This is a genomic window from Arenibacter nanhaiticus (assembly GCF_900141935.1).
Taxonomy (GTDB): domain Bacteria; phylum Bacteroidota; class Bacteroidia; order Flavobacteriales; family Flavobacteriaceae; genus Arenibacter; species Arenibacter nanhaiticus.
In genome coordinates, this window is the sequence record NZ_FQYX01000022.1 from 1 (window position 1) to 57,671 (window position 57,671).

Below are 57,671 nucleotides of genomic sequence, written 5' to 3' on the forward strand. Positions count from 1 at the left end.
CAGCTGGCCCCTTACTCCAAATGCTGCTGTGCGGTCCTCTATTTTCTTTTCTCTTTGAACTTCCCTATCATATGACTAAAAATGTATTTGTTCAATATTAACCAAAAGTCATATTGACCGGTAGTCCCGCAACATGCGGGGGAGGTACTGATTACTGTTCACCGTTCACCGATTATTTTTTCCACATTGTTTATTGCTAATTGTTAACTGAAATCCTCGCGTTAGGGATCGCAGCGGCATCCCCGCAGCAAAGCAAGGGATACAGCGGAGCGCCCGACCGACGCAGGAGGGAACGCCCAAACACTAGGCCCAATTCTAGGCATCCGAAATAAAAAAGTGCTCCATAAAAGCCTAAGACCTTATGGAGCACTTTTTTAATACATTTCGTTGTTACTATTCTGTCTTCAACCAGGCTTTTCTAGCTTTTAATACTTTCCTAGATGGTTTGTCACCCTCTTTTTCCATCAGGTGGATGCTGTAGGCAGGGTTGGCTCCTAAAACAACTTTGGTGGTCTTGGGAACGCCATAGCGGGTGTAGGCAACCGTAAGGGTATCGCCTACCTTAAATTGCTCGATGAATTCATTAAAACTTTGCCCTTGGGTCAATGGCATATTATTAATGCTGGTAATGACATCGCCACTAGACAAGGCTGCAGCATAGGCAGGACCGCCAATACTGGGGTTGCGTTGAATGATACCGCTGCCAAATTGGTTGACGGATACACTGGCCCCAAAATAAGGTTTGTCTAAGTGCTGTTTTAAAACCACGCCTACCGAAGCAAACAGGTTTTCATAATCGGGCATACCGCTTTCGTAGATATAATTATTAAAAAACTGGTCACTAAAATCCTTTCCGGCGTATTGGGCTAGGGTGGTATGTAGGTCGGCTACGGTATAGGGAATTTCATCTTTGCCATAGTTTTGCCATACCAATTTCATATAGTCGTCTAAATTTAATTTCTCTTGTCTTAGGGATAAGTCCAGGGCAAGTCCCAATACGCTACCGTAAGAGTAGTAAGAGATAAACGTATTTTCCCTGTTCACAGGATCTACGGAGGTGGCGGCATCTACAAAAGGAGCCTGATAGCTCATTTCAATTGGATTAAAGAACTGTCTGGCAGGAGAAGTCCACACATAATTAAATGTGCCCGTAATACCTTCTACATATTGCGCTGGGGTAATGATACCCGCCCTACAGAGGATAAAGTTGGTGTAGTAGCTAGTAAAGCCTTCTGCAAACCACAGTTCCCCGCTCATATTGGCTTGAGCATAATTAAAAGGCTCTAAGGATTGTGGTCGTATGCGCTCTACGTTCCAACCGTGGAAAAATTCATGGGAAACGGTGCCAATATTATTTTTCATTCCCCCTTCTTCCAGTCCTTCGGTATCGGTAAGAATGGTAGAATTTCGGTGTTCCATTCCATCCCCGGAAGCATTCGGGATATAACAGGCTAAAAAGGTATACTTGTTAAAATCGTATTGTGGCAATTCGCCAAAAACGTCTCTTTGGGCCAGGACAATCTTTTTTACCTGCTCAAAATAGGTGTCCAAGGCGGCTTCGGTGCCATTGTGGTGAAGGACAAATTCTATGGTTTGGGTGGTACCATTGTCCTCTACCTCAAATTGGCGAATGGCATGGTTGCTAATTTCAACCGGGCTATCCATAAAGTACTGAAAGTTTGGTGCCGCAAAGCTTGTTGCTGACAACTGCTGCATTTGTGTCGCTACTTTCCAGTTTAGGTCTTCTCGTACCTTAAAATCTACCTTTATGTCGCGGGCTGTTAGTGCGGGGGCATACATAAAGGTGGCCGGAATATTTAAATGGGCATGGGTTTCATCGATCTGGGCATAGGTACCATCACCGCGATTGGCAAAAAGGGTGTAACTAATAGTCACTTCTCCGTTATGCTCCAGAATATCCCATTGGTAAGGATTAGGGCGTTGTATTTTTAAAAGCTTCCCGTTGCTATCGGTAGCCTTAAAATTGTAAACGTTTTTTGCAAATTCGTGTATGGCATAGCGCCCTGGGGAAGAACGTCCCATACGTACCGACAAAGTGCCGGGAGCCAAATCGGGAAAAGTAGCCTTTATTTCGGCCTCATGGTGAACGGCATTTTCAAAAGAGATGCTGTATTGGTTGGTTTGTGCCTTTACATTTGCGGTAAGGACAAGGAATAAAATGCTTAAAAAAATATTTTTCATAAGAGAAATACGTTGTTACAGATTTTTTTTGCTAGGCGTTATTTTTAATAACAGTGTGAGGCGAATATACTATTTAAAAAGAGGAAATGCTACATTTGTACAATGGTGGAGCTTCCAAAACGGTTACAGATAAAATTATCGGAAAGGGCGACTAACAATGCGTTGCGCCAACTTCCTATTGCCAATCATTTAATAGATTTCTCGTCCAATGATTATTTAGGTTTTGCCAGGGACGAGGCTGTTTTCAAGATGGCTTCCGAAATACTGCGCAACGAAGGCATCCGTACCAATGGAGCCACGGGCTCTAGACTTTTAACAGGCAACTCCGAGCTCTATGGGCAGCTAGAAGCCCTATTGGCCAAATTTTACGATACCGAGGCTGCTTTGGTCTTTAACTCGGGTTACGATGCCAATATCGGATTTTTTTCTTCTGTGCCCCAACGGGGCGATGTAGTGTTGTACGATGAGTTATGCCATGCGAGTATCCGCGATGGGATTGGGATGAGTAATGCCCAACATTATAAATTTAAACATAACGATGTAGAGGATCTGTACCGGAGTATAGAACGGGTTAAAAGCAAGAATACAGATAGTATCATATATGTAGTCACCGAATCGGTATTTTCCATGGATGGCGATGCCCCGGATTTGGAAGCTTTAGCGATTTTATGTAAGGCTAATGGCTGTTATTTGGTGGTTGATGAAGCCCATGCCGTTGGAGTATATGGTGAGAAGGGCGAAGGTTTGCTGCATCAGTTGGTGCAACAAGATAAGGTATTTGCCAGAATTATAACTTTCGGAAAGGCTATGGGCTGCCATGGCGCCGCCATCTTGGGCAGTGAGGCTTTAAAAAGTTATTTGGTGAATTTTGCCCGAAGTTTTATCTATACAACTGGTTTGCCACCACATTCCTTGGCTACTATCTTAGCAGTTCATCAACGTTTGGAGAACAACGGACAAGTAGGAACCCCTTTTGGAGGGATACAAACCCTTAAAAATAATATTCAATTTTTTAACGCTCGGCTAATCGCCTTGGGCTTGGAACAATATTTTATACCTAGTAACTCGGCTATCCACTGTTGTTTGGTACCCGGAAACAAGCAGGTGAAGTATTGGTCTGGCCAATTACGAGAGAAAGGCTTTGATGTAAAGCCTATTATGTCTCCTACCGTACCCAAAGGCCAGGAACGATTGCGGTTTTGTATTCATAGTTATAATTCCGAAAATCAAATTAATAGCCTGTTGTTACATTTAGAGATGTTGGTTCACTTGTCTGAAAAATAGGTCAAAAGTCAAGTTTTATATACAAATTGACATATTTATTAATATCTTAAGCTTGTAAAAGTAACTAGGCAATACATCATATGGAGTATCAATTTTATACCCTTGCCGCCTTTGAATATTTTGCCGATGTGCAGGCAGTTAAAGGGCGATTGGAATCTGAAGGAATTCCGGTTTTCCTAAGGGACGGGAACATCCTAAATTCAGATCCAATGATCAGCCATGCCATTGGCGGGGTCAAATTACAAGTGTATTCCAGCGATCGTGAGCGGGCCCAGGAAATTTATGATGAAATAAGGGCTTATGCCATGGACGACCACGGTAATTTACGAACATGCCCCAATTGCAAAGCCCAAAAAATGGAAATCTATTACAGAAGGAACAATGTGTTCTACAAACTGTTTCCTTTTTTTGAAAAGAAAAAGTACAAATGCCTTAAGTGCGAATTTATAACTAAACCCCAGTAGTATGAAGCAGTTTTTTGTAACCGGAATATCGACCGATGTAGGGAAGACCCTCGTAGCGGCCATATTGACGGAAGCCTTGGAAGCAGATTATTGGAAGCCAGTACAAACCGGAGCCCTGGAAGACTCCGACAGTGCCACCATAACCCGCTTAATATCGAACGATAAAACGGTTATACACCCCAATAGCTATTCTTTTAAAGCTCCTATAAGTCCGCACGAGGCAGCAGCCTTGGAAGGGGCGCATATAGACCCGAATAAAATACATGAGCCCGAGACCGATAACGATTTGGTCATCGAAGGTGCCGGTGGGCTGTTGGTGCCTTTAAACGATAGCGATACCATCTTAGACCTTATCATGCCGGCTTATAAAGTGATCGTGGTTTGTAACCATTATCTAGGAAGTATCAATCACTCCCTTTTGACCATAAATTGGTTGTTGGGGAAAGGGTATGATGTTTCCATAGTGTTTAATGGAGAACCCAATAAGGCTTCAGAAGAAATTATTCTTAAAAAAACCGGAGTCTTGGTATTGGGAAGGATAAAAAAAGAGCCTATTATAAATAAGGACATCGTTAAGGCTTACGCCAAAGAATTTAGAAAGGCCTTAGTTGTGGCATAAAAATCAGTCGCACTTGACAATTTTAATAACACCCTCCCTTTTTTAGCAAAAAAAGGGAGGGTGTTTTGGTATTGGCAGTTTTATCGGGGGTTCTATATTGGGTATTTTTTAAAAATGGGCTCTTTAAATAGAGGGATGTTGGGTTTGAGGGACCACTTATTAGCATATGGTAGCTATTAGAGTCAAAAAAATCGTTACCTATAAAAAGTCGAAAGGTGGTTTTGTTTTTATCATTATTCCTCATCTTTGCAGGGATATTTTAAAACTGTACACCAATTGAAAAGTCTTTCAGAAAGAGATCAAAAGCATCTTTGGCATCCGTTGACCCAACATAAATTACATTCTAAAATGCTAGGGATTGTAAAGGCAAAGGGAGCGGTATTATACGATGAGGACGGAAAAGAATATGTAGATGGAATTTCATCATGGTATACTTGTATGTATGGTCATTGCAACGATTTTATTATCGAAAGGGTATATGCCCAAATGCAAAAACTAGATCAGGTGGTCTTCAGTGGATTTACCCATGAACCGGCGGTAGCCCTTTCGGAAGCCTTGATGCAAGTTTTGCCAGCGAATCAGGAAAGACTATTTTTTTCCGACAATGGTTCCACGGCTACCGAGATCGGTATAAAGATGGCCTTACAGTACCACCATAACCGAGGAAAAAAGCGCTCTGTATTATTGGCTTTTGAGGACGGTTTCCACGGAGATACCTTTGGGGCAATGTCGGTTTCGGGATTATCGGTCTATAATGGCCCTTTTGAAGACTATTTTATAGATGTAAAACGCATTCCGGTACCCACAAATGAGAATATCGATAGTATAATCGATCAGTTAATTAACGACATCGATCTGGATACTATTGCCGGATTTATCTACGAACCCTTAATTCAGGGGGCAGCTGCGATGAAGATGCACGACGCAGTCGGATTGGAGAAAATATTGGCATTGGTAAAATCTAAAGGGGTATTGGCCATCGCCGATGAAGTAATGACTGGCTTTGGAAAAACCGGAAAGCATTTTGCCTCTGATTATTTAGAAGTAAAACCCGATATTATCTGTATGTCCAAGGCGCTAACGGCCGGTTTGGTCCCTATGGCCATTACCAGTTGTACCCAAGAAGTGTACGACGCCTTTTATAGCGACGAGATTGCCAAAGGGCTTTTTCACGGGCATACCTATACGGCAAATCCATTGGCTTGTACTGCGGCTTTGGCCGGATTGGAGCTACTTGTCTCTGATGAAATCCAAGAAAATATAACGCGTATTATACAATGGCACCAAGACTTTGATGCCGAGATAAAAGACCATCCAAAAGTATCGGCTACTAGGCAAACAGGGATTATTTATGCCTTGGATCTAAACGTACAAATGGAGCGATACGGTAATTTAAGGGACCGCTTGTTTCAACATTTTATGGATAGCGGGGTGTTTTTGCGCCCATTGGGGAATACCATTTATATTTCGGCACCTTATGTGACCACCAAGGCACAGATGGATAAAATTTATACGAGTATTAAAGCTGTATTAGAATTTTTGTAACATGACAAACGACCCTATTTCCATTACCGCCATTGCCTCTGTTTCGGCTATAGGCCTAACATTACAAGAGGCTTGGGACAATTACAAAAAACAGCGGCATTTTTTACAGGAAAAACAAATAGGGGACACCCTTGCTTGGGTGGCCAGTTTGCCCGAACATGCAAAAGCAGCCATTGAAAAATTGGCGGCCTCCGATTCTAAATACAGTAATCTTGATGGTACCGTTTTATTTGCGCTTTTGGTTTCTCGCATGGCTATTGACCAAGCAGGCTGGACAGGGCAGGATACTTTTGGGATCAATATAGGCTCGTCTCGTGGTGCCACCGCCTTGTTTGAAAAATATCACCGCGAATTCTTAGAAGAAAACCAATCTTCTACCTATGCCTCACCCACGACTACCTTAGGGAATATCTCCTCTTGGGTAGCCCACGACTTACAAACCCAGGGTCCGGAAATCTCCCATTCCATCACCTGTTCTACCGGGCTACATTCGGTTTTGAACGGTATTGCTTGGATAAAGGGAGGTATGGCCAATAAATTTTTAGTGGGCGGAAGTGAGGCGCCATTGACTCCGTTTACCATTGCCCAAATGCGGGCCTTAAAGATATATTCCAAAATGGACCCCAACGAGTCCCAAGGGTTCCCTTGTAGGGCCTTGGACCCGCACAAAAAACAAAATACGATGGTGCTGGGCGAAGGGGCATCGGTAGCCTGTTTGGAAAAGGGAATAACGGACAATGCTTTGGCTGTTATAGCGGGCATTGGCTATGCCACCGAACCTTTAGAACACAATATATCGATCTCTACGGATGCCATTTGTTTTCAACGCTCCATGAAAATGGCCTTGGGAGATTTGGCTGCAGAAGAGGTAGATGTGGTCGTCATGCATGCCCCGGGTACTATTAAAGGCGATAGGGCCGAGGTACTTGCTATCGAGAAAATATTCGGAGATCGCCTTCCGGCACTGACCACCAATAAATGGAAGCTAGGACACACCTTTGGTACTTCCGGTATGCTTAGTGTAGAAATGGCCGTTTTAATGCTGCAACATCAAGAATTTATAGGAGTCCCTTTTGTCTCTCATGAGAGGGCTCCAAAAAAGATCCGCAAAGTAATGGTGAATGCCGTAGGTTTTGGCGGCAATGCCGTGAGCATTCTTCTTAGTAAGGACTAAGGCCACAATTTCTGTCAACGGTTAGGAGAGTGCCCAGCTTTAATTTGGGCACTCATTAAAGCATAGCTTATTTTACTTACAAAATAAGCTCGACTTTCTGTATGAAATACTGTTTTTTGTTTATCTTACCTACACCTAACCAACACACTACAGAATTATGGCACAATGGTTCGAGGCGTTCTCGCTATTCGAAAAAATTTATTGGGCAATCGCCGGGATCTCATCGGTTATATTGTTCATTCTGCTAATACTTACCTTAATTGGCGGTGAAACCGACGGTTTAGAGGGCGATGTAGATGTAGAAATAGAAGGAGATACCGGCATTGAATTCCAATTTTTATCCCTTAAAAACCTAATGGGTTTTTTCACCATTTTTGGTTGGAGCGGCATTGCGTGTTTGGAAGGAGGTCTTTCTATGGGGCTCACGCTACTAATATCGCTCCTCTGCGGTTTGCTAATGATGTTCGCCATGGCTTCGCTGTTCTATTATTTAGGAAAACTTCAAAGTAGCGGTACCTTAAAAATAAAAAATGCCTTGCACCAAACAGGGGAGGTATATATCACCATTGGCGCCAACCGCTCAGAAATAGGAAAAGTCAGTATCAAGGTACAAGGTACCCTTCGCGAAATGGAAGCGATAACCGATGAGGAGAAAGACTTGGTCATGGGAAACGTGGTACGGGTAAAGGATATTACAGATAACGGACTATTGATTGTTGAATTACTAAATAAATAACCCTATGCTTTTATTTCCTTTGCAGTTAGGCGGTTCCGCCGCTTTACTAGGTATTGGCCTTGCCATTCTATTCTTTTTTATTATTGTAATTTCTTTTATACGACGGTATAAAAGGTGTCCTTCAGACCGCGTTCTAGTGGTCTATGGAAAGGTCGGTACCGGCAATTCTGCCCGCTGTATTCATGGCGGGGCTGCTTTTATCTGGCCGGTAATTCAGGACTACGAGTTTTTAGATCTTACCCCTATTTCCATAGAGGTAAATTTGGTCAATGCACTGAGCAAGCAAAATATACGTGTAAATGTGCCTTCTAGATTTACCATCGGGATTTCTACCGAGCCGGGGATTATGCAAAATGCCGCGGAACGTCTTTTAGGGCAGGGCATGCAGCAGGTACAGGATTTGGCCAAGGAAATTATTTTTGGACAGCTGCGTTTGGTAGTGGCTTCTATGGATATAGAGGAGATAAACTCGGACCGGGACAAGTTTCTAACGAATATTTCCAAGAGTGTAGAGTCGGAACTGAAGAAGGTAGGTTTAAAGCTGATCAACGTTAATATTACCGATATCGTAGATGAGTCCGGCTATATAGAGGCCTTGGGGAAAGAAGCGGCGGCCCATGCCATTAATGCGGCCCGTAAATCGGTAGCCGAAAAGAACCGAGACGGATCTATTGGGGAGGCCAATGCGCTACAGGACGAACGTACCCAAGTAGCGGCGGCCAATGCCCAGGCCGTAGAGGGCGAGAATACGGCAAAAATTGCAGTCGCTAATTCCGATTCCCTACGCCGCCAAAGGGAAGCAGAAGCGGAGCGCACGGCGATTGCGGCCGAAAAGGTGCAGACCGCCAAGGCCTTGGAAGAATCCTATGCCGCAGAGAAAGATGCCGAATTGGCCAGGGCCGATAGGGAGCGCAGTTCACAGATGGCCGATATTATAGTACCGGCAGAAATAGACAAGAAAAAAGTAGAAATCGATGCCGAAGCCGAGGCCGAAAGAATCCGTAGACGTGCCAAAGGAGAGGCCGATGCCATTCTTTTTAAGGCACAAGCAGAAGCCCAAGGGTTGTTGGAGGTATTGACAAAACAAGCCCAAGGACTTGACGAAATTGTAAAGGCCGCAGGCAATAATCCCAAGGACGCCGTGCTATTATTGATCGCCGATAAATTGCCGGAACTGGTGAAAACCCAGGCCGAAGCCATTAAAAATATTAAGATAGACAAGGTAACCGTTTGGGATACGGGCGCCAATGGTGCCCAAGGGAAGAATTCTACCGCCAATTTTATATCGGGGATGTACAAATCCGTACCGCCATTGCAGGAAATGTTCAATATGGCGGGCATGCAATTGCCAGAATATCTTAAAGGTAAGGGTGTGGATGCCACGGAAGATTCACAAGAACCAGCACCAAAAACGACCGAACCCAAGGAATAGTCGAATAGCCCTTTAGGGATTGATAATTTTTTAGAAGATAGGTTTTGGGCGTTTCCCTAACGGGCCGCGCCCTTGGCTATATCCCTTGCGCTGCTGCGGGGATGCCGCCGCGGTCCCTAACGCAGCATTCCATTAACAATTTCCAATTAGCATAAATCAATTTTGGGAAATGAAATGAGCAAGACCGAAAACTGGTCGCAAAGGCGAATGACGATATACGAAGTACATAGGACCCTTAAAAAACAATAAATGGCTAGCTATGAAAATGAGGTGATTTGACAAGCAAGCAATTGGGCCCTAATAGCCTATGTTTTTGCGTTAATTCTATGTTTTTATATACCGGGCGCCCTTGAATTTAGAAATAGAGAATCGATTTTTATTATATCTGTAGATTATAGGTTATTTTTGAACCTTAAAACGAAGACGGCTTAGGGATTGCAGCGATATCCTTTTCTTTTTTTCTTTGGTGCCTTGTACTGATATTGGGGGAAAAGAAAAGATAAAGCGTAAAGCCCGACCCCGTTTTTCATTGACCATCTTGGAAAAGAAGGCCTTTTTAGGGTTGTTTTTCCGAAACAAGGGGAGAATGAAAAACGGGGGAAGCCCCAAGAAATAACTATTTATGAGCAAAGTAAGACATAACTGGACGAAACAGGAAATCTTAGATATTTATAATAAGCCGTTTATGGAGTTGCTGTACGAGGCGGCGACCGTGCACAGGGAAAATCACGACCCTAATACAGTACAGGTATCTACTTTATTATCCATAAAAACGGGTGGTTGTCCAGAAGATTGTGGGTATTGTCCGCAAGCGGCACGGTACCATACCGATGTGGAGGGCAATGATCTAATGTCTGTTTCCCAGGTCAAAGCACAGGCTTTACGAGCAAAAGCTACAGGTAGCTCTAGGGTGTGTATGGGGGCAGCATGGAGAAACGTTAAGGACGGTCCTGAGTTTGAAGAGGTCTTGGAAATGGTACGTACCATTAACAAACTAGACATGGAAGTGTGCTGTACCTTGGGGATGTTGACCGAAAATCAGGCCCACCGATTGGCCGAAGCCGGTTTATACGCTTATAACCACAACCTGGATACTTCCGAGGACTACTATAAAGATGTAATTTCTACCCGTGCTTTTAAAGACCGTTTAGATACCATTGACAACGTTCGTAAGAGTAATGTTACCGTTTGTAGCGGTGGTATTATTGGAATGGGCGAGGCTTTGGAAGACCGTGCCGGAATGTTGGTGGCCTTGTCTACTTTGGATCCTCAGCCGGAATCTGTGCCTATTAACGCCTTGGTAGCCGTAGAAGGAACGCCAATGGCCGATTTGCCTCCGATCTCTATTTGGGATATGGTTAGAATGGTCGCTACGACCCGTATTATTATGCCAGAGACCCAGGTGCGTTTATCTGCCGGACGTACGCAAATGAGCAGGGAAGGACAGGCAATGTGTTTCTTTGCAGGTGCCAACTCTATCTTTGCCGGCGATAAATTGCTGACCACTCCAAACCCGGATGTTAACGAGGATATGGAGATGTTTAAATTATTAGGACTAAACCCGCAAAAACCGTTTACCAAGGTATCGCAGCCTAAAACGGTAGAAGCTGCGGATTCTGAATATGCTCCTTTGGGCGAGAAGCCAAAATGGACCCGACCAGGGCATACCATAGACCGTAACGAGGCTGCCAAACAAAAGGCCAAAACAGCGGAATAATATAAGAGCCTGTAAGGAAGTTTAAAAATTTCCCTACAGGCTTTACTTTTCTATAGCGTTATAGCTGCTTTTAACTTTTGGTTTTTTTACTTTAGGGAAAATTTAACCACATTACTTTGAATTTAGAGGATATTCCAAGAGTAGCAACCCTAACTAGGGAGGATTTTCTCAATAACTATTTCAAGCCACAGAAACCTGTGGTCATCGAAAAGTGTATTGGAGAATGGCCTGCCTATTCTAAATGGAACTTTGAGTATATACGTCAGATGGCCGGCGATAAAATGGTGCCGCTGTATGACGATAGGCCCGTACACCATAAGGACGGATTTAATGAGCCCCATGCTCGGATGAAGATGTCCGATTACTTGGACCTGCTACAGCGCGAACCGACAAAATACCGAATTTTTCTTTGGAACATCCTTAAAGAGGTGCCAGAGCTACAGCAAGACTACCGCTATCCCGATTTTGGGTTGCGGCTGATGAAAACCTTGCCCATGCTATTCTTTGGCGGTGCCAATTCGCATACCTTTATGCATTACGATATTGATTTGGCCAATATTTTCCATTTTCATTTTGAAGGAAAAAAGGAAGTGATATTGTTTTCCCAATCCGAAAATAAGTACCTGTATAAGGTGCCACATTCTTTAATAACCCATGAGAGCATAGATTTCTCCAATCCAGATTATGGGCAATGGCCGGCCTTAAAAAAGGCTTCTGGCTATAAAACGCAATTGTCGCATGGAGAGGTACTGTATATGCCAGAAGGGTACTGGCATTATATGAAATATATAACCCCTGGTTTTTCTATGAGTTTACGGGCTATTGCCCGTAATCCTGGAAATTTGGGACAGGCATTTTACAATGTACTTGTTATGCGGTATTATGATAATATGATGCGGAAGTTAAAAGGGCAGCAGTGGATAGACTGGAAAAACAAACAGGCCGTAGAAAGAACAAATAAACAGTTGTACGATTTGTAATTTGCGGTGCTATAGATAATTTGTAAATTCATAAATAAACTAGCTTGCTCGGAAGTTTATTATTAAATGTATTGTTTAATTAAAACGACAACAAATGAAAAAAGGATTATTAGTAGCATGTTTGCTTTTAAGTATAGGATTTGTAAGTGCACAGGCCTACCAAGGAAAGGGAGATAGTAAGTTTCAGATAGGAGCCAACTTCCAGACCAATGGAACTGGAATAGTAACTACCTACGATTTTGGGATGGGCGAAAACTTTTCTATGGGACTTCAGGGGTCGTATATTTTAGGGGTCGAAAAAACTATTGGTGCCGATTTTGGTGACCGTATAGATCTTAAGGCACGTTTTAATGCCAATTTAGGAAGTGTTATGAATTTAGGGGAAATGGTAGATGTGTATCCTGGATTGGACCTAGGACTGAGAAATTTCGGTGGCCATGTAGGGATGAGATATTTTTTCAGCGATGGTTTTGGAATATTTAGTGAATTGGGCTTTCCTTTGGCAAAATATAAAACTGAAAATTTGACGCCAGCTGAAGAGCTAAACAACCAAGTAGTATTTAGTATAGGAGCTTCTTTTAATCTTAATTAAGGAGCTTTTGAAGGTTTGACCCCCAGGGCAAAGCCTAGACGGTTACAATAAAAGAAGCATTGCCTAAAACTCCCTATAATATAAGGTCATGGGTTTAGGCAATGCTTTATTTATAGGTGGTTTTGTGGTGTGTCGGGGGCTAGGTGCCTACAGACGACTTTTGCGAGTATAGAGCACTATTGGGTATGGCAATATTTTGGTTGGACAGTCTTTTTGTAGTGTCCTTGTCCGATACCATTTTATTTTTTAGGGACTGGTTCAAATACTTTTTCATACACCAAACTACTCTCCCAGCCTTGGTACAGTAGGGAATCGGCCAGGTTTTTACGGCATTCTTGTATGTCTTTTTCCTTTATTTCCAGGAATCTATTAGTTTTTCGATACCAATACTGCCGTCGGAGACATAAATATTGTCCCAATAAAGGGTGTCGTTTTTCTTTATAAATACTTTATAGTAGCCAACCTTAAGCCTTTCTAGAGGGAGTGCTATCTCGGTGGCATTTTGGTCTGGAAACCTTAGCTCGGATCGCGAATCGATTTCATTTTCAGTATAGATATCCGAAGTCAGTATTTCGCTAAAGCCTATTTCTTGGAAAGATTTTTTGGCCATACTCGGTATGATCCAAACATTGGATATTTTACTAGTAGCAGAAATGTACAAGGTTCCTATTGGTGGATTGGGAAAAGCGATGAAATTATCTTTGTTGTTACTATTTGGATTACCCAATAGTATGGGTGCTGAGTTTCTAGAGCTTCTAATATGCATGCCGGTTACTATATCAATGCTGGTTGGGTCACCTAGGATGTTTTCCTGTGTGTCCTTGTCACAGCCCAGCGTGCATAATGAAATAAGGCTTATAACAAGTTTCTTCATATGCTGTGTAGTGTAAGGTTGGTCTTTTTTTTAATGTAGAGGTCCTAATTTAGTCGAATTTTTGGACTTCTATTTCTTTTTGGTGGGGATTGCCATTACCTAAATGGGGTCTAATTATGTTTAAATTTAAATAAGGTCCGTAAGAGGCTTAGGAACGAGGAATTAGCTCAAATATCTTTTCATACACCAAACTGCTTTCCCAACCTCGGTATAATAAGTAATCGGCTAGTTTTTTTCGGCATTTTTGTAGGTCCTTTTCCCTTATTTCTGCCAATCGTTTTTTTGCAAGGGTATCTAAAGTAGTATGATAGGCTTCGGGCGTTATTTCTTCCAAGGCAGCTTTAATAGTAAACTTGGAAATATCACGTTGTTTTAGCTCGTTGACAATTCTGTTCTTGCCCCATTTCTTAATGTTGAATTTCCCTCTGGCAAAACTCCGTGCAAAACGTTCTTCGTTGAGGTAGTTTTCTTGGATTAAAAATCCTATGACATGGTCTATGGCCTCTGGGATCATTCCCATTTTCCGGAGTTTTTCTTGTACTTCCTTATGACAACGGTCCTGATAGGCACAGTAGCTTTCGAGTTTTTTAGTGGCTTCGCTTAGGGTATATGTTTTTTTAGGTGCTATCATGCTATGGAGGTTGGCCTTTGGGCAAAATTATCATTTTCAATCTCAATACCGAACTCTTTTTCCTTAAACCTATGCCTTAGGGAGCTGTTTTGTCTTAAAAAAAATTGGGCGAAGGTTTAACTCAATTTATTTTATAAATAAACATGGAACAGGCCTGATGGGAATGTTAAATAGTGGTATTAAGTTCTACATTTTGGAATGGGTAACTTTTCATTTTATAATATTCATTATATTCACGCCTGCAAATAATTAAAATTATGGTTTATATAATGAAAAGGACTTCTAAATTATTTTTAGCCGGATTGGGATTGGTTTTGGCCTCATTTTCCACAACCGCTTACGGACAGGAAACAAAGCAGTTGGAGGGAAGATGGAATATGGTCATTTCCAAAGACGGTAAAGAGCTTCCTTCGTGGTTAGAAGTGCGGCATTCTGGTTCCCACACCCTAGTGGGGCGTTTCGTATATGCCATGGGTAGTGCTAGGCCTATTTCGGAAATAAAACTAGTGGGCGACAAATTTAGGTTTGCCATTCCTCCACAATGGGAAGAGGGAAATTCCGATTTGGTGTTTGAAGGTACGATGGATGGCGAGGCACTTGAAGGAACTATGTTGTACACAGATGGTAATACCTATGACTGGGTAGCCAAGCGTGCTCCAATACTTAAGTATACGGACAAGGTTGTTTGGGACAAACCTATAAAATTATTCAACGGGAAAGATCTAAACGGATGGAAGGCCATGGGGGAAAACCAATGGGTTGTTGAGAATGGCATCTTGAAAAGTCCACATCCGGGAGCTAATTTGATGTCTGAGGAGAAGTTCACCGATTTTAAATTACATGTAGAATTCCGTTACCCAGAAGGCAGTAACAGTGGTATTTACCTTCGTGGGCGATATGAGGTACAGATTATAGATAGTAAGGGGTCTGAGCCTTCTGATATCCTTTTTGGAGGGGTTTATGGATTTTTAGAGCCTAATGAAATGGCTGCTAAAAGTGCCGGAGAATGGCAGACCTATGATATTACCCTGATAGGGAGAAGGGTGACAATAGTTGCCAATGGTAAAACAATTATCAATGACCAAGTGATTCCAGGGATAACAGGTGGCGCTTTAGATAACGACGAGGCCGAAGCTGGTCCGTTTTTAATTCAAGGAGACCACGGTCCGGTCGAATTTAGAAATATAGTGGTTACACCAATTAAGAAAAGTAGCCAAGCTAAGTAAAAAGTAGGCTTCGTACAGCTTGTGAATAAAATGGATCTAGCACTTTGGCACTAGATCCATTTTTTTATTGCCATAAAAAAAGACTGCCCTTACGAACAGTCTCCTGCTAACAAAATAACCAAATAGAATAAGTAGGTATATAAGAAATTTAGGATTCAATCCAGTTGCCCTTGGAGTCGGCATACAATTCCAATTCACTGCCGTTTTCCAAGCTTACTTCTAATTTGTACCCTTCGGCATCATCTAGATAGGCTTTTTCGATAATGGCTCCCGGATAATCTTTTTCCAAGGCCTTGATGATTGTATTGGGTACCGATTTTATTTTTATTTCAGTATAGTCCATTCCGAATATTGCTTCCATAATTCCGTCGTGAAAAATAGGAGGGGCAGCAGTTACGTTGTGTAAACTTCCTATGGCCATTGCTGTTGCGAATACTAAACTTTTCATATGTATATTTTTTTTTGAGGGTGCTTATATTATTTCTATGGAATAGAGAAAGAATTGTGCCAATTATGAAAAGAGTAGTAGTATTGTTGTAAAGCCCAAGATACAAGGTGTTTATAGGAATTTGCTTGTTTTTAGCTACTGTGTTAAAGTGTATACCAAAAGAAAAAGGTGTGTAATTATTACACACCTTTTTGTTTCGTTTACCAATAGGTATGGTCTTGGACTATTGCACCTGATGGGCTGGTTTTAATAAGTCGTTGACCGTTTTAACAGGATTGAAGGTAATTAAGGGCACTTCTACAAAGATCGTATTCCAAAAGGCCATGGCGCCATTCCACAAACCAGGTAATTCCATGGCTTGCAATTCTTTGCCTTCTTGCGTTTTTTGGGTGATAAATCCTTGTTTACTATCCACAAAATCTAGTAAATTATATTTTTCGCCTTTGTAGTTCCGCACGCCACAAACTAGATCTACCGGGTTAAAATGGGTCGCATTTTTCATGATATCCAATTGTTGTGGGTTGTTGGCATCTACTTGTGCCGATTCTATGATCTGCAGGGATATTTGGTCTTGTTGGTCTTTTATCCAAAAAGGTCCGCCTCCCGGTTCTCCTTCGTTTTTAACCATTCCGCATACACGGATAGGTTTATTGATTTTTTCCTTTAAAAGTTGGGTTTGTGCTGCTGGGGCCAACTCATTGTAAGTATCTGGAAAACGTACGTTTAGTTCTTTTTCCAAAAACGCTTTTATTTTGGACAGGGTATCTTCGCTAAGTTGGCCCTTGTCTAAAGTTTCGGCGTATTTAAAGGCTTTGGATTGTAATTCCATGAGGAAACCTGCCAATATTTTTTTAGATTTTTCTACTTCTTTCAAAAACCTAGGGACGACTACATTATCGATGTTTTTGATAAAAATGATATCGGCATCTTGTTCGTTTAAATTTTCGATGAGGGCGCCATGACCTGCTGGTCTAAATAAAAGAGAGCCATCCGAATTACGGAAAGGGCTGTTGTCCATATTCACGGCGATGGTATCCGTAGACGGTTTTTGAAACGAATAGGATACGGAAAAGGTGGTGCCAGTATCTGCGGACACCCTTTCCCCTGCCGTCTTAAACTCTTCTTTGAACATTTCGGCATGCTGTTCGGAGATGGTAAAATGTAGCTTGGCCGTGTTGTTTGCTTTGGCATAGGCATCTGCCTCTTTTAGGTGTTCCTCAAAAGGCGTTTCGGTATGGTCGGCATACTTGTGAAAAGGCAAAAGACCTTTTGGGTAAAAGCCAAAATTTAATCCCTCGGACAATAGCATTTCCTTTACAAAAAGATGTTTTTCCTCATCGGGCGTCGCTGCCTTTCCTGCTATTCGATCTTGGATGAGGGTATAGAGGCCAAATTTCTCGTAGCCTTCGAAAAAGCGCTTGGCATCTTTATCGTTTGTTCTTAGCAAATAGGCATCAAATGTTTCGTTTTTAGGATCGTAAGCATCCAAAAAGTTAAACATAGCCTTAAACATCCGGGAAGCAGCTCCGGAGGCCGGTACAAATTTTAATAGGGATAGATTCTCTATGGCCAATTCAAATTGGTGCAGGTAATTTTCTTCTTCGGAAGGCGAAAATTTAGAAATACCATCTCCTACTACGGCGGCTTTCTCTAGTTTAACAAAAGGAATACCTTCCTTAAAAGTAGCAATCTGGTCCAAGACCTTGTTCTCTGAGATACCTTTATTTTTTAATTGTAACTGATCGTCTTTAGAAAATTTCATACTGCTCAATAATTGGTTAATATGTGACACAGCCTTTGCTAGTCGGGTTTTTTTATCTCCCGACAATATAATAAAATTCCTACTATGTTTTTCTAAAGTTTCCTTGAAAAGTAAAAACATTTGCTCTCTATCATTGGGTTTGTCCCTTAAATCGTCTTTTTCCCAAGGAATATCGATATCTGTTAAGAAATATATATCGTAAGTGTTTTCTAGGGCATGTTTTTCCAGCACTGGATCGCAATAACCCAGATAGTAGGCTTCGGAATACACTTTGGTTTCCAAGAGGTCGGTATCGCAGATGAGTACATCGGAAGCTTTTTTTGCCAAGGAGTTTTCTAGCCTCATTTGCCCTTCGGCAATAGGGAGTAAGTCTTTGGGTTCGCATGCCTTGCGTTCATCGTTCCATTTGTTTTGTAAATACTCGCGAGCATATTCCGGTACCCAAACGGAGTTATAGTACTTTGCCAATTGTCTGGATAAGGTTGTTTTACCAGTTGATTCGGGTCCGAATAAAACTACTTTTATGAGGTCTGTTGGGTCTTGTTGATATCTTTTTTCCATGAATAATAACCTTGAACGGCCAATACGGTAAATATAAGGTATTGCAAGGAAAGTATCCCAAGCCCACGATAGGCGTACAAGGGTACCGTAATAATATCGGCAATAATCCAAAGGGTCCAATTCTCCAGTTTTTTTTTGGCCATATACCACATGGCAGTAAAGAACAGGCCAGAAGTGAAAATATCAATGTAGTTGACGGTTTCTATTCCGTGGTCAAAACCTATATAGACGGCATAAGTGATTATAACCGTAAGCAAAAATAGCAGTATCCCTATTAATTTTTCTTTGGTAGTGGTCCTCGTAATGGGGAGGACTGTCTTATCGCCTTTTTTTCTGCTCCAGTAATACCAGCCATAAATACTCATTATAGAATAATAAAAGTTTAGGGTCATATCGCCAAAGTACCCTGCTTTATAAAGGAGATATACTGAGATTGCCGTAGCCACCAAACCTGTTGGGAATACGAGAATGTTTTTTTTCTTGGCATAGATAACGCTGGCAATACCAAAAAAGAAGACTAAGAATTCTAGAAAGATGTCATAAAGAGAAGTAGTGCTATAGGGGCCTAAAAAAAAATCTATAATGGATTCCATAAACACTTCTATAGGATTTTGCGATCTTCGGCCATAAGCGGTCGTATCAGTTTCGAAGGCCGAAGGTGAGTTTCGGTGTTGCTCACAAAACTTATAAAGGAGCAGGGGAGTGCCTTCCGAAAAAATTAAATTTTAATAGCGTACACACAGGTAAAGCCCTCAAATTCCAAGAATTTTATAGTGTATTCACTCGATTTTCCTTTATATAGGATATTTCCTGTGGTTTCTGAGTCATCTGACAAGGAGAAATCTTTAATATCGATATGGTGTAAAAAACTAAGCCCGTGTTGAGAGTAAATTTTATAGAGCGATTCTTTGGCACCCCAAACAATGGTGAGTTTTCTAATCAAAGCATCGTAATTTGCTACGGTCTTATATTCCTCCAAGGGAGTATATTTGCTAGCGATCCGAAGAATTTTTTCGCGTTGCATTTCTATATCTACCCCTACTTCTACATTGTCCGAAACGATGATGCCTGTAAACTCGTGCGAATGGGTAATAGAGATATACTTGCCGTTGGTAAGGTGTGGTTTCCCCGCTTCGTCATAATATAGGTCATGGTCTACCAGGCCGACGGTGGCGAATAAATGCCGGATGCTTAAATACCCTTTTCGGTGAATTTCGGACTTCATGGACTTTAAGCGGTTCACGGAGTTTTCGGTCAAGGCAATGCCTTTCCGAAGTTGGTCTTCGGTTTCTTCAACTTTCCAAATCAGGATCTTAACATGGGATCCTTCTGTTATTGTTTTGTAAAGAGGCATTACTTTATTTAAGTTATTACTACCTTTGCAATTGCAAAAAAAGCAGTATTAGGTTTCTTAACGAAATTAAAAATAAAAAGGATATGAAATAAGAGAAAGATCAAATTTCTTTAGATAGAAATTAGGATTACCTCTTTTTTGTTTCCGATAACATCAATAAAAACAAGCAGATGAGTACAAAAACTATTCCTTATGTACCCTACAAAGTAAAGGACATTACACTTGCCGATTGGGGAAGAAAAGAGATTGATTTGGCAGAGGCGGAAATGCCTGGTCTAATGTCATTACGAGAAGAATACAAAGATGAACAGCCGTTAAAAGGGGCTCGTATTGCAGGTTGTTTGCATATGACCATCCAAACAGCGGTTCTTATAGAAACTTTGGTAGCCTTGGGTGCCGAGGTAACTTGGAGTTCTTGTAATATATTTTCTACCCAAGACCAAGCGGCAGCCGCTATTGCTGCTGCGGGTATTCCTGTGTATGCCTGGAAGGGGATGAGTGAAGAGGAATTTGATTGGGCTATTGAGCAAACCCTTTATTTTGGGGAAGACCGCAAGCCCTTGAATATGATCTTAGATGACGGTGGAGATCTTACCAATATGGTCCTTGATAAATACCCTGCCTTGGCAGAAGGTATTAAAGGACTTTCGGAAGAAACCACTACCGGTGTTCACAGATTGTACGAAAGGGTAAAGAAAGGTACTTTGCCAATGCCGGCGATTAATGTAAACGATTCTGTTACCAAATCTAAATTCGACAACAAATACGGATGTAGGGAAAGTGCCGTGGATGCTATTCGTAGAGCTACCGATACCATGCTTGCAGGAAAACGTGTGGTTGTTGCCGGATACGGGGACGTAGGTAAAGGAACAGCAGCTTCTTTTAAAGGTGCCGGTTCTATTGTTACCGTTACTGAAATAGATCCTATTTGTGCGTTACAAGCGGCAATGGACGGATTTGAGGTAAAGAAAATGGAGACCGTTGTTGGCAATGCCGATATCGTGATTACTACTACCGGAAACAAAGATATTATTCAGTCTCAGCACTTTAAGGCGATGAAGGATAAGGTGATCGTTTGTAACATTGGTCATTTTGACAATGAAATAGACATGGGATGGTTGAATAAGAACTACGGCTATACCAAGGATGAAATTAAGCCTCAGGTTGATAAATACACTATCGACGGAAAAGACGTTATTGTTTTGGCCGAAGGTAGATTGGTAAACCTAGGATGTGCTACCGGGCATCCAAGTTTTGTAATGAGTAACTCTTTCACCAACCAAACATTGGCGCAAATTGAGTTGTGGAACTACAGCGATAAATACAAGAACGATGTATATATGCTTCCTAAGCATTTAGATGAGAAGGTAGCGCAATTGCACCTTGCTCGTTTAGGAGTAGAATTGGAGACCTTACGTCCGGAACAAGCCGAGTATATCGGGGTTACGGTAGAAGGGCCATTTAAGCCGGACTACTATAGATACTAGATATAGCGCTCAGGCGTCTTGGCAGAAAATCCCTTATGTTGATTCATAGGGGATTTTCTTATTTTTAAAGGATCGCAAAAGAAACGATGGGCAGGCTGTCGTAAAGGAAGGAGCCCCGTATAATCACTAAACAAAACCTAAGAATTTTAATGAATATAATTTTAACCGGAGCTACAGGTACTTTAGGGTCTAGAGTGCTGTTTTCCCTTTTGGAAATAAAGTTTGAGCGTATAGAAAAAATATACTTGCCTGTTCGGAACAAGAAACGAGCTACTCCAGAAGAAAGAATATCCAATATGTTCCGCAGTGAGTATGCTCCGGAATTTATTAAAAATAATATGGAGGCCGTGCTTCAGAAGGTAGCGGTTATCAATGCAGATCGTCTCTTGGAACCCGAGACATTTTTGGGGGGCGTGCGGATTGATTATTTTGTGCATTCTGCCGGTTATGTAAATCTTTCTACCCATGCCGCTGCCAAGGAAGAGATTTTTAGGGAAAACCTAGATTTCACCAAAAGCATTTTTAAGGCCTATGTAGGCCGTATTGCTAAGTTTGTATATATAAGCACTGCATTCGCCATTGGGGATGCTGGCGGGCTTTTAGGGAATAACTACGGCCTAAACGACCGTCCTAGGTATCGCAATTTTTATGAGGCCTCTAAACATGCTAGTGAAAGGTTTTTGTTGGAAGAAGGGAAAAAATGCCAGATTCCGATTCAGATTTTGCGACCAAGTGTATTGGGAGGGAATATTAGTGAAGCGCCCAATTATTTTATTTCAAAATATATGGTCTTCTATCTGTTTGCCAAGTTTTTCAACGATAGGGATCAAAAAGAAGCTATACGGATCAGTACCGGTATCGGTAGCGGACTAAATATTATCCCGACAGATTATGCCGCCAAGGTAATCGTAAAAGTGTTGGATCGCGATATTGAGGAATTAAACATTGTTCATTCCCAGGACACCAACCTTATGAGGGGGATGTCTAAAATATTTGATGTAGTAGGGTTTGCGAACTTTAGTTTTACCCAAGAGCCCATAGAAACTTTAGGTGAATTTAAATCGGCCCTAGAGAAGTTTTATTACCAGACTATTGGAGTGCATTTACATCCGTACCTTACTTCTAGGCCCAACCAATGGGATACGGAATTGCTAGAGAGTATTTTGCCTATTCCGGATTATAATATAGAAGACTACTTGTCCAAAACCGTAAGCTTTGCAAAAACCAATAGCTTTAGGAGCCAAAACTGGTAATGATTATGGTAGGTGGGCAATAGGGTGTTTACAGATATTCTATTGCCCGGCCGTACCACTTTTATTAATACCCTAAGGCCTGCATTCCGGCAGCTGTATAGCAGTCCGAATGTTCTTTTAAAAGGGCGAGTCCTTCTTCCTTGCTATGCATTGGGTTTATTTTAATTGTTTCCCCATCTGGGGTATAGACAAAATAAAAACCTTCCTTAAAGGACGAAAGTTTAATTATTTCCCCATTGGGTTTTATGGCGTTCCAAGACTTTTGGTGCGGTCTGTAGAGAAGATCTACTTTTTGGCCTTTTTTAGGGCCGTCAAGCACGTTGATTTCCAATCTGTTCTTAGTGGCCACCATTTTAATGGTGTTGCCGTCTTGTTCTACGATCTGCTCTTCGGAATCCCCGTCTTCCATGGCGATAGGGTTAGACCCAGACCAGAATTCGATGACGTTAAAGATCACGGCATCGCCAACAAAGAAAAGACCGTACACCGGAACAATGTTCAGTCCCCAGAAAATTAAGTTGTTTACGAACTTACTTTCGGATACGTTCTGGTTCCACTCCTTCAGATTGTTAAAAGCCCCAAAAGATCCCAGGCAGCTGGAAAACAGTAGGGACATACACAAAAAGCTACAAATAAATAATTTTTTCATAATACAATGGAATTAATGGTTCTTTCTAAAATTACAAAATTTAGGGCTAGGAGGTATTCCTTTGGATGCGTAAGGGTAGTCAATGGCTTTTTTTTCTCACTAAAAGGGTATATGGGTAATTTTTGGGCATAAAAAAACCCTTTCTGGATACAGAAAGGGTTTTTATATTTTAAAGAATGTGCTTATTAAGCTTCAAATGGCTCAATGGAAACATAAGATTTTCCTCCAGCTTTCTTTTGGAACTTCACAAGACCATCAACTTTAGCGTGTAAAGTGTGATCTTTTCCAGCGTAAACATTTTCACCTGGATTGTGTTTTGTACCACGTTGTCTTACGATGATATTTCCAGCAATAGCAGCTTGACCACCAAAAATCTTAACGCCTAAACGTTTCGATTCTGATTCTCTACCGTTCTTGGAACTACCAACACCTTTTTTGTGTGCCATGATATATTATTTTAATTCTAGTTATTTACTTAAAGCGGCAATTAATTCTGCTTTCTTCATTGAAGAATACCCTTCAACACCTTTAGCTTTAGCCATCTCTCTTAGCTCAGCAACCGTATTATCGCTTAAATCGTTAGAAGCTTTAGCTTCTTCTTTTTTAGCGGCAGGTTTGGCCTCTTTTTTAGCTCCTGAAGCACTGATGCTTTCAATTACTAATTCAGTCAAATACTGACGGTGACCGTTTTTCTTTTTGTAACCTTTACGTCTTTTCTTTTTAAAGACAATTACTTTTTCACCTTTAAGGTGTTTAATGACTTTGGCCTCAACAGTGGCTCCGTCTATAGCGGGGGCGCCTACAGTAATGTTACTACCATCTTCCAACAAAAGAACGTTATCAAAAGTAACATTGCTACCTTCTTCGTTTTGTAAACGGTGAACATACACTTTTTGGTCTTTCGCAACTTTAAATTGCTGCCCTGCTATCTCTACAATTGCGTACATAGCTTGTGTGTTTAATATAAGTTAAATGAACATGCCTAATTTTACATAGGCGGCTGCAAATATACTTCTAAATCCTTAAACCACAAGCGATTTTTAAGAATTTTAAGCCGATTTTTGGTTTAGATTCTTGGAAGTCTTAAATAACTGCATAAAAGCGAGGGTTAAAACCAAAGTTGTAGCAAAGCCCATGGTAGCCACGGTGAAAAATATACTGCCTTCTAAAGTGTCGTAATCCGAAAACCAGACTCTTGATAATTCCTTTAAAAATTGGGTGTTTATTTCGGTGGAATAAAAAGCGAAGAAAAACGTGAAAATTATCGTGGCGATGGCCCCGGTGACAATACCAGCAGTAAACCCAATCCCGTAATTAAAAGCTACTCCTTTTTTTATCCTGAAATATTTAATGGATTCGTAAATGCCAAAACCAGTGATAACGCCATTGAAAAGACTATATAATACGTTGGTATGCAGTCCAAAGAGCGATAAAAGTAAGAAATAAGCAATTAGGGAGCCGCTAGTGGCAATGCCAAACCTAATTGGGAGTGCAAATTCTTTCATATTTTTAAAGTTTTAGGTTATGGATGCATTTAAATTACATTTTTTTTATGATTTATTTGTATAAATTAACAAGAAATAAAAGTTGTCGGGCAATTTTTATTAATATGACTGCTTTTAAGCGATTTATGATCCGGTGGTCGATAAAAATGGACTGTTAAAAGTAGGGAGGGATATCATGCTTCTTGTACCTCATTAAAGTGGCTCCTATTGTAAAGGCATTTTTTTTTTTGTTACTTCCGCTCCTTACCGGAAATTTTATTTTTCAATTATTTTAAAAGAGAAGCTATGGGGTGATGATATTAACTTAGGCAGGATTGATTATCTTTTTTAGGTAATCAGAGTAGTGTCTATCTAATTATTGATTCGTCAACTAAATTTAATAAAAAAGAGACTGCCTTATAAGACAGCCTCTTTCCTAATTAACTAAACCAATTTAACTTTTAATAGCCCTTGTTCTGTGTTAGATTAGGGTTTAACTCAATTTCTCGTTGTGGTATGGGGAATAAGTACCTGGCCGGAAATGCAGAAGTGAACTCTTGGAATTCTCCACTGGTATAAATATCAAAAGTTAAGGGTATTTCTTTACGAAGCACATCAAACCATCTCTTCATTTCATATCCAAATTCCCAATAGCGTTCCTCAATAACAATTTTATCAAAATCCGACGTAGAAAGGGACATTGGAGGAATAGTAGCTGTTTCACCTCTTCCTCTTACCCTTACACTATTAAGCAATTCATAGGATAGATTGTTGGCGCCATTATCTGCCAAATTCTGAGCTTCGGCATATATAAGCAAGACTTCTGCATATCTGAACATTACCAAATTTTGATCCGATTGATTACCTTCTGGACCTTCAGTACCGTAGGTGTACTTTTTTATAAAACCAGTATCTAGGGCATCTTTTAGAAAATATTTCCGTTCATCAGTCTCACCTATCTTATTGGCATTTCTGTAAGCCTGGTTGGAATAATTGCCGTTTCCGTCGGTTTCATTCAAAAAATCATCAATGACCGGATCAGTGTTCATATAAAAAGTAACCTCCTTTCTAGGGCCATCGGGGAATTCATCCATATATCTTCTATAAGCCCTAGAGCCAGGGTTGGTAATGCCATTTCGCACCGAGGTATTGCCAAACAATGGGTTACTATAAGCCGCACCCGCATTGGTAGAATAAATAAATTGAAAGAGAATGCTGCTGCTAGCATCTTGTTTGGAAGCTATAAAATTATCGACATAGGCTCCTAGTTGGAACGCTTCCGAATCAATGATTTCCTTGGCCTTCGATGCTGCTTTGGCATAATTCTCCGATAATTTCAACGGGGCGCCGGCCATGGTCAAATACACTTTTGCCAGATATGCCTTCGCAGCCCAGACTGTTGGCTCCCCTGGAAGGTTTGAGGTACCCAACAAGGATTCTGCAAGCTGAAAATCTGCAATGATCTGGGCATAAACGTCCACCGAGGCCATCCTAGGATCGGTAACACCAACATTATCTAAGGAGGAAGACCCGGAAAGGATCAAGGGAACGTCCCCATAAAAACGAACCAGGTTAAAATATGCAAAAGCCCTTAAAAAATAAGATTTACCCAAGATTTTATCGCGTTGGGCTTCGCTGGCATTTTTTGCCAAGGTTATGTTTTCAATAACACTGTTCAAATTGTTAATAGCCCTATAAGAATCGGACCAAAAACCTTCAAAATCAGCTGGTGTGAAACTGTAGGTATCTATTGTTGGATTGGATTCTATGGCTTTACTACCACTTGTAAGTCCATAATAGTTAATACTCTGCAATATCCTTGTTGCCCCGTTTACCAAGTTTTCAAAGTTTTCTATATTTTGAAATGTATTGGATGCCGATTCAAAACTAAAAGGTTCTTCTTCCAATTTCTCACAGGAAACTGTCAATAAGCCAAGTAGCAGTATTACAACAATGCTGGTATAATTTCTATTTAAATATTTCATGATTTTTATTTTATTCGTTTAAAAGTCAACTTTAACACCTAGGGTAAAAGTTCTGGCTTTGGGGTAACCATCCAACTCATAGCCTTTCACACTGTCATTTTCGCTGGCGGCCAGCTCCGGATCATATCCGGTATAGTCCGTCCATAGCTTTAGGTTTTGACCACTTAGGAAAAATTTTAAGCCATTCACCCCAATTTTGGAGGCAATTACATCACTGAATTGGTATCCAAGGGTTACATTACTAAGCCGTATGTACGATCCGTCTTCAACGAATATATCCGATTGCCACGCATCCTTTCTAGTGAATATTTTCGTTGCATTTTGCCTTGCCGCTGTTTGGTTGATGGTTCCGGTATAGTCCACACGGGAATAGTATCCGTCCGGCTGGTTTATAGGGTGCCATCTTTCCTTCCCCCTGTACCCTGTGGCACCAACATCTTCCATATCAAAACGTCCCATAGCTCCGGCATTGAAAATTTCACTTCCATGAGACCCTTGGAACTGTACGTTTAAACTAAGCCCTTTATAAGTGGCAGCGGTATTAAATCCCCAGCTTACATCTGGATTGGCAGACCCCAGAAATACCTTATCCTGCTCATCATAAACCCCATCGTTATTCTGATCTACAATTTTAGCCGTACCCGGAATTTGGCCATAACCATAGGCCTCATCCACCTCATCCAATTGCCATACCCCAAGATATTCATAACCGTAAATAGACCCAAGAGGTTGTCCCTTTAAAAGGTACATAACACTATTTAACGGAATTCTTTCCTCCTCGGGAGTACTAAGCTCCAAAACTTTGTTCTTATTAAAGGTTAAATTTACCCCAGCCGTCCAATTGAAGTTGTCTCCAGTAATCAGGGTACCATCCAACAGGAATTCAAAGCCTTTGTTCTCTACTTCTCCTACGTTTTGCAAAACCGAACTAAACCCTGACTGGGAAGCCAAAGTACGGGATGACAACAGGTCACTGGTTCTTTTATGGTAATAATCCGCCGTTAGGTTTAATCTATAGTTGAAAAGGGACATGTCTAAACCAATGTCTGCCTGTGCCGTTTTTTCCCATTTCAAATCCGGGTTGGCAATTTTTTCAAAGGCACTACCTAGTGATAGGGAGCTACCATTGGTTGGGTAGTCTAGTCCAGTGCCTCCTGTAGAAATTTGGGTCAGGGATTGGTAAGGGGTTATCGCCTGGTTACCAGTTACCCCATAGGAAACTCTAAATTTTAAATTACTGATATTGGCATTATCCTGCAGGAATTTCTCATTGGACAGTTTCCAGGCCAAAGCACCGGAAGGGAAAACTCCCCATTTGTTATTGTCCCCGAAAACCGAAGAACCATCGGACCTTATGGAACCCGTTAATAAAAATCGATCATCATAGCCGTAGTTGATACGCCCCATATAGGACAAAATGACCCTTTTTTCCTTAAAAGACGATTTTGCCGTTACTATTTCCCCGGCCTGAATGGCATTAAATCCTGTTGTATTATTACTGAAGCCCTGTACAGCTAGGGATGATCCGGTAGTTGTTGTATACTGCTGTTCAAACAGACCGGTTACCCCCAGTGAATGTTTATTAAATTCCCTATTAAAAGTAAGAATATTTGAATTCTGCCATGAATTTTCCTCAGAATTGCTTGTATAGGCCGTTCTTTCTCCATCGCGTGTACTGCTTCCATTGATCAATTCATTAAAAAATTGTCGATTATTACTGCTGCTCAATATAGCTCCCCCCGATACTTTAAGATGTAGCCCCTCCGCTATCTTGTAATCCAAATATGAAGAAAGCGTATTCCTTGTGGTTAAAATTTCGCGTTCTGGCTCCAAGGCTGCGGCAACTGGATTTATCAGTCCTCCTCCATTGGGAGAAGAATCGCCAAACCCTCCAAAACTACCTCGGTGATTGAAATATCGTCCTACAAGAGCCTCATCAAATGGGTATTTGGGATCATCGTAGGTTTCTGGATACTTGACCCCGAGCCCTACTGGCAGAGCATATAATGCCGCGGAAACCACTCCAAGGCTACCTCTACTACCTTCCCCTACCGGCTTGTCATTCTCCCTGACCAACAATGCCGTAGCACCAATTTTTAGTCGATCATTTGCCTGTGCCTTGATACTCGAGCTTAAATTGAATTTCTCATAATCCGAATTAATGACCAAACCTTCTTGGTTTAGATAATTTGCATCAATGCTATAGGTAACTTCTTCACTGCCTCCCCTTACACCAAGATTGTAATTTTCCATTTGGGCAGACCTAAAGATTTCGTCTTGCCAATCTATGGCCAAGGTTCCTTTCCTAGCATCCTCAATGGCACCCGGATGATAATATAACCATGTCATACTCCTGTTTCCAGTTTCATCAGGAGTTAATATTTCCTCTGTGGTCGGATAGTTGAAATCTGTTAAATCATTGGTTTGTTGGGAGTATTTTGCATACCGTCTTCTATTGTTGGCCGATGTTGTATATCCTACGGCGTCTAAAACCTGTACTTTATTAGGAACTTCCTGAATTCTAATAAAATGGTCAAAAGTAATCTGGGTTTTTCCTGCGCGTCCTTTTTTGGTCGTCACCAGGATTACCCCATTGGCCCCTCTAGACCCATAAATGGCAGTGGCAGAGGCATCTTTCAATACTTGTATGGATTCAATATTATTAGGGTTGATCGTATTGAAATCTGCACCAATAAGGTCATCCACCACCACCAAGGGAGCATTGTTACCGTTAATAGAATTAGCTCCACGAACCCTTATTACCTGGTTCCCGCCAGGTTTCCCCGAGGGAGTGCCGACATTTACACCGGCAATCCTACCCTGTAATATTTCCGAGGCCTGTGTTACCGGCTGTTCCTCAAATACCTTAGAGGATATTGAGGCTACAGATCCAGTTAAATCCCCTTTTTTGACTGATCCATAACCTACCAAGACCACCTCTTCCAGGGTATTTGCATCTTCGGTCATGGTTATATCAATTTGGTTTGAACTCCCTACCGTTACGGTCATGGTCTTCATACCCAAATACGAAAAATTTATAACAGATCCTTTTCTGGCCATCAGTTTATAATTCCCATCAAAATCAGTTTGGGTCCCATTGGTTGTTCCCTCCAACAAAACATTCACTCCTGCTAAAGGAATTCCCTGTTCGTCTACAACCGTACCCATAATTTGAACTTCTTGGGAAAAAAGCCCTAAGCCAGAAAGCATGAAGAACATCAGCAATAATTTCATCTTTTTTTTCATTTTACTAATTTTAGTTATTGAATATATAGTAGCAATAAGATCATGCTGACAATGGCTATTGACATTATGATCAGTTTAATAATTAGAACTTTTTTTACTTTGAACATTTTCATCGTAGTAAAAATAGCCCACATTAAAAGCAATGGATTCAACGGATGTAGCTAATGATGCAACAAATGTAGTTTTTACAAAAACACCTTATGTGCGTTCGTATATATCTTGTATACAGTGTTTTAGTCAAGATATGCGTGTGTGAAGAATTTTTATCAACAATGAACACCTGTGGTTTTTATTCCAATGGGTTATTTTGTTAACAAAAGAATAGGGAACCTTGTATTGATCGGTAATGGGGGTTCATAAAAAATATCGAGAGAATGGAACATGGCAATTAATGGCTTGTTTCCAGATGTCTTTTGTACTCCTTTGGCAAACAGCCATATTGTTTTCTGAAGCACTTTGTGAAATAAGCAGGGGTGTTAAAGCCAACACTATATGCTATTTCACTTATTGACATTGAGCCCTCACTTAAAGGTTTCAAAGATTCCTTTAATTTAATACTCCTAATAAACTCGGAAGGAGCCATGCCTGTTAAGGAAGTTAATTTATGGTGTAAATTAGTACGGTGCATGGCTAATTCACTGCTTAAATCACCTACTGTAAAGGCACTGTTTGCAATATTGTCCAAAACTACATTTGTCGCTCGATCAATAAAATGATTGATCTGTTTACAACCATTGTCATCTTGAACTGGATTCATCATGGTTTCTTTATACTTAAGTCGTCTTTTCTCAATGTTGGACAACAAAGTATTTATTTGTAAAAGTAGAAGTTTGAGATTAAAGGGCTTGGAAATATATAGGTCGGCCCCTATTTCTGCACCTTCAAATAGCCCTTCCTCAGAAGAAAATGCGGTCAACAGAATTACAGGGATATGATTTGTTCGTATGTCGCTCTTTATTTTTTTACAAAGGTCAAACCCAGAAATTCCGGGCATCATTACATCACTTATAATCAAATCTGGCCAACGCTCTAGGGCTCTGTTTATGCCTTCAGTTCCACTAGATGCAGTGTAAACATTATACCTACCCGTTAATTGCTGGGATAAATAGTTCAATATTTCAATATCATCTTCAACAATAAGTATTTTTTTCGCATCGGACGAGGGTAATTCCGCTAAATCTATGGCATCGGGAAGAGCAGGGGCATCGGCTCTAGAACTGTGAAAGGATTCATTGGGATGGCCGGTCAATTCGACTGGAATTGAAATAACAAAAGTAGTTCCCACATTAAACCTACTATGTACTTCAATGGTGCCATTCATCAATTCCAAATACCTCTTTGTTAAGGAGAGGCCTATCCCTGTCCCTCCGTTATTTTGCTCTATTTGATAGAATCTTTCAAATATTCGATTTAAATTCTTCTTGGCAATACCCTTTCCGGAATCCTCTACCTTCACCTCTAGTAGATTGCCCTGTACACTAACTGACAACTTAATGGTATCTCCCTCTTTACAGGCCTTAAAAGCATTCGATAATAAATTAAATATAATTTTATCCAATTTATCTTTGTCCAATTTTATCCATGTTTCCGCACTTTTGCCATAGGAAAGTCTAACTCCTTTCTGCTGGGATAAATTGTGAAATGAATTCAGAATGTCCTTTATGAAGGAATTGATTTCAAATTTGGAAAGACTAATATTCAGATTATCAATTTCATTCCTTCTGAAATCCATAAGCTGATTAATTAAGCGAAGTAATCTATTGGCATTCTTTTTGATCAATTCATAATCATATGAAGTACCGCTGCCCTTTTCAATCATTCCGTCTATGGGGGCTAAAATTAAACTTAAGGGAGTTTTGAATTCGTGGGATATGTTAGTAAAGAATTCTATACGCTCCTTATTCCAAGCTTCGGTTCTTTGTTTTTCCAACTTCTCAATTTCCAACCTGTGGTTTAAATTGGTCCAGTTCAAAACAATCCTGAAATACACATATAGCAAAAAGAGGATAAACAGTACATAAACAATTAAGGCCCAAATTGTCTTATACCAAGGAGGAAGTATTTTTATATTCATGGTGAGTTCCTTGGTGCTTCTGTCTCCACTAGAACTAGAAGCCTTTACCTTTAACTTAAATTGACCAGGAGGCAAATTGGTATAACCCGCCGTGGTTAAGTCGTTTACATGATTCCAGTTGCGATCATAATTTTCCAGCATATAGGAATAGTTAAGCTGATTGGGCAAATTGTAATCCAAGGCCACAAAATCAAAACTGATATCATTTTGATCTGCCTTTAAAGTAATACATTCATAAGTGGAAATGTGTTTGGAAATGTGTTTGGATATTAACCCATCTTTATTGGAAAAGTCAACATGCTTATTAAATAATTTAAAATCGGTAAACACTATAGGTACTATGTTTGTATCCGAATTTAAATTCTCGGGATAAAAGTGGTTGATTCCCTTATTGCCTCCAATATACAGTTCTCCGTCGTCAGCCCTATATGTTGTAGTAATACTATTTCCTTGCAGCCCTTTTAAATTGTCTTCGTAATTAATAGTTCTGTTATGGTTATTAAAAGTCGCCAACCCTTTATTCGTGGCAATCCATAATTGTCCATTGTCTTGAAAAACGATATCATGAATCGCAATCCCCTTTAATGCTTCAAACCCCTTGTGTTTTGAAATTGAAGCGCTTTGAAGGTCAAATATTTCCAAACCGCTATCGGTACAGAGGTACAATTCATTGTTACGTTTTTTTATCCGGTTTACAATATTCTTATCTCTGGGGGTCAATCCGGTTGTAGGTACAATTTTGAAATATTCGTCAGCCCGTTTATTTCCGATATCAATTTTAACAAAACCGGCCTTGGTCCCGGCCCATAAATACTTATCGGCCAAGGTTAAACACATTAAGGAATTCAATTGATGGTCATCGGCAACTGCCTCAGGATTCTGAAGTACTATTTTTGTCACCTTCTTGTCTTGAGATACGTAATAAAGTCCATAGGGCGTCGCAAACCAAAGGTTTTTATCTACCTCCAGCACATCTTGTATGTATATCTCAGAACTATTGTTATCCAAAAACCCTGGAGGCAGCATACTTTTTGAGGATTTGGAATTGGGATCATATTCTATAAGTCCATTTCCATATGTGCCAATTATGATAGATCCGTTGGACCGCTTCCTTAGGGAGTTCGCACTTGCCGTACCATATCCTATGTCTATTTTTGTTATCTTATTCGTCCCCCTATCGAATAAACATACCCCGCCACCATCGGTACCTATATAAATATGATCCTTATCGTATTGCAAAAAAGATTTGATCCTATTGTGTGTTAATCCCTGATAAATGTTCAGTGTATTGTATTTTTCATAGTGTTTGTTGTAAATATTCACCCCTCCATATTGGGTTCCGATCCACATAAAACCGGTCTTGTCCGCATATATCTCCAATACACTGTTACTACTCAAGGATGTTGGCGACAGGGATTTGCTAATTTGTATAAAATTATTTTTATCGATATCGTAAATCTGTATTCCCCGGCCATCTGTTGCCAACCATAAGGTATTATTCTCTAGGTTATAAAAAAGATTAAAAAGGACGTTATGTTTTATATTGCTGTTTAAGGTATTGAAATTTATAACGGACCTACCTTTTCTAATGTGGAACAGTCCCTTTTTATAGGTAGCTGCCCAAACTCCACCTGTTTTATCCAATACAATTTTCTTGACATATACTTTTTCATCCTCGTTGATCAAAGGCAATCTCTGAATCGAATTAGTAGTCAAATCCCAGGTTTCCAAAAAGGGAGATTTTGCCCCGATCAACAATTCGTTGGTTTCTTTGTTGAAGCAAAGAGCTGTAATATTATTCGATTCTAACCTTGGGTTGGACTGTAAAGAGTTCGTATAATTATCAATATGGCCTTCGACCGAAATTCTAAATAGACCGTATGCTATAGTCGCTACCCATATATTTCCATTATTATCTTCTGCAATAGCTCTTATTTCTACCCCTATCTGTGAATGTTGATCAAGTAAAGGGAACGACCTAAAGGCATCTTGATCAAAATCATATTTGAGCAAGCCTCCATTTCTGGTTCCTATCCACAGTTCCCCCTTGGAGTCACTAAAAAGATAAGTGATATGGTTGTCCTTAATACCTGTATCGTCTCCTCCGGTATAGCGATAAGAGGTTATGTCCCTGCCATCGTATTTATTTAGTCCGTCATAAGATCCAAACCACATAAATCCCACCTTATCCCGCACTATGGCGGTAATTGAATTGTTTGACAATCCCTCGGTATCGGTCAAATGATCAAACCTTATATCCTGAAAACCATATAACCAATTAGCATTACAAAGGATAAGGAGGTAGAAAGCAAATATTTTCAGGGCGGAACAATTGCGCATAACAGCATGGATTATAAAGTTCTTAAGTTGCATAAAATATTTTATACATACAATCCCTGTTTACCTGAAACCAAAGCCATACAACATTTGTTTGCCGATTTTCTACATATGTTGTAACATTTCGTCTTTTACGCTAAAAACTTTCAACATATGACCACTTTATTTAGGTGGACTACAACTACATTGCGATACCGCGAATTACCAAGTTGTTTGTTTTTTTAATCCAAAAAATATAACCCAAGGTTTTTCACCTAACCACAATTCTATAAGAAATGAAGCGTATAAAAATCCTTTTCATTTGTATCAGTTCTACTCTCGCCTTCGCTTGTAAAGAGAATAAAGTCCCCATTAGCCAAAATAAAGGTATTTCTGTTACTGCCAATAGCACGGGGCTCAATTTAATTTGGGAGGGCCAAAGTAGAATTTCGGGTACCAAACCGCTATTCCAAGGAATACGTCCTGAAATGGACAGTATAGTATCCAACAATACAGGGACAAGGAATAAATTTAACTTTAAATATCAAAACACTGAAGTGCCAGTTTCGGTAGGATACCTACCTTACCAAGATAGGGATGCTTTGGTATTGACCCTAACCACTAACGGGACACAGTCTATTCACGGAGAAGATTATGTGGGTTTGTTTTTTGATGATTTCCCTAATTACATGGATGGCATTGGAAGCTATCTTTTCGGGGACTGGGAATCATGGACCAAACCGGTAAAAGTAGATGATTTTAAAAGCAGTCTGCCAGAGAAGATTCAATTTTTTCTCTTTAGGTATGCAGACGGGGCGTATGGAGCTATCATGCCACTGGCCGGAAATGGATATGTGGCCTCCTTGGGGAGTCAGGAGAATAAATTTGGAGCAAGATCGGTTAGTTATAAAGACAATTTTCCCGCCGATAATGTTCCAATGATGGCGATTGCCTTTGGCCGTGACCCGTACCAAACCGTAAAAAACCTCTACGAGGCAGGCATGGAAGCCATGGATAAAAAAGAAGGGCTCCGTAAATACAAGTCCTATCCAGAAGTTTTTGAATCCATTGGTTGGTGTTCCTGGAATGCCTTCGGAGTAGAAGTAACCGAAAAGAATTTAATGGATGCCATGGCCACTTTTTACAATAATAACTTCCCCGTTCCTTTTATGTTGATAGACAATGGTTGGTTGAGCGTCAATGGAGAAGAGCAGCTAACGGATTATGTATTTGATAAGAAAAAATTTCCAAACGGATTCAAAAAAAGTATTTTGAAATTGAAAAACACTTACGGACTAAAAGATATAGGCGTATGGCATACCATGAACGGATTTTGGAGCGGGGTGTCCAAAAGAGATTTTGATCCCCCATATCAAAAGTTGCTTATGCCCTATTACGATAAGGAAGATGTACATGCCGACACTTTAAGCGGAAAAACATATTTTAGCCCGAACGCACTTTCCGATAAAGGCCAGCAGTTTTACGAACAATGGTACTCCTATTTAAAGGACCAAGGCATAAGTTTTGTCAAGGTAGACCAGCAAGCGGTCATTAAAAGAGTGGCCAAGGGACAATTGGATTCCGGTGAAGTGGCGCCTTTTTTGGAGATTGCGGAAAACATGGAGCAAAATTTACAGAACGCCATAGAAAATAATTTTAACGGCTCGGTTATCAACTGTCAAAATATGGCCCTAGAGGCCGTTTACAACTTTGGTTCATCTGCCATTGCCAGAAGTTCGGACGATTTCTTTCCGAAAGTAACTGCCTATTACAGCCTTGAAGAGGAAAAGGGCAATGCTGCCGCCCATATCCTAATGAATGTGCATAACGCCAACTGGCTTTCCAATTTGGTGTGGCCAGACTATGACATGTTCCAGTCCCATCACAAAGATGGAGAATACCATGCCATAAGCAGGGCTATAAGTGGCGGACCAATTTACTTAACAGATGAGCCGGGAAAACAAAATTTTAAAATTCTAAATAAACTGGTATACAGTCAGGGCAAAATTCTTCGCCCCGAACAACCTGGTAGACCCACAGAGGATTGTTTATTTCAAATTAACGAGCCCAAACCCTTCAAAGCCTTTACGAAAATTGGAGAAACCGGTATTATTGGGGCTTGGAACACCGTAGACAAAGACCTTGTAACCGGAACAATTAGCCCCTCCGATGTCCATAGTATTAAAGGAAATAAATTTGCCGTTTATGAACACTTTAGCCAAAAATTAAAAACGTTGGAGAGAAATGAATCCATGCCAGTGCAGCTCGGGAGAATGGGCTATGCACTCTATAACATTGTCCCTATAGAAAATGATATTGCCCTAATAGGATTGGTAGACAAATACCTTTCCCAAAAAACAATAATAAGCCAATCTATTGAACAGGGAACGATAAAGGTAAATTTGAGGGCATCAGGAAAATTTGCCGGCCTACTCCCCAAAGAGCCGGTATCCATTTGGGTCAACGATAATGAATTGGCATCCGATACATGGTCCTATCAAGGGGGGCTGTTTGTTGTTTCAATTCCTAAGGTTAATTTTGAAGCACAACCCATAGAGCTAACCATTAAACTTAAAGATTAATCGCTATGAAGTGGAAAACGATGATGTGCTTGGTACCGATATTACTATTTACAACTATCAATCAAGCCCAAAAGAAAACGATATTACAGAACGTTTTATCCCATAACGATTACGGGCAGGAAAGACCTCTGTTCGATGCCATAGCAGCCGGTATTAATGCTGTGGAAGCCGATGTTGTATTCTTGGACGGGAAGCTTTATGTCGCCCATGGACCCGCTGAGGTAACAAAGGAAAACACCTTAAGATCCCTTTATTTGGACCCTTTACGACAAATTATAGAAAACAATAAGGGATATGTACTCCAAAAAGGAATCCCTTTTATTCTTTATATCAATACAAAAACTGCTGGGGAAACGTTGCTAAAGATCAATGAGGAACTGTCCAATTATCAAGATATAATTACCCGATTTAACGGAAAAAATGAAAGCCCTAAACCAATTACCGTTATTTGTGGCGGGGGAGAATATAAGGATATGCCCCAAAGATATATGACTGGGGAAGGCAAATTGGGAATTCCTGAAGAAATTCCGGCCTCTAGAATATACATGGTGAATTTAAACTGGAAAAAACATTTCAGCTATTCAGGAGATGGAAAAATGCCTGGAAAGGAAAGAAAAAAACTAAAAAAATATGTAAACGCTGCCCATTCCAAGGCCAGAATCCTTCGTTTTTGGAACAACCCGGACATAACATCCGAACATGGTCCCAATTTTTGGAAAACCGTTCTCAAGGAAGGGGTCGATCTGTTAAATACGGATAATCCAGAAGATATTGGATTATATTATAATAAAAAGTTCAATAAATGATCCTTGCCAAAGACGCTTCCTGACGGCTATTGTTTGTTTCAACTGAACAGTATATCATTTAATATTCATAAGCAAGGGTACTTCTTGTCTTGGGGATATCACCAAGATAAGAAGTATGGCGGCACTTGCCCATTATTTTTTTTGGCTTCCTTTATCCTATAGGATTTCCCATTCTTGATACCCGTATCTGTATCAATAGTTTATGCGTCGTCACAATTAATACTTTATAACCCATTTGCAAAGGAACAACCGCTTCTAGTTAAATACATACAGAAATTGCTTTTTTGAAAAGCAACCAAAACAATGTATTATACCTGTAAAATGGCTCGATTTACTGTGACTTAAGGTTATTTTAAACAGATTGACATAATGTTTAAAAATTCCATAAAATTAACATAGAAGGTATGCTGTTTTTTAAGCTTATAAGTATCTTTAACCCTTGTGTCAAGAGTGCTTCTTAGTGGTAGGCATTCGTTACACACGGATTTTTAATAGTACACTAACCCTATATATAATGATTAAAAAATCTTTTCTGTTGTTCGCAATGCTTGTATTAACCATTTCATACTCGTGCAAGGAGGAGGAATCTAAAACTCAAATGCAAAATGTAATTGCGGTACATGACGAAGTAATGCCAAAAATGGGAACTATAAGTCAGCTAATATCCCAATTGGAGGAACGCAGCATGGAGGACCATACCTATATGCTGGCAAAAAAAGACCTGGAATTGGCCCATAAAGCCATGATGGATTGGATGAAAGGTTTTAGCGAGCGCTTTAGCCCTAACGAGATAATGAAGGGGCAAGAACTTAGCGAGGAAAAGCAACAATGGTTAGATGAAGAGGAGGTTAAAGTAAATGCCCTTAAGGAACAAATGAATTCTAGTATAGAAAAAGCACAGCTATTACTCCAAAAGGAATAATCTTTTTAGAGAATTATAAAGTAGCTTTCTTTATTAAACTGCTTGTTAAATACCTCTTTCGTATTGGGAAGGGGTGTTTTTTTTGCGTTAGGGATAGCGGCGGCATCCCCGCAGCGGAGCAAGGGATATAGCCAATAGCCCGCCCGACGAAGGAGGGAACGCCCCTATTGGAACCTTAAAGGCTATAGAAATTAGGATATGGGCCGGCGCGATCATCAGACGCCAAGATTTATTAATTGAACCCGGTATTCTGAAATAGTGGGCTACCCGAGGCCTGTGGCAGATTTAAAAGTTTTTTGAAAAGGGAAGGTGAATGGCAAGGAAACGGTTTTTAGGGTTGCTCTTTCCATTGTAGGCTTTCCATAATATTCCTAATATCCTTTTGCAAGTAGGCGGCGGCCGGAAGAATGGAATCGTAGTTGGGCTTGGCATTAAAATATAGGGATCCGGTTAAAAAATGCCGTAGGCTATCGGTAACATAAAACTGCGATTGGGAAGCAGCATTTCCTTTGACCTCATAGTACATGCCATACACCTTGTCGGTGTCATTGACAAAAAGTTTTTCCATGATACCATCGGCCTTCATCACATGTTCGTAACTTAACTTTTGGGCATCGGTGAGCAATTTTTCCAAATTCCCGTCAATTTTTTTATAAGTGATGAAAATAGCGCCATTTAACTTGGGGTAATTGATGGTGACGGAATTAAGGTCGGTAGATTTCGTCTTCTCTACACCGGTATGTCGAAATTCGAAATGTGGGGTTGTCAACTGTTTTTCTCCTGTCTCCGGGTATTCTAAGCGCAACATGGCCTTGGGTTTTGGCAAGGTGTCTTCTTGGCACGAAAGGGTCATGAAACTTATAAGAACCGAAAGGCACAGGGCGTTAAATTTCATTGGGCAGGGTTATTTTTATTAGTTTTAAGCGTTTTTTATCCAAGCTTTCCACAGTAAACAAATAATTGTTAAAAGCAACTTGCTCCCCTATTTTAGGGAACCCGCCGGCTATTTCCAGGACAAAGCCTGCAATAGTTTCCGATTCGCCCTTTTTATCCTCAAATTCGTTTTCGTCTTCAATATTGGCTACCTTATAGAAGTCCCTTAAGGCAGTCTTACCATCAAAAACAAAGTTAAAGTTGTCTAATTTAGAAAAATTTAGGTCTTCATCATCAAATTCGTCACTAATATCCCCGACAATTTCCTCTATAATATCTTCTAGGGTTACAATGCCCGAGGTACCTCCGTATTCATCGACTACAACGGCCAAATGGTTCTTTTTAGTCTGAAACTCCAACAATAGATCATCGAGTTTTTTGTTTTCTGGCACAAAATAGGGCTCCCTGATCAGGGACATCCAATTAAATGTCTTTCGGTCTATATACGGAAGAAGATCTTTAACGTAGAGCACCCCTAAAACATTGTCCATATTTTCGGAATAGACCGGAATCCTAGAATAGCCGTGTTTTTTAATCTCATTTAATACATCGGTAAATTTTAAGTCCGAATTAAGGGCGAAAATATCTATTCGAGGGCGCATTACCTGTTTGGTATCCGTATTCCCAAAGTTTACGATGCCTTCCAAGATCTTTTGCTCTTCCTTGGTAGTGTCGCCTTCAGAGGTGAGTTCTAGGGCCTGTGACAAATGATCTACACTGATATTCGATTTTTGCTTTCCGAGCTTGTTGTACAAAAAAATAGTAGCCGAACGCATGGGAAGACTTAAAGGAGAAAAGATAAAATCTAATACCTTGAGCGGAAAGGCCATGAAAAAGGAAAAAGTATGCCTGTTTCTATTGGCGTATACTTTGGGTAAAATTTCGCCGAACATAAGGATCAGGAAAGTAACCACTACCACCTCCAATAAAAAGCGAACAGAAACAATACCTAAAATGGTATATGTTAAGCCTTGGAACAGGGTGTCTCCGATAGCGTTGAACAAGAGTACAATCCCAATATTAATAGAATTGTTGGCAATTAAAATGGTCGCCAGCAATTTTTTTGGTCTGTCTAGAAGTTGAACAATAATGTTTCCTTTGGCAGATTTTTTCTCTTCTATTTCGTTTACTTCGGTCTGCGATAGGCCAAAGAAGGCCACTTCGGCTCCCGATATTAGTGCAGAGCATATTAGAAGAATAAAAAGAATTATAATTTTTAACGTTAATGCGCCGTCAATTGCAATGAAATTTAACGGTAAACTGAGGGGGTCTGGGTCCAATGGTTAGAATTTAATATTTTATTTAATTTAAAAAGGCAAATCGTCTTCCTCTAAAGACGATGGTCTTTTGGCCGCATCAGAGGCGCTTTGGTCTTGTCCTTGGTTCGGGTTGGCTTGGTTGGCCTTGCTATCATTTTTGGTGCTAAGGAAGGTGAAATCCTGCACATGTACTTCCGTAGCATACCGGGTAGTACCGTCTTCTCCTTGCCACTGGCGGTTTTTTAAGCGACCTTCTACATATACCTTATCGCCCTTGCTCAGATATTTTTCACATATTTCGGCGGCCTTATTGCGTACCACAATATTGTGCCAGTCCGTATTGGTGACTCTTTCTCCGGTTTGCTTATTGGTATAGGTTTCGTTGGTGGCCAAAGGAAATCTTCCGATGCAATTGCCACCCTCAAAATAATGGACCTTTACTTCGTCTCCTAAATGACCAATTAGCATTACTTTATTTAATGTTCCGCTCATAGTGTATATATTACTTCAAAAATACTAAATTTTAAACGTATTTATAAAATCTGCAATTAAAACTGGAACTGGATATTCCGGAAGTGTGGACAAAGGTACTCCGTTTTCTAGAATAGTCGTAGTGCTTACAATCCAAAACTTAGTATGTAAATGCTGATGTGAAAGTTTATGGACGATATTTTTATCATTAAATAAGTATACTTCTGCGTCCTCTTTTACGCCGAGAATCTCGGGTGCGCTCTTAGAAACCTCGGTAAGGGCTACCTCCCGATCGGACTCTAACAAAGGAAACTCGTATAATTGTTGCCATATGCCATTTCCGGTGCGCTGCTGTACCAGGGTTTGGTTGTTGGCATCGACCACTACCAGATAATTAAAATAGCGATGCTTTACTTTCGCTTTTTTTAATTTTACGGGCAGGGAACCAATGCGGTCATTATTATAGGCGATACAGCCACTATTTAATGGACAAGTTTGGCAATCGGGTTTTTGGGGCGTGCATTGCAGGGCGCCAAATTCCATGATACCTTGATTATAATCGCGGATATTTTTTGGGGCCATGGCCTTTACGGCCAATTTTTTAAACTCCTTGATCCCTTCTGGCGAATTTATAGGTAGGTCTATGCCATAATACCGGGAAAGGACTCTATATACGTTTCCGTCTACAACCGGTACCGCTTCGTTAAAACAAATAGAAGCTATGGCGCTGGCCGTATAATCGCCCACCCCTTTAAGAGTTAAAAGTTCTTTATAAGTATTGGGAAAAGTGCCGCCATATTTTTCTACAACGATCTTTGCGGTAGCATGTAAATTACGTGCCCGGGAATAATATCCCAAGCCTTGCCATAATTTTAACACCACTTCTTCATCGGCATTTGCTAAATCTTCGACTTTTGGGAAGGCAGAAATAAACTTGTGATAATAAGGTGTTCCTTGTGCTACCCGAGTCTGTTGAAGCATTATTTCTGACAGCCAAATGCGGTAAGGGTCAAGGGTGTTACGCCATGGAAGAGCCCTTTTATTTGTGCCGTACCAGGCAAGAATTATATTTGAAAAAACCATCTCCTTTTCTGTAAAATGCAAAAGTAATGGTTTACCTAGTTAAAATTAAGTTCTTTAGAAGGGAAAGATAGAATTTAATTCATATATTTGCGTCCCGAAAAAAACACTTTGAAATCTATTTAGTTAAAATGACGAAAGCGGAAATTGTAACGAGAATCTCAGAAAAACTGGGAATTGAAAAAGGAGATGTACAAGCAACTGTGGAATCTTTCATGGATGAGGTAAAAACGTCCTTAGAGAATGGCGATAACGTATACCTAAGAGGATTTGGCAGTTTTATCATTAAGACACGCGCTGAAAAAACTGGTAGAAATATATCCAAAAACACTACCATAAAAATACCTGCCCATAACATTCCCGCTTTTAAACCTGCAAAGGTTTTTGTAGAAGGTGTTAAGAGCAACGTTCAAGTTAAATAAAACTAGTATTAACCCTTAAAATATAACTTTATGCCAAGCGGTAAGAAAAGAAAAAGACATAAGGTAGCTACCCACAAGCGCAAGAAGCGTAGGAGAGCTAACCGACACAAGAAAAAGTAGTTTTTAAAACTACTTTTTCTTTTTATACGTTCCTTGACATAGAAATTCGTAGCCGAATTTCCACGGGTTTAAAACAACCTGTACAACTTATTGTTTAATCATTTGTCCCTTCTCGATAGCTATCGAGAACCAAGGGGTGAATATAAATTAATTCAGGTGAATAGAGAATTAATCGTAAGATCTAGTTCTGAAGCCGTTGATTTTGCCCTGCTAAAGGATGGAAAACTCACTGAATTATACAAAGAAGAAGATAGTAACGACTTTGCCGTTGGCGATATTTTAATTGCCAAGGTAAGAAAGCCGGTCACTGGACTCAATGCCGCGTTCGTAAATGTAGGGTATGAAAAAGATGCTTTTCTGCATTACCACGATTTAGGACCGCAGCTTGCTTCAATGTTGAAATTCATAAAAAAAGTTAGTACTGGAAAATTAAAAGATTACTCTTTAAAAGATTTTCAGTTTGAAGAAGATATTGACAAAAATGGTAGCATCGGCGATGCTATTAAAGTCAACCAGTCACTATTGGTTCAAATAGTTAAAGAACCCATTTCTACGAAAGGACCGCGAATTAGCTCCGAGCTTTCTATAGCCGGCCGCTATTTGGTCATGGTCCCATTTTCTGACCGTGTTTCGGTGTCTCAAAAAATTGAGAGTAAAGAAGAAAAAGACAGGTTAAAAAGACTGGTAAGAAGTATTAAGCCTAAAGGGTTTGGGGTAATTATCCGAACCGTAGCAGAGGGAAAAAAAGTAGCAGAATTAGACAAAGATTTACAGAATTTACTGAACAAATGGACAGTAATGTGTAAAAAGCTCCAAAAAGCACCGCATCCATCCAAAGTATTGGTAGAACTCAATAGAGCTTCATCGATCCTTAGAGATGTATTTAATGATTCCTATACCGGGATTCATGTAGATGACGAAACGCTATATGGGCAAATTAAAGATTACGTGCATGAAATTGCACCGGAAAAAGAATCTATTGTAAAGTTGTATAATTCTTCCGTGCCCATTTTTGAAAAATTTGGGATAGAACGACAGATTAAAACTTCTTTTGGGCGCACTGCTTCCATGAGTAAAGGAGCCTATTTAATTATTGAACATACCGAAGCCTTACACGTAATAGACGTCAACAGCGGGAATCGTTCCAATAAGGCCAAAAATCAGGAAGATACAGCCCTTGAAGTAAATTTATTGGCCGCCACAGAAATTGCCAGGCAACTGCGCTTACGCGATATGGGAGGAATTATCGTAGTCGATTTTATCGATATGGGCAAAGGCGAGCATAGAAAAAAGCTTTTTGATCACCTTAGGGATGAAATGAAAGACGATAGAGCCAAACATAAAATACTGCCTCCGAGTAAGTTTGGACTTATACAAATTACAAGACAACGGGTAAGGCCCGAAATGAACATTAAAACAAGTGAGGAAAATCCTAACGGCACTAGCCAAGAGGTAGAAGCCCCAATTGTTCTTATAGACAAGATAATTGCCGATCTTGAAAAACTTTTAAAAGGACCGGCCAGGGATAATGGAATTACTTTAAACATTCATCCTTTTATTGCAGCCTATTTAACCAAAGGGTTCCCTTCCATTAGATTTAAATGGTTTATGGAACATAAGAAATGGGTTAAAATACAACCGAGAGATGCTTATACATATCTCGAATACCGTTTTAAAGACAATGACGGTAAAACAATATATTAAAAAAATTTAAAAAGCGATTTCCTAAATGGGGATCGCTTTTTTTTTGCGCCATACCGAACCGAAAATGAGCTGTTTTTTTTGGGTGTAGTTCCGTCTTCCTGCCTATGGGGACTATAAAAAAAGGACGCTATGTCATGCCTGCTCCATAAACATTAAAATATCCATAACACCTGTAAAATGGTTTTGGGCGTTCCCTCCTTCGTCGGGCGGGCCCTTCGCTATATCCCTTGCTCCGCTGCGGGGATGCCGCCGCGGTCCCTAACGCAAAAATCGGCACTCCCAACACCCCGTCCGATTTTCTTCTCGGGCAGTATGCGCCTAAGGGATGTATAGTTTTTACACACTATAAGATGCCAACTACTCAATAATACACAGTCTCCTTGTTTAAAAAATAACAGCTATATGCCTTTAAAACAGGTGGTTGTCCGGTTTTGGAAGGCAGTGGTTAAACTTGGTATTATATTTTCAATGGGTATAATAAGTTTAATCATTAAATAAAGAATCATGAAAAAATTATTTGTTATAGCAGTCGTATCTTTTGGGTCGTTCACCGCATTTGCCCAGCAAGTAGCAACAGCAGCCGATGTAGCCACTGAGATAGTTTCGCAGGAAGAGTTCTCTGAAATAGAAATCAGTGCCCTGCCAGAAGCAGTAACCAAGGCGGTAGCAACAAGTTTCCCTTCAGCGAGCATTTCAAAAGCATACGTAAACAAAAAGGAACAATATAAAGTAGAAGTGGCACTAGAAGATGGTACTTCCGCTAGTTTTATTGCCGATAAAAAGGGTAATTGGATAGAAGAATAATAACAAACTTGGCATTTTGATGCCTCCGATTATTGGAAAAACCCCGTAAACGAGCACTCGTTTACGGGTTTTTTTTTATGATAATTTTTAAAGAACGATAGCCTTATTGTTGGCCCTTAAATTTGGATTTCTACAGTAGTCTTATGCCCCTTACTACTTTATAACTAAAGAGCAAAATTTCTTTTAATCACCCTAAAAGACCTTTGAATATACAAAAAACCTACTTCCCTAAGAGGTGATTTGGGGATCGAATGCAGGTTTAGAACATCTACGATTCCTTTCCTCAGAAGTATACTAGATGAACAAAGTGTATAACGATTACACACTATTGGGGGCTACTACTCAATAATATACAATTTTGTTTTTTTAATAAAAACACCTAAAGTCCCTGTATACACGGTTTTGTAAGGTTTTTGGGAACAGTGATCAATCTTGGTATCATATTTTCAATAGGTATCACAAGTTTAATCATTAAATATAAGAATCATGAAAAAATTATTTGTTGTAGCAGTAGTATCATTGGGAACATTAACCGGATTTGCTCAGGAAGCAGAGGCAGCAGAAGCTGTAGGGGCAACCGAGATGGTAGCACAGGACGAATACTCTGAAATAGAAATCAGTGCCTTGCCAGAAGCCGTAACCAATGCATTGGCTAAAGATCACCCGGAAGCGACCATTTCAAAAGCATATGTAAATAAAAAAGAGCAGTTTAAATTAGAAGTAGCTCATCAGGACGGTACCTCAGCAACCTTATTTGCCGATAAAAAAGGTAACTGGATAGAAGAATAATAACAATGGAGGCATATAAGTCTCTAGAATGTTGAAAAAGCAGGTAGCCGATAAATCGGTTACCTGCTTTTTTTATGATAATTTTTAAATACAAATAGCTTTCATGTGGTATTTTTACTAATAATATCAATGCCTAAGAAAGATTGTATGCCTAAGATCCTTATTATCGAAGATGACGCCGCTTTTTGTCAAATGCTTCAAAAGTTTTTGACCAAAAATGGCTTTGATGTAGATACCAGTTTTACTGCTCAGGATGCTAAAATTAAATTTAAGGCCACAGCTTATAATGTAGTATTGACAGATTTGCGCCTTCCTAATTACGACGGCTTGGAATTATTGTCCGAAATACTTGCCATTAACCCCAAAACCCAGGTCATTGTGATGACCGGCTATGCCGCCGTAGGCACGGCGGTGAATGCCATGAAAAAAGGGGCCTATGACTATATCTCAAAACCCTTTACTCCGGACGAGATTTTAATGCAAATAAATAGCGCCTTATCGGAAAGGAGGCAAGAGCAAACTGTAAAACCAAGGGCCAAGAATAGTACTGCTTCCCAGGGGCAGAGTAAAGGAATAGTGGCTGGGACCAGCGAGGCTTCCAAAAAGTTGCAGGAGTATATTAAACTGGTAGCCCCTACAGATATGTCGGTATTAATAACCGGAGAAAGCGGAACCGGAAAAGAGGTGACGGCCAAGGCCATTCATGACAACAGTCAACGTAAGGACTTTAGTTTTGTGGCGGTAGACTGTGGGGCCATACCCAAAGAAATAGCAACCAGTGAATTTTTTGGGCATATTAAGGGCAGTTTTACCGGTGCCGTGGATGATAAGATAGGACATTTTGAAGCGGCCAACGGAGGAACACTTTTTTTAGACGAAATAGGCAACCTATCCTATGAAAATCAGATCCAATTATTGAGGGCCCTGCAGGAGCGAAAAATTAAACGGGTAGGGAGTACCAAAGAAATTCCCGTCGATGTTCGCATTATTACGGCCACCAATGAAGACCTGACCGCAGCGGTAGAAAAAGGGACTTTTAGGGAAGATCTTTACCATAGGATCAACGAGTTTTCAGTAGAAATACCCTCCTTGGAAGATCGTTTTGAAGACTTATTGCTATTTGCCGATTATTTTTTGGCGAAGGCAAATAAAGCCCTGAACAAAAATATTAAAGGGTTCTCGGAAGAGGTCTTGGATATCTTTAAACAATACCATTGGCCCGGAAACCTAAGAGAACTACAGAATGTCATTAAAAGGGCAGTATTGCTGAGTGCTGGCGATTATGTAGCAAAAGAGGCCTTGCCAAAAGAAGTGTTCAAGGTCAAGGAAATAATTGCCGATACCGAAGATTTCTCCAAAGCCGATTATGAAAAGGATCAAATTGTAAAGGCACTTAAAAAATCTAATTTCAATAAATCCAAGGCAGCAAAACTACTTCAGATTACCAGAAAGACCCTCTACAATAAGATCAACCATTATAACTTGGATCTTTAGCCAAATAAGATTTTATCGCTAATAATAGTACGGTAACCTTATTTTTTAAATCGGCAAAAGAAAGCTTTATGGCTTTTTCGGTCATATCGTTTTCTGATAGCAGTTCAAATTGTTCCAGGATAGGCACAATATCCGTGGTTTTTAATTGGCGGAACATAGGCAGCATTCTATGTGAAACAGCGTTTATTTCCTGGGTGTTTGTTTGGCTTATGGCCATACTTAGTCGCTCCATATTAATAGTGGTGTCGGCCATAAATGTTTGTAGTACCTCTGCTACGGCAACCTTGTTGTTCCCTAGAAAGGAATTGATAATCGCTAAGCTGAACAAATGGGAGTCCGATACCGGGATAGTTGCATTTTGAGGTCCTTCCTCGTCATGGACGGCCTCTGGGAATTGACCGTGCAACACCTTTAAAAGCCTGGCCTTCGTAAATGGTTTTTGAAGAATATCGGCGAATCCGGCTTCCGAATACACCTTTTTTTCTAAATCCCTTCTCCCGGTCATCGCAACAATAGGTTGTTGCTTGTAATGCACATACCCACTATTTTGTAAAAGATCCATTACTTGAAAACCACTTAAATCGGGCATTTGTATATCGGTCAAGACCATATGGTAACTCAGGGAACTTTCCTTTTTTATGGCGTTAAAATTATTGTAAGTATGTGCGGTTATCCCAAGGGAATGGCAGACCTCTTTTAGTAATTTTAGCATGGCGATATCATCGTCGATAATAAGAAGCGATAAAGCTCTTTTGGGGATCAAGGCTATCTCGTCCCTGGGCGGTATCGGTAAACTCGATATTTCAAATGGTATGTTTATGGTAAAAGTACTGCCTTTGTCTTCTTCGCTGCTTACGGAAATTTTCCCATTTAATAGGGCTGTAAGTTTTTTTGAGATGGTAAGGCCTAGGCCATATCCTCCATATTTTTTGTCGGTATGGTCATCGGCTTGGGTAAACTCTTTAAAAATATGTTCTTGCTTTTCTTTTTTTATTCCGATGCCAGAGTCGCTTATCGCAATAACAGTGCGGTAATGAGTCGGTGTTTCTTCGGCAACCCTGGCCTTGATTCGGATGCTGCCAATGTGCGTAAATTTATAGGCGTTACTGATAAGGTTGCTCAATACCTGGCGTACACGGAAGGCGTCGCCCATAACGGCACGGTCCAAGCGTTCATCGATTTCAAAAATTAAGGGGATGTTTTTTTCGCTATAGATCTCCGCTATATTTTCTCCGGTATTCCTAATAAGCTCCGAGAGCACAAAGGGACGGTTTTCAACCTTTATTTTTCCGGCCTCGAGCTTTGAAAAATCCAATAGGTCGTTTACCAAGCTATCGACATAATGAGATGCCGATTTAATCTGGTGTACATAAGAAAACCGCTTTTCATTGATAGGAGTGCCTTCTAAAAGCTCGGAATAACCGGTGATAGTGGTCAAAGGAGTCCTCAAATCGTGGCTGACCATAGAGATTAATTGCTCCCTGCTTTTTAAAAGCGATTCCGAGAATTTCTTTTCCTTTTCTAACTGTTGCCTATAGCGTTGTACCCTCCAATAATCTTTGGTGATCAAAAACGTAAAAAGAGCCACAACTATAAAGCCTAGGATGGCGGCAATGCCGGCCAAGCGGATACTTCTGTTCAGGGCCGTTTGTTTGTTGATATTGTCGGTATAGGTTTTTAGGATTATTTCCTGTTCAAAAGCGGCAATAATATTCCGCAATTGTTGGGAGAGTTCCAAATCGGTCCTGTTGAGGGCCCATTCTTTTTCGGCCAAAGACCGCAGCGTTTTCATGCTGCTTTTTTTTGCTTCCGTCAATAAGCTTTTAGAGGCCGTCAATACCGAATCTACGCCTATGGGAGTGGTGGAGTCTTTGGGGACATTTTCACTGAGGTAATCGGCCCATTTTTTAAGAGTGGTTTGCGCCTCCACAGGAAGGTCGTAAAAGTCGGGGGTAAGGCTCTCCGGACTTATTTTTCCCAAGGATTCCTCCATCATATTAAACCCCTTAAGGGCATCGTCTATAGAACTGTTGGCGTCGATTTTTGCCTTTAAGAGACGAAGCTCATTGCTGTTGATGACCTTTTTTTGCAATAACAGTTGTACGCTGTCGAGCATGCTTTTTTGGTCATCGTTACTAGCATACTTTTTAAGGCTGTCCAAGGCCACAAAAATGGAGTCTATTTTTTGGGTGTAGTTAGAAAAGTCTTTGGAGCTTTTATTCTGTAAGGCTATTTTGGAAAGGCTTTCGGCTTCGTGTAATTGGGTGAGTATTGTACCGGTTTTTAGTAGTTTGGTGTCGTTTTTATAAGAAATATCGGTAGAAACATATACTCGGATCTCTGAAATTATAAAATACCCTACCACCAAGGCCAATGCTGCTAATATGAGATAGCTAAGCATTATTTTAAGTGTGAATCTGCTTTTTTTCATGGGATGCTCAAAAGATAGTCGAACGCCAAACTAAAGTACGTATTTGCTTATTTTAAGGCCTATAATGAAACGTTAATTATTTGTTTGGTTTTACTATGAAATGTAAAAGTCTGGGCGTAAATTTGCGCCGTCTCAAAGGGGTGCTTACGCAGGTAGGCTGAGATTACACCCAAGGAACCTGGGCAGGTAATGCTGCCAAGGGATGCGTACAGCGCGTATTGGAATACTAACACTATATTTTCGATAGGACGAGCCTATCGGGAATGACAAACTCAACTTTAAAACAGGAATAATAGCCCCTTTTATTCGTAATATTTTTGCGGATGAAAACTATATTCACTTCAATGGCCATTTTTGGCTCACTATTATCGGCCTTCGGCCAAGAGATTCCCAAAGATTCTTTGGAAGGAGAAAAAATCAGCCTGGACGAGGTATTGGTTTCTGCCGTAAGGGTCACCAAACAAACTCCGGTTACTTTTTCCAATTTAAGCAAAGAACAGATCAAACCCAGAAACTTAGGACAGGACATCCCCGTATTAATGAACTTCTTGCCTTCGGTGGTGACTACATCAGATGCAGGAGCAGGAGTAGGGTATACCGGAATTAGGGTTAGAGGGAGCGATGCGACAAGGGTAAACGTTACTATCAACGGTATTCCGTATAACGATTCTGAATCTCATGGTAGCTTCTGGGTTAATATGCCCGATTTTGCCTCCTCTACAGAAAGTTTGCAATTGCAAAGGGGGGTAGGGACCTCTACCAATGGTTCTGGCGCTTTTGGGGCCAGTTTAAACATATTGACCGATGCGGTTGCTGAAGAAGGCTATGGCCAGATCTCCTCTTCGGTGGGGAGTTTTAATACCTTAAAAAATAATTTGAAATTTAGTACCGGACTCTTGAACGATCAGGTAGAAATCTCCGGGCGTCTGTCAAGGATTACATCCGATGGCTATGTAGACAGGGCTTCATCGGCCTTAAATTCTTATTTCCTTCAAGGTTCCTTTCAAGATAACAATACCCTTATAAAGGCGCTATTGTTCGGCGGGCACGAAATTACGTATCAGTCCTGGAACGGTATAGATGCAGCTACCTTGGAGGACGATCGTACGTATAACTCTGCCGGAGAATATACCGATGAGAATGGAAATACGCAGTACTATGAAAATGAAGTGGATAACTACAAGCAAAATCACTTTCAATTACATTGGAACGAAAAAATTGGCAGCGCATGGAATACCAATTTGGCCGTACATTTTACCCGGGGAAGAGGGTATTTTGAACAGTTTAAGGAAGATGATGACTTTGCTACATATGGGCTAACACCTATAACCGTCGATGGGGAAGAAGTAGATAAAACCGATCTTATTAGAAGACGTTGGTTGAGCAATCGCTTTTATGGAACCACTTTTTCGGCCAACTATATAGCAGATAACCTTAATCTGATCCTTGGTGGCGGTTATAACAAATACGAAGGGGACCATTTTGGCGAAATTATTTGGGCAAAGTACGCCGCAAATAGTAATTATGGAGATAGGTATTACGACAATTCCTCTATTAAAACCGACTTTAATTTCTTTACCAAGGCCAACTATCAGCTAACGGATCAATGGAGCCTTTTTGGCGACCTTCAATATAGAACCGTAGGGTATACGGCCAGTAGCGAAGAAATTGGGAGTGTAGACGATACTTTTAACTTCTTTAATCCTAAAGCCGGAGTTACTTTTGATCTGAACCGCAACAATAACCTGTACTTTTCGTACGCTAGGGCAAATAGAGAGCCAAACAGGAACGATTATGAAAGCGATAGCCCGACACCAGAAAAGTTAAACGATTATGAATTGGGGTGGCGTTATATTTCTTACGCCCTTCAGCTAAATGCCAACCTGTACTATATGCAGTATAAAGACCAATTGGTGCTTACAGGAGATATTGACGATGTAGGAAGTTTTAAAAGGGCCAATGTGGCTAATAGTTATAGGGCCGGATTAGAATTGGATGCCAAAATTAAACTTTCCGATAAATTCTCGGTAGCGCCAAATGCTACCCTAAGTACCAATAAAATTAAAGACTTTATACTAGATAGAGACGGGGAAGTTAAGAATATAGGAAATACCAATATATCCTTTTCACCATCAATAGTGGCAGGAAATATATTTGCCTATGCTCCATCTGAAAACCTAAGCTTTTCATTGCTTTCTAAATATGTAGGTGAGCAGTATTTAAGCAATACCGATGATAGGGCTTCCAAGTTAGACGACTATTTTATTAATGACATCAACCTTGTATACGAATTGGAGATCGATGGTTTCTTTAAGTCAATTGTGTTTTCTGGTTTGGTGAACAATATTTTGGACATTAAATACGTGTCAAACGGCTATACTTACTTAGATACTTGGTCTGGTCCAAATTCTTTTGAAGTACAGGGGTATTACCCACAAGCAGGGATTAATTTCTTATTGGGAGCAAGTGTAAACTTCTAAGAGACTTCGGGTTTTTATGCCCTGAATTCCTCCTGAGATTATAAGGGAACTAGATATTGAATTAGGGGCGGCACCATATTTTTGATGCCGTCCCTTTTTTGGTTCTTGGAATCTGTTATTTTTGTTGGTAAACCTATTAGAATAGACCAACATGGACAAGCTTAAAAACCAAAAGACCATCCGCTGGGGAATCATTGGCTGTGGGGCGGTGACTGAAGTAAAAAGCGGACCTGCCTATCAGCAAACCGAAGATTTTGAGCTGGTTGCCGTCATGCGTCGCGATGCCGAAAAGGCAAAAGATTATGCCCGAAGGCATGGCGTTCCTAAATACTATACCAAGGCAGCGGATTTAATAAATGATCCCGAAGTAGATGCGGTCTATATTGCAACACCCCCAGATACCCATAAGTATTATGCTTTAAAGGTCGCCCAGGCCGGTAAGCCATGTTGTGTAGAAAAACCTATGGCACCATCATATTCCGATAGCCTAGCCATATACAATGCCTTTGAAGAAAAGTCATTGCCATTGTTTGTAGCTTATTACAGAAGATCCCTGCCTCGCTTTATAAAAATAAAGGAATGGATAAGCCATGGGGAAATTGGGGACATCAGACATATCCGCTGGCATTTAAGCAAGCCGGCAAACCAGCTCGACCTAAGTAAAAAATATAATTGGCGTACCGATGGTAAAATAGCTCCCGGAGGCTATTTCGACGATTTGGCAAGTCATGGGCTAGACCTGTTTACTTGGTTGTTGGGCGATATAGAAAAAGCCTATGGGATAAGTGTCAACCAACAAGAACTATATTCTGCAAAAGATGCCGTTACGGCTTGTTGGCTTCATAAAAATGGAATCACTGGAGAAGGAAGCTGGAATTTTGGAGCAGCAGAACGCCAAGATAAAGTAGAGATTTTAGGAAGCAAAGGGAAAATACTGTTCTCAGTGTTTCAGGAAGACGCCCAAGAGATGCAAAACGCCCAAGGTACCACCAGGGTATTTGTCGAAAACCCGAAGCACATTCAAAAATATCACGTTAAAAATATAAGAGACCATTTAATCGAAGGGAAGACACACCCCTCCCATGGAAGTTCGGCACTGCACAGTAGTTGGGTAATGGATGAAATTTTAGGGCTCTAGACCTAATTAGAAATGATGACCGTGTTGCCACTGTATTGGGCCCTGTATTCCAATAAATCGTAATAACGGTTGCCGTCCTGTGGCCTATTGGTCATTTGGCCCGTAAACAAACTGTAGGCATACGCCTCACAAGGGCAAGTAGCATTGGTGGCATAAGTGTTTTTTTGGTTTAAGGTACTGCATTGGTTAGGGACGTGATTAGGACAACTGGCTTCAAAGGCCCTAAAAGTATTGAACCCTACATTGGTTACAAAAACACCGCGGGTACCTACCGCCGAGTTGCCGATAAAAACCGAATTACCGGTCGTGGTCAATGGGTTGTATTGGGGCAGATTCAAATTTAGGTCGAACCGAAAAGAAACTTCTTGGAGATACGGATTTCTGTTCGTGGCATTATTGGAACAGGCCAATATCAATATAAAAAGAATAAGGCTGAAAATACGTTTCATAAGGCATTGTTGTTTTGAGGAAACTTACGCAAAGTTGAACAAAATTTGTGTATATTTGTTTTAAATCCTCTTTAAAAAAAAGAGGATTTTCCTATTTATTAAATATAGAACTTATGAGCAAGGTATCTTATTATACGCCAGAAGGGCTAAAAAAATTAAGGGAGGAATTAAACTACCTTAAAGATGTGGAGAGGCCAAAAGCTTCTCAGGCGATAGCTGAAGCAAGAGATAAAGGAGATTTGTCAGAGAACGCGGAATACGATGCTGCCAAAGAGGCCCAAGGGCTATTGGAGATGAAAATTTCAAAAATGGAAGAAACCTTGTCCAATGCCAGATTGATCGATGAGTCGCAATTGGATACCTCTAAAGTATTAGTGTTATCGACCGTAAAGTTGAAGAACTTAAATAACGGTATGGAGATGAAGTACACCTTGGTGGCAGAAAGTGAGGCAGATTTAAAAAATGCAAAAATTTCTGTAAGTTCCCCAATTGGCAAAGGCCTTTTAGGGAAAAAGGTAGGTGAAACAGCCGAAATTACCGTGCCTAACGGCGCCCTAAAATTTGAAGTTTTGGAAATTTCCAGATAAATTATATTCTTAGAAGTGTTTTTAAAAGCCTTAATTGTTGAAACAATTAAGGCTTTTGCCTTTGTATCCTCTTTGGAGGGATAAATTGTTGCCCTACATTTTTGGCAACTATCGATTGCTTTTATATTTGTAGTACCTTATTCAATGAATTTAAATAAGAAAACATGGCCAGTATATTCACAAAAATTATCAAGGGCGAAATCCCTTCCTATAAAATAGCAGAAGACGAAAAATTCTATGCCTTTCTCGATATCAATCCCAATTCTGCCGGGCATACCTTATGTATTCCCAAAATAGAGGTCGATAAAGTACTAGACCTCGATGAGGAAACCTATATGGGCTTAATGGCTTTTTCCCGAAAAATAGGAAAGGCTATAGAGGCTGCAATACCATGTAATAGGGTAGGGATTACCGTAATAGGATTAGAGGTCCCACACGTTCATGTACACCTAATTCCATTACACAGCATGAAAGACGCTACTTTTCAGCATAAAACGACGCTTTCTAAAGACGACTTTTTGGCAATAGCAGAAAAAATAAAGGCAAAACTATAGCCTTTTATCTGATATAAAAATAGATGCCAGCAGACATACCGACTATTAAAACTAGCATTAAAGCATAAAATAGTTTGGTAAATTTAATGGTGGCTTTTTTCGGAGTCACCATTTTTTTATAGTAATCATATACCCTTTCTATATCCTGGGTCCAGGCAATTGGGTAAATGTCGGAACTGCAAGTGTTGCATTTTATTTCATGCGTAATTTCTTTGGTGCTTTTATCGTAAAAGCTTCCATAAGTATGTTTTTGAAAAAAAGTAAGTTTTAATTCCTGATTAAAACATTCTGGGCAATTATTAGTTAAATTGGCCTCTTTAACAACCACTAATTTCTCCTTTACCATTTTCTTACTTGTTAATTTTCAATGCAATCTGCATTATGGTTCCTTCTTTGGAGGACGAAAGTACTTTAATTTTTCCTTTATGATATTCTTCGACGATTCTTTTTGCCAAAGAAAGCCCCAAACCCCACCCTCTTTTCTTGGAAGTTGCTCCGGGGGTAAAAATAGTGGAAAAATTCTTCTTGGGAATACCACTTCCGGTGTCGCTAATTAAAATCCGAACCATATGCCCGTGGGGAATAATTTCGATAGCAATACTCCCCTTTCCTTTCATCGCGTCTATGCCGTTTTTCACCAAATTTTCGATGGTCCAATTATATAGGGCGCTATTTAACATTACTGGCATATGGTCTACCTGAGAGTGAAAGGAAAACTGTATGAATTTAGAACTTCTTAGCCTTAGGTAGTCATAGGCGTTTTTAGTTTCTTCTACGATATCGCATTCTTTTAAAATAGGTAAGGATCCTATTTTCGAAAAACGCTCTGTGATAGTTTCCAATCTAAAAATATCTTTATCTATCTCCTTGGCGATTTCCGGATTTATGTTTTCTGTTTTTAACAGTTCGTTCCATCCTAAAAGAGAAGAAAGGGGCGTCCCTATTTGATGGGCGGTCTCCTTGGCCATTCCTGCCCATAGTTTGTTTTGCTCAGATGTTTTATTGGTCTTAAAAAGAAAGTAGATAACGGTTCCGAACAAACAAATGATAAGTAATAGGGCAATGGGGTAATATTTTAACTTATTGAGTACTTCCGAGTTGCCGTAATAGAGGGTAGCTAGGGTTTCTCCCTTGTAATCTATAGATATGGGTCGGTTCTCATTCCTAAAGGTGGCTATCTTTTTTCTAATAAGGCTAGTGTCCTTTATAAGGGCCAACGGCATATTGTTTACTTTTATAGAATTGTCCTTGTTCACCAATATCATAGGAGTAGAGGTGTTGTTCTGGAATATTTTTATATGTAGGTTTCCTGGGTCGGCATCCACGGCTAAGGACAAAAATTCCGATTGGGCCATCGCCCATATTTCCATTTTGTTGCGTTCTTCTTCCTTGAACTTCTTAAAAAAGCTATTCGTATTCCATAAAATCAAACTAACTATGGCAAAGGATGCGATAAGTAATAATAGGTTTGAGGCTTTATGTTTAGGATTAAAATTCATCCATTATCTAATTTAATTTTAAAGATAACGCAATTAATAGAAACTTATTCTATTTTCATCTGCTCCCTTTTATTTCATTTCGCTAACAATTTATGTACCTTTGTAGCCATGAAGAAAATGGTTTCCATGCTAGTTTCGGAGCTGTCAACAGCCAAGCTTCATAGTTGTCTTTTAGGAGCTATCGGGCCCAGGCCAATTGCTTTTGCCAGTACCATGGATGCCCAAGGCAGACCAAATTTGTCGCCTTTTAGTTTCTTTAATGTGTTTAGTGCCAATCCCCCGGTATTGATATTTTCTCCTGCCCGTAGGGTGCGCGACAATACGACCAAGCATACCTTGGAAAATGTGTTGGAGACAAAAGAGGTAGTGGTCAATGTGGTGAACTATAATATGGTTCAGCAAATGTCATTGAGCAGTACAGAGTATCAGGAAGGGGAAAACGAATTTGTAAAAGCCGGACTTACGATGCTAAAGTCAGATATTGTAAAGCCATTTAGGGTGGCAGAAGCCCCGGTGCAGTTTGAGTGTAAGGTTACCAAGGTAGAAGCCTTGGGGAAAGATGGTGGCGCTGGGAACCTTATCTTTTCAGAAGTCCTTAAAATACATGTCGATCAGGAGGTGTTGGATGAAAATGGAGGGATAGACCAATATAAGATAGACCAAGTAGCCCGTATGGGAGGAAATTGGTATACGAGGGCCAATGTAGGGATGTTCGAAGTGCCAAAACCAATAAGTAGTTTGGGGATAGGCGTAGATCGGATACCCGAAAGGATACGCCTTAGTAGTATATTGACAGGAAACGATTTAGGAATGTTGGGGAATATAGAAAAATTACCTACCCCAGAGGAGATACATGCGTTTGTTGACCAGGATTTGGAAGTAAAAGCCATACTGAGGTCGGGAAATCAGGAAAAAATAGAGCAAAAAGCACAGGCCTTTTTAAAAAAGAATGAAGTTTTTTCGGCATGGAAAGTGTTGTTGGCCAATACTCTAAAATAGGGATGCACTAGGGAATCGCCTTGCCTAAAGAAATAACGTAGAGAGGTTTTTAA

The 57,671-nt window shown here is 40.2% G+C and carries 48 protein-coding genes; 26 read left to right on the forward strand and 22 right to left on the reverse strand.

The features are described 5' to 3' along the window. Positions 1-393: 393 nt before the first annotated feature. Complete coding sequence (locus tag BUA16_RS12690) at positions 394-2,202, reverse strand: M61 family metallopeptidase (RefSeq protein WP_072765131.1); 1,809 nt, start codon at positions 2,200-2,202, stop codon at positions 394-396. A gap of 102 nt (positions 2,203-2,304) precedes the next feature. Here BUA16_RS12690 and BUA16_RS12695 point away from each other — a divergent pair, with 102 nt between their 5' ends. From BUA16_RS12695 to BUA16_RS12745, 10 genes are all read left to right on the forward strand, one after another. Continuing rightward, positions 2,305-3,486 (forward strand): aminotransferase class I/II-fold pyridoxal phosphate-dependent enzyme, encoded by a 1,182-nt coding sequence (locus BUA16_RS12695; protein WP_072765132.1) that lies wholly within the window; start codon positions 2,305-2,307, stop codon positions 3,484-3,486. Positions 3,487-3,566: 80 nt separating this feature from the next. Further along, positions 3,567-3,950, forward strand: a complete 384-nt coding sequence (locus BUA16_RS12700; RefSeq protein WP_072765133.1) for a putative signal transducing protein — start codon at positions 3,567-3,569, stop codon at positions 3,948-3,950. Position 3,951: 1 nt separating this feature from the next. After that, positions 3,952-4,569: a dethiobiotin synthase gene (bioD, locus tag BUA16_RS12705; RefSeq protein WP_072765134.1), complete on the forward strand. Its 618-nt coding sequence runs from the start codon at positions 3,952-3,954 to the stop codon at positions 4,567-4,569. A 276-nt stretch (positions 4,570-4,845) separates the two neighbouring features. Next, a complete protein-coding gene (gene bioA / locus BUA16_RS12715) occupies positions 4,846-6,114 on the forward strand; it encodes an adenosylmethionine--8-amino-7-oxononanoate transaminase (RefSeq protein ID WP_072765198.1) in 1,269 nt (422 codons plus the stop codon). Position 6,115: 1 nt separating this feature from the next. Next, the gene (locus tag BUA16_RS12720; protein WP_072765136.1) at positions 6,116-7,288 is read left to right on the forward strand and encodes a beta-ketoacyl synthase N-terminal-like domain-containing protein; all 1,173 of its coding nucleotides are present in this window, start codon (positions 6,116-6,118) and stop codon (positions 7,286-7,288) included. Between the two features lie 157 nt (positions 7,289-7,445). Beyond that, the gene (locus BUA16_RS12725) at positions 7,446-8,024 is read left to right on the forward strand and encodes a hypothetical protein (protein WP_072765137.1); all 579 of its coding nucleotides are present in this window, start codon (positions 7,446-7,448) and stop codon (positions 8,022-8,024) included. A 4-nt stretch (positions 8,025-8,028) separates the two neighbouring features. After that, positions 8,029-9,456: a flotillin family protein gene (locus BUA16_RS12730; RefSeq protein WP_072765138.1), complete on the forward strand. Its 1,428-nt coding sequence runs from the start codon at positions 8,029-8,031 to the stop codon at positions 9,454-9,456. Between the two features lie 622 nt (positions 9,457-10,078). Beyond that, the gene (gene bioB, locus BUA16_RS12735) at positions 10,079-11,173 is read left to right on the forward strand and encodes a biotin synthase BioB (protein ID WP_072765139.1); all 1,095 of its coding nucleotides are present in this window, start codon (positions 10,079-10,081) and stop codon (positions 11,171-11,173) included. A 110-nt stretch (positions 11,174-11,283) separates the two neighbouring features. Then, on the forward strand, positions 11,284-12,153 hold the full coding sequence (locus BUA16_RS12740) for a cupin-like domain-containing protein (protein WP_072765140.1): 870 nt from the start codon (positions 11,284-11,286) through the stop codon (positions 12,151-12,153). Between the two features lie 94 nt (positions 12,154-12,247). Next, positions 12,248-12,745: a DUF6646 family protein gene (locus tag BUA16_RS12745; RefSeq protein WP_072765141.1), complete on the forward strand. Its 498-nt coding sequence runs from the start codon at positions 12,248-12,250 to the stop codon at positions 12,743-12,745. A 352-nt stretch (positions 12,746-13,097) separates the two neighbouring features. Here BUA16_RS12745 and BUA16_RS12750 read toward each other — a convergent pair whose 3' ends face one another. Both BUA16_RS12750 and BUA16_RS12755 read right to left on the reverse strand, forming a co-directional pair. After that, positions 13,098-13,619, reverse strand: coding sequence for a hypothetical protein (locus BUA16_RS12750; RefSeq protein WP_072765142.1), 522 nt, complete (start codon positions 13,617-13,619; stop codon positions 13,098-13,100). A 148-nt stretch (positions 13,620-13,767) separates the two neighbouring features. Further along, positions 13,768-14,250, reverse strand: a complete 483-nt coding sequence (locus BUA16_RS12755; RefSeq protein WP_072765143.1) for a regulatory protein RecX — start codon at positions 14,248-14,250, stop codon at positions 13,768-13,770. A 269-nt stretch (positions 14,251-14,519) separates the two neighbouring features. On the opposite strand from BUA16_RS12755, the gene BUA16_RS12760 reads away from it, so the two are divergent. Then, positions 14,520-15,476, forward strand: a complete 957-nt coding sequence (locus BUA16_RS12760) for a 3-keto-disaccharide hydrolase (RefSeq protein WP_072765199.1) — start codon at positions 14,520-14,522, stop codon at positions 15,474-15,476. A gap of 148 nt (positions 15,477-15,624) precedes the next feature. On the opposite strand, the gene BUA16_RS12765 is transcribed toward BUA16_RS12760, so the two are convergent. The 4 genes from BUA16_RS12765 to BUA16_RS12780 form a co-directional block, all read right to left on the reverse strand. Further along, entirely contained in the window at positions 15,625-15,924 is a 300-nt protein-coding gene (locus tag BUA16_RS12765) for a hypothetical protein (protein WP_072765144.1), read from the reverse strand. Between the two features lie 223 nt (positions 15,925-16,147). Continuing rightward, positions 16,148-18,247 (reverse strand): DUF4301 family protein, encoded by a 2,100-nt coding sequence (locus BUA16_RS12770; RefSeq protein ID WP_072765145.1) that lies wholly within the window; start codon positions 18,245-18,247, stop codon positions 16,148-16,150. Further along, positions 18,208-18,840, reverse strand: coding sequence for a nicotinamide riboside transporter PnuC (gene pnuC / locus BUA16_RS12775; protein ID WP_072765146.1), 633 nt, complete (start codon positions 18,838-18,840; stop codon positions 18,208-18,210). Before pnuC ends, BUA16_RS12770 begins: the two co-directional genes overlap by 40 nt. Positions 18,841-18,965: 125 nt before the next feature. After that, entirely contained in the window at positions 18,966-19,601 is a 636-nt protein-coding gene (locus BUA16_RS12780) for a 4'-phosphopantetheinyl transferase family protein (RefSeq protein WP_072765147.1), read from the reverse strand. A gap of 170 nt (positions 19,602-19,771) precedes the next feature. Here BUA16_RS12780 and ahcY point away from each other — a divergent pair, with 170 nt between their 5' ends. Together ahcY and BUA16_RS12790 are read left to right on the forward strand one after the other, a co-directional pair. Next, positions 19,772-21,088, forward strand: coding sequence for an adenosylhomocysteinase (ahcY, locus tag BUA16_RS12785; protein ID WP_072765148.1), 1,317 nt, complete (start codon positions 19,772-19,774; stop codon positions 21,086-21,088). A 149-nt stretch (positions 21,089-21,237) separates the two neighbouring features. Next, on the forward strand, positions 21,238-22,341 hold the full coding sequence (locus tag BUA16_RS12790; protein WP_072765149.1) for an SDR family oxidoreductase: 1,104 nt from the start codon (positions 21,238-21,240) through the stop codon (positions 22,339-22,341). Positions 22,342-22,405: 64 nt separating this feature from the next. Here BUA16_RS12790 and BUA16_RS12795 read toward each other — a convergent pair whose 3' ends face one another. The 7 genes from BUA16_RS12795 to BUA16_RS12825 form a co-directional block, all read right to left on the reverse strand. Continuing rightward, entirely contained in the window at positions 22,406-22,990 is a 585-nt protein-coding gene (locus BUA16_RS12795; RefSeq protein WP_072765150.1) for a DUF3332 domain-containing protein, read from the reverse strand. Between the two features lie 185 nt (positions 22,991-23,175). Continuing rightward, entirely contained in the window at positions 23,176-23,436 is a 261-nt protein-coding gene (gene rpmA / locus BUA16_RS12800) for a 50S ribosomal protein L27 (RefSeq protein WP_072765151.1), read from the reverse strand. A gap of 21 nt (positions 23,437-23,457) precedes the next feature. Continuing rightward, entirely contained in the window at positions 23,458-23,937 is a 480-nt protein-coding gene (rplU, locus tag BUA16_RS12805; RefSeq protein ID WP_072765152.1) for a 50S ribosomal protein L21, read from the reverse strand. Between the two features lie 102 nt (positions 23,938-24,039). Further along, positions 24,040-24,495 carry a DUF4199 domain-containing protein gene (locus BUA16_RS12810; RefSeq protein ID WP_072765153.1) on the reverse strand — a complete coding sequence of 152 codons (456 nt, stop codon included), beginning with the start codon at positions 24,493-24,495 and terminating at the stop codon, positions 24,040-24,042. A 440-nt stretch (positions 24,496-24,935) separates the two neighbouring features. Next, entirely contained in the window at positions 24,936-26,459 is a 1,524-nt protein-coding gene (locus BUA16_RS12815; protein WP_072765154.1) for a RagB/SusD family nutrient uptake outer membrane protein, read from the reverse strand. Positions 26,460-26,477: 18 nt separating this feature from the next. Next, positions 26,478-29,705 carry a SusC/RagA family TonB-linked outer membrane protein gene (locus tag BUA16_RS12820; protein WP_072765155.1) on the reverse strand — a complete coding sequence of 1,076 codons (3,228 nt, stop codon included), beginning with the start codon at positions 29,703-29,705 and terminating at the stop codon, positions 26,478-26,480. Between the two features lie 388 nt (positions 29,706-30,093). Further along, positions 30,094-34,119, reverse strand: coding sequence for a hybrid sensor histidine kinase/response regulator transcription factor (locus tag BUA16_RS12825; RefSeq protein ID WP_072765156.1), 4,026 nt, complete (start codon positions 34,117-34,119; stop codon positions 30,094-30,096). Positions 34,120-34,391: 272 nt separating this feature from the next. Between BUA16_RS12825 and BUA16_RS12830 the strand changes: the two genes are divergently transcribed. From BUA16_RS12830 to BUA16_RS12840, 3 genes are all read left to right on the forward strand, one after another. Beyond that, positions 34,392-36,677: a Sip1-related alpha-galactosidase gene (locus BUA16_RS12830; protein WP_072765157.1), complete on the forward strand. Its 2,286-nt coding sequence runs from the start codon at positions 34,392-34,394 to the stop codon at positions 36,675-36,677. Between the two features lie 5 nt (positions 36,678-36,682). Continuing rightward, complete coding sequence (locus tag BUA16_RS12835; RefSeq protein WP_143150509.1) at positions 36,683-37,483, forward strand: PI-PLC domain-containing protein; 801 nt, start codon at positions 36,683-36,685, stop codon at positions 37,481-37,483. A gap of 598 nt (positions 37,484-38,081) precedes the next feature. Continuing rightward, on the forward strand, positions 38,082-38,405 hold the full coding sequence (locus BUA16_RS12840; protein WP_245795565.1) for a hypothetical protein: 324 nt from the start codon (positions 38,082-38,084) through the stop codon (positions 38,403-38,405). A gap of 331 nt (positions 38,406-38,736) precedes the next feature. On the opposite strand, the gene gldD is transcribed toward BUA16_RS12840, so the two are convergent. From gldD to mutY, 4 genes are read right to left on the reverse strand one after another with little or no spacing between them, the layout of a single operon-like run. Then, positions 38,737-39,300 carry a gliding motility lipoprotein GldD gene (gene gldD / locus BUA16_RS12845; protein WP_072765160.1) on the reverse strand — a complete coding sequence of 188 codons (564 nt, stop codon included), beginning with the start codon at positions 39,298-39,300 and terminating at the stop codon, positions 38,737-38,739. Continuing rightward, a complete protein-coding gene (locus tag BUA16_RS12850) occupies positions 39,290-40,618 on the reverse strand; it encodes a gliding motility-associated protein GldE (protein ID WP_072765161.1) in 1,329 nt (442 codons plus the stop codon). Before BUA16_RS12850 ends, gldD begins: the two co-directional genes overlap by 11 nt. Positions 40,619-40,645: 27 nt before the next feature. After that, entirely contained in the window at positions 40,646-41,089 is a 444-nt protein-coding gene (locus BUA16_RS12855) for a single-stranded DNA-binding protein (RefSeq protein WP_072765162.1), read from the reverse strand. Positions 41,090-41,113: 24 nt separating this feature from the next. After that, positions 41,114-42,151 carry an A/G-specific adenine glycosylase gene (gene mutY, locus BUA16_RS12860; RefSeq protein ID WP_072765163.1) on the reverse strand — a complete coding sequence of 346 codons (1,038 nt, stop codon included), beginning with the start codon at positions 42,149-42,151 and terminating at the stop codon, positions 41,114-41,116. Positions 42,152-42,279: 128 nt separating this feature from the next. Here mutY and BUA16_RS12865 point away from each other — a divergent pair, with 128 nt between their 5' ends. The 5 genes from BUA16_RS12865 to BUA16_RS12885 all read left to right on the forward strand — a co-directional run bounded on the left by BUA16_RS12865 (position 42,280) and on the right by BUA16_RS12885 (position 47,481). After that, the gene (locus BUA16_RS12865) at positions 42,280-42,570 is read left to right on the forward strand and encodes an HU family DNA-binding protein (RefSeq protein WP_072765164.1); all 291 of its coding nucleotides are present in this window, start codon (positions 42,280-42,282) and stop codon (positions 42,568-42,570) included. Positions 42,571-42,846: 276 nt separating this feature from the next. Beyond that, positions 42,847-44,394: an Rne/Rng family ribonuclease gene (locus BUA16_RS12870; protein ID WP_072765200.1), complete on the forward strand. Its 1,548-nt coding sequence runs from the start codon at positions 42,847-42,849 to the stop codon at positions 44,392-44,394. A gap of 504 nt (positions 44,395-44,898) precedes the next feature. Beyond that, the gene (locus BUA16_RS12875) at positions 44,899-45,198 is read left to right on the forward strand and encodes a hypothetical protein (protein ID WP_072765165.1); all 300 of its coding nucleotides are present in this window, start codon (positions 44,899-44,901) and stop codon (positions 45,196-45,198) included. 486 nt (positions 45,199-45,684) lie between these two features. Beyond that, on the forward strand, positions 45,685-45,987 hold the full coding sequence (locus BUA16_RS12880) for a hypothetical protein (protein WP_072765166.1): 303 nt from the start codon (positions 45,685-45,687) through the stop codon (positions 45,985-45,987). Between the two features lie 147 nt (positions 45,988-46,134). Then, positions 46,135-47,481 carry a sigma-54-dependent transcriptional regulator gene (locus BUA16_RS12885; protein WP_072765201.1) on the forward strand — a complete coding sequence of 449 codons (1,347 nt, stop codon included), beginning with the start codon at positions 46,135-46,137 and terminating at the stop codon, positions 47,479-47,481. Here BUA16_RS12885 and BUA16_RS12890 read toward each other — a convergent pair. After that, the gene (locus BUA16_RS12890; protein WP_178338881.1) at positions 47,456-49,882 is read right to left on the reverse strand and encodes an ATP-binding protein; all 2,427 of its coding nucleotides are present in this window, start codon (positions 49,880-49,882) and stop codon (positions 47,456-47,458) included. The two genes, BUA16_RS12885 and BUA16_RS12890, sit on opposite strands and share 26 nt — an antisense overlap. A 353-nt stretch (positions 49,883-50,235) precedes the next feature. On the opposite strand from BUA16_RS12890, the gene BUA16_RS12895 reads away from it, so the two are divergent. Both BUA16_RS12895 and BUA16_RS12905 read left to right on the forward strand, forming a co-directional pair. Next, complete coding sequence (locus BUA16_RS12895; RefSeq protein ID WP_072765168.1) at positions 50,236-52,392, forward strand: TonB-dependent receptor; 2,157 nt, start codon at positions 50,236-50,238, stop codon at positions 52,390-52,392. Positions 52,393-52,543: 151 nt separating this feature from the next. Continuing rightward, on the forward strand, positions 52,544-53,530 hold the full coding sequence (locus tag BUA16_RS12905) for a Gfo/Idh/MocA family protein (RefSeq protein WP_072765170.1): 987 nt from the start codon (positions 52,544-52,546) through the stop codon (positions 53,528-53,530). A gap of 2 nt (positions 53,531-53,532) precedes the next feature. Here BUA16_RS12905 and BUA16_RS12910 read toward each other — a convergent pair whose 3' ends face one another. Continuing rightward, on the reverse strand, positions 53,533-53,979 hold the full coding sequence (locus BUA16_RS12910) for a Rieske (2Fe-2S) protein (RefSeq protein ID WP_072765171.1): 447 nt from the start codon (positions 53,977-53,979) through the stop codon (positions 53,533-53,535). Between the two features lie 113 nt (positions 53,980-54,092). On the opposite strand from BUA16_RS12910, the gene greA reads away from it, so the two are divergent. Then, a complete protein-coding gene (gene greA, locus BUA16_RS12915) occupies positions 54,093-54,566 on the forward strand; it encodes a transcription elongation factor GreA (protein ID WP_072765202.1) in 474 nt (157 codons plus the stop codon). A 164-nt stretch (positions 54,567-54,730) separates the two neighbouring features. Beyond that, a complete protein-coding gene (locus tag BUA16_RS12920) occupies positions 54,731-55,120 on the forward strand; it encodes an HIT family protein (RefSeq protein WP_072765172.1) in 390 nt (129 codons plus the stop codon). 4 nt (positions 55,121-55,124) lie between these two features. Here the strand turns inward: BUA16_RS12920 and BUA16_RS12925 are convergent, their stop codons facing one another. Then, entirely contained in the window at positions 55,125-55,466 is a 342-nt protein-coding gene (locus BUA16_RS12925) for a hypothetical protein (protein WP_072765173.1), read from the reverse strand. A 4-nt stretch (positions 55,467-55,470) separates the two neighbouring features. Next, complete coding sequence (locus tag BUA16_RS12930; protein WP_072765174.1) at positions 55,471-56,619, reverse strand: sensor histidine kinase; 1,149 nt, start codon at positions 56,617-56,619, stop codon at positions 55,471-55,473. A 117-nt stretch (positions 56,620-56,736) separates the two neighbouring features. On the opposite strand from BUA16_RS12930, the gene BUA16_RS12935 reads away from it, so the two are divergent. Beyond that, positions 56,737-57,618, forward strand: coding sequence for a flavin reductase family protein (locus BUA16_RS12935; protein WP_072765203.1), 882 nt, complete (start codon positions 56,737-56,739; stop codon positions 57,616-57,618). The last annotated feature ends 53 nt before the right edge of the window (positions 57,619-57,671 follow it).

What these genes read in the sequence shown, in the direction of transcription:
- BUA16_RS12690 (WP_072765131.1), bottom strand. Translation starts at nt 2,202, where the DNA reads ATGAAAAATATTTTTTTAAGCATTTTATTCCTTGTCCTTACCGCAAAT.
- BUA16_RS12695 (WP_072765132.1), top strand. Translation starts at nt 2,305, where the DNA reads ATGGTGGAGCTTCCAAAACGGTTACAGATAAAATTATCGGAAAGGGCG.
- BUA16_RS12700 (WP_072765133.1), top strand. Translation starts at nt 3,567, where the DNA reads ATGGAGTATCAATTTTATACCCTTGCCGCCTTTGAATATTTTGCCGAT.
- bioD (WP_072765134.1), top strand. Translation starts at nt 3,952, where the DNA reads ATGAAGCAGTTTTTTGTAACCGGAATATCGACCGATGTAGGGAAGACC.
- BUA16_RS12720 (WP_072765136.1), top strand. Translation starts at nt 6,116, where the DNA reads ATGACAAACGACCCTATTTCCATTACCGCCATTGCCTCTGTTTCGGCT.
- BUA16_RS12725 (WP_072765137.1), top strand. Translation starts at nt 7,446, where the DNA reads ATGGCACAATGGTTCGAGGCGTTCTCGCTATTCGAAAAAATTTATTGG.
- BUA16_RS12730 (WP_072765138.1), top strand. Translation starts at nt 8,029, where the DNA reads ATGCTTTTATTTCCTTTGCAGTTAGGCGGTTCCGCCGCTTTACTAGGT.
- bioB (WP_072765139.1), top strand. Translation starts at nt 10,079, where the DNA reads ATGAGCAAAGTAAGACATAACTGGACGAAACAGGAAATCTTAGATATT.
- BUA16_RS12745 (WP_072765141.1), top strand. Translation starts at nt 12,248, where the DNA reads ATGAAAAAAGGATTATTAGTAGCATGTTTGCTTTTAAGTATAGGATTT.
- BUA16_RS12750 (WP_072765142.1), bottom strand. Translation starts at nt 13,619, where the DNA reads ATGAAGAAACTTGTTATAAGCCTTATTTCATTATGCACGCTGGGCTGT.
- BUA16_RS12755 (WP_072765143.1), bottom strand. Translation starts at nt 14,250, where the DNA reads ATGATAGCACCTAAAAAAACATATACCCTAAGCGAAGCCACTAAAAAA.
- BUA16_RS12760 (WP_072765199.1), top strand. Translation starts at nt 14,520, where the DNA reads ATGAAAAGGACTTCTAAATTATTTTTAGCCGGATTGGGATTGGTTTTG.
- BUA16_RS12765 (WP_072765144.1), bottom strand. Translation starts at nt 15,924, where the DNA reads ATGAAAAGTTTAGTATTCGCAACAGCAATGGCCATAGGAAGTTTACAC.
- BUA16_RS12770 (WP_072765145.1), bottom strand. Translation starts at nt 18,247, where the DNA reads ATGGAAAAAAGATATCAACAAGACCCAACAGACCTCATAAAAGTAGTT.
- pnuC (WP_072765146.1), bottom strand. Translation starts at nt 18,840, where the DNA reads ATGGAATCCATTATAGATTTTTTTTTAGGCCCCTATAGCACTACTTCT.
- BUA16_RS12780 (WP_072765147.1), bottom strand. Translation starts at nt 19,601, where the DNA reads ATGCCTCTTTACAAAACAATAACAGAAGGATCCCATGTTAAGATCCTG.
- ahcY (WP_072765148.1), top strand. Translation starts at nt 19,772, where the DNA reads ATGAGTACAAAAACTATTCCTTATGTACCCTACAAAGTAAAGGACATT.
- BUA16_RS12790 (WP_072765149.1), top strand. Translation starts at nt 21,238, where the DNA reads ATGAATATAATTTTAACCGGAGCTACAGGTACTTTAGGGTCTAGAGTG.
- BUA16_RS12795 (WP_072765150.1), bottom strand. Translation starts at nt 22,990, where the DNA reads ATGAAAAAATTATTTATTTGTAGCTTTTTGTGTATGTCCCTACTGTTT.
- rpmA (WP_072765151.1), bottom strand. Translation starts at nt 23,436, where the DNA reads ATGGCACACAAAAAAGGTGTTGGTAGTTCCAAGAACGGTAGAGAATCA.
- rplU (WP_072765152.1), bottom strand. Translation starts at nt 23,937, where the DNA reads ATGTACGCAATTGTAGAGATAGCAGGGCAGCAATTTAAAGTTGCGAAA.
- BUA16_RS12810 (WP_072765153.1), bottom strand. Translation starts at nt 24,495, where the DNA reads ATGAAAGAATTTGCACTCCCAATTAGGTTTGGCATTGCCACTAGCGGC.
- BUA16_RS12815 (WP_072765154.1), bottom strand. Translation starts at nt 26,459, where the DNA reads ATGAAATATTTAAATAGAAATTATACCAGCATTGTTGTAATACTGCTA.
- BUA16_RS12820 (WP_072765155.1), bottom strand. Translation starts at nt 29,705, where the DNA reads ATGAAAAAAAAGATGAAATTATTGCTGATGTTCTTCATGCTTTCTGGC.
- BUA16_RS12825 (WP_072765156.1), bottom strand. Translation starts at nt 34,119, where the DNA reads ATGCGCAATTGTTCCGCCCTGAAAATATTTGCTTTCTACCTCCTTATC.
- BUA16_RS12830 (WP_072765157.1), top strand. Translation starts at nt 34,392, where the DNA reads ATGAAGCGTATAAAAATCCTTTTCATTTGTATCAGTTCTACTCTCGCC.
- BUA16_RS12835 (WP_143150509.1), top strand. Translation starts at nt 36,683, where the DNA reads ATGAAGTGGAAAACGATGATGTGCTTGGTACCGATATTACTATTTACA.
- BUA16_RS12840 (WP_245795565.1), top strand. Translation starts at nt 38,082, where the DNA reads ATGCAAAATGTAATTGCGGTACATGACGAAGTAATGCCAAAAATGGGA.
- gldD (WP_072765160.1), bottom strand. Translation starts at nt 39,300, where the DNA reads ATGAAATTTAACGCCCTGTGCCTTTCGGTTCTTATAAGTTTCATGACC.
- BUA16_RS12855 (WP_072765162.1), bottom strand. Translation starts at nt 41,089, where the DNA reads ATGAGCGGAACATTAAATAAAGTAATGCTAATTGGTCATTTAGGAGAC.
- mutY (WP_072765163.1), bottom strand. Translation starts at nt 42,151, where the DNA reads ATGGTTTTTTCAAATATAATTCTTGCCTGGTACGGCACAAATAAAAGG.
- BUA16_RS12865 (WP_072765164.1), top strand. Translation starts at nt 42,280, where the DNA reads ATGACGAAAGCGGAAATTGTAACGAGAATCTCAGAAAAACTGGGAATT.
- BUA16_RS12875 (WP_072765165.1), top strand. Translation starts at nt 44,899, where the DNA reads ATGAAAAAATTATTTGTTATAGCAGTCGTATCTTTTGGGTCGTTCACC.
- BUA16_RS12880 (WP_072765166.1), top strand. Translation starts at nt 45,685, where the DNA reads ATGAAAAAATTATTTGTTGTAGCAGTAGTATCATTGGGAACATTAACC.
- BUA16_RS12885 (WP_072765201.1), top strand. Translation starts at nt 46,135, where the DNA reads ATGCCTAAGATCCTTATTATCGAAGATGACGCCGCTTTTTGTCAAATG.
- BUA16_RS12890 (WP_178338881.1), bottom strand. Translation starts at nt 49,882, where the DNA reads ATGCTTAGCTATCTCATATTAGCAGCATTGGCCTTGGTGGTAGGGTAT.
- BUA16_RS12895 (WP_072765168.1), top strand. Translation starts at nt 50,236, where the DNA reads ATGAAAACTATATTCACTTCAATGGCCATTTTTGGCTCACTATTATCG.
- BUA16_RS12905 (WP_072765170.1), top strand. Translation starts at nt 52,544, where the DNA reads ATGGACAAGCTTAAAAACCAAAAGACCATCCGCTGGGGAATCATTGGC.
- BUA16_RS12910 (WP_072765171.1), bottom strand. Translation starts at nt 53,979, where the DNA reads ATGAAACGTATTTTCAGCCTTATTCTTTTTATATTGATATTGGCCTGT.
- greA (WP_072765202.1), top strand. Translation starts at nt 54,093, where the DNA reads ATGAGCAAGGTATCTTATTATACGCCAGAAGGGCTAAAAAAATTAAGG.
- BUA16_RS12920 (WP_072765172.1), top strand. Translation starts at nt 54,731, where the DNA reads ATGGCCAGTATATTCACAAAAATTATCAAGGGCGAAATCCCTTCCTAT.
- BUA16_RS12925 (WP_072765173.1), bottom strand. Translation starts at nt 55,466, where the DNA reads ATGGTAAAGGAGAAATTAGTGGTTGTTAAAGAGGCCAATTTAACTAAT.
- BUA16_RS12930 (WP_072765174.1), bottom strand. Translation starts at nt 56,619, where the DNA reads ATGAATTTTAATCCTAAACATAAAGCCTCAAACCTATTATTACTTATC.
- BUA16_RS12935 (WP_072765203.1), top strand. Translation starts at nt 56,737, where the DNA reads ATGGTTTCCATGCTAGTTTCGGAGCTGTCAACAGCCAAGCTTCATAGT.